The following is a 50,789-nucleotide window of genomic DNA, read 5'->3' as shown; positions in this document are numbered from 1 at the left end:
ATACTGAGGACAGGGGCACCACCACGCCGGTCGAGGAGACGATCGGCAGGGCGGCCAGGCTGGTTGGATCGTTGCGGGTCGCCTCGGGCAGACGGACGACAACGTCGAAGCGCCGATCCCCTTCGAAGATGCGTCCAGCCTCTGTTCCGCCGATGGCGGTGGAGACCGCCTCCGAGACGTCCGCCGCCGACAGGCCGTAGTTGGCCGCCGCGAAGCGGTCGACGCTGACCGTCAGCGTCGGCAACCCCGACGCCTGTTCCACTCGAACGTCGGCGGAACCCGGTGTTTCCTCCAATGCGCGAGCCACCTGCTCGCCGACCCTCTGCAGGGTGTCGAAGTCGTCGCCGTAGACCAGCACCGCCAAATCGGTCCGGACGCCGGAGATCAGTTCGTTGAAGCGCAGTTCGATCGGCTGGCTGAACTCGAAATTATTGCCGATCTGCTGACTAACCGCCTCCTCAATGCGCTCGATGAGCGCCTCCTTTTCGAGGCCCGGGTCTGGCCAGTCGCCTCGGTCCTTGAGGATGATCACGCTGTCGGAGATGTTACGCGGCATGGGATCGACGGCGGCCTCCGCCGTGCCGGTGCGCGAGAACACCAGCTCGACCTGCGGGAAGGTCTCGAGCCGCTCCTCCACCCGTCTCTGCATGGCGAGCGAGCGCTCGAGCGAGGTCGACGGTATCCGCAGCGACTGCACCGCGATGTCTTGCTCGTCCAGTTGCGGCGTGAACTCGCTGCCGAGGAAAGTGAACACGAAGGCGGCCACGGCGAAGATGCCGGCACCCGCTCCGATCACCGGCCAAGGGCGTGCGATGGCGCGACGCACCGCTGGGCCATAGCGTTCCTTCGCCGTGCGGACAGGCTTGACTTCCTTCTCGGTCAGCTTGCGATTGAGGAGCACCGCGATCATCGCCGGAACGAAGGTCAGCGACAGCACGAAGGCGGAGGCGAGCGCGAGCATCACCGTGATGGCCATCGGCGAGAACGTCTTGCCCTCGACACCTGTGAAGGTGAGAAGCGGAGCGTAGACCAGCAGGATGATCGCCTGACCGTAGACGGTCGGCTTGATCATTTCCTGCGCGGCCAGCCGCGTCTCGGTCAAGCGCTCGCCAAGGCTGAGCAGTCTGCCTTCCCGGTGCTGTCTGGCGGCGAGCCGAGCGACGCTGTTCTCGACGATGATGACCGCGCCATCGACAATGAGCCCGAAGTCCAGCGCCCCCAGGCTCATCAGGTTGCCCGAAACGCCGAGCCTGTTCATGCCCACGGCCGCCATCAGCATGGATATCGGAATGACCAGCGCGGCGATGATCGCTGCACGGACGTTGCCGAGCATGAAGAACAGGACTGCGATAACGAGGAGCGCACCCTCGACTAGGTTCTTCTCCACCGTCGCGATGGTCGCATCGACCAGAGACGAGCGGTTGTAGACGATCTCGGCGACCACGCCGGCAGGTAGCGAGGCGCGCACCTCGTCCAGCCGCTCCGCCGCGGCTGCCGCCACGGTGCGACTGTTCTCCCCGCTACGCATCAGGACGGTGCCGACGACCGCCTCCTCACCATTGAGCGAGGCGGCGCCAGTCCGCAGATCGCCGCCGATGCGCACCGTGGCGACATCTCCGATCCGGATCGGAACGCCCTCGCGGGTCGTGACGACGGCCTGTTCGATGTCCTGCGTGCCACCGAGACGCGCATCCACGCGGACGAGCAGGGCCTCCCCGGCACGATCGACGAAGTTGGCGCCCGCAGCGAGGTTCGCCGCCTCCAATGCCTCGATCAGTGAGTCGAACGACAGGCCGTAACCAGTGAGACGGGCGGGGTCGGGCTGCACGAGGAACTGCTTTTCGTAACCGCCGATCGAATCCACGCCTGCCACACCATCGATCGAACGCATCAACGGGGCGACGACCCAATCCTGGACCGTGCGCAGGTAGGCTGCCTTGGCGACCTCGGTGTCGAGGCGTTCACCGCGCTCGGTGATGAAGCTCCCGTCCGACTGCCAGCCAGTCCGGTCACCTACCGGTGCGCCGCGACCTCCAGGATACTCGTATTCGATCGTATACATCAGCACCTCACCGAGACCGGTAGAGATCGGCCCCATCGTGGGCTCCGCCCCTTCCGGCAGGCTTGCGCCGATCGGGGCAAGCCGTTCGTTCACTTGGCTGCGCGCGAAGTAGATGTCGGTGCCTTCCTCAAAGATCGCGGTGACCTGACTGAAGCCGTTGCGCGAGATCGAGCGCGTCATCTCGAGCCCCTCGATCCCGGCCAGACCAGTCTCGATCGGAAAGGTCACCTGTGTCTCCACCTGCGAGGGTGAGAGCGCGGAGGCGCTGGTGTTGATCTGCACCTGGGTGTTGGTGATGTCAGGCACCGCGTCGATCGGCAGGCGCAGGAGGTTCATGGCCCCGTAGATTGCAGCGAAGACGGTCAAGACGATGACCGCCCAACGGAACCGCACGGCGATGTCGAGGATCGCCCCGATCAGACCGTGGCGATGGCTGCCCGTATCGGGATGGGTCTCCACATGAGGCGCGGGCTCTGTCTTAGTGTCCATGGGTCGCGCCCTCCTTCTCGAGTTCCGCCTTGAGCAGGAAGGCGTTGTCGGTGGCGATGCGCCATCCCTCCTCAAGACCGGAGAGGATCGTCACCTGCCCGGCGGACCGGGTTCCGACTTCGACCTCGCGAGCCTGGAAACCGCTCTTGGTGCGGACGAACACGACGTCGCGTCCTTCGAGCACCTGGACGGCGTCCTCTGGCACGGCGATACGGGTGCGATCCACTTCGCCCGAAGGTCTTATCCGCGCCTGGAGGAAAGCGCCCGGTTGCAGGCCCGGAACGCCGCGCGAGAGCGACAAGACTGCGGTGGCACTGCGGCTCTCCGGATCGAGCGAGGGCGTAACCGAACGCACCCGGGCCCCGATCTCGCGGCCATCGCCGACGATCAGCACGGCCTCGTCGCCAGGTTGGATGCGGGAGGCTTCGGCCGAAGGCAGCGCCACTTCGACCTGCAACCCGTTCGGATTGACGACGCGATAGAGCTCCTCGCCGGCATCCACGAAGGCGCCGAGCACGATCGGTGCGGCGGTGATCCTGCCAGCCAGAGGAGAGGTGACCGCCAGCGAACGCCCGTCACCGCTGACGCCGGCTGCCGCTACCGCGGCCTGCGCTCGCTGCAATTCCGAGCGCGCCACACTGAGATTTGCCTGCGCGGCCTCCAGATCCTGGCGGGCCGTGACATTCGCCTCGAACAGGCGCCGTTCGCGATCGTAGGCGGCGGACAGCTCGGTGACCCGAGCGCGCGCCGCGCTGAGCTGCGAGGCGAGAGCGGCGGCATCCGCGCTCTCGATGCGGGCGACGGTCTCGCCGCGCGAAACGTAATCGCCCAGCGTCTTGCCCACGGAGCGGACGACACCCGAGGCGCGGGCGTCGATACGCGCGGAGGCGGTGGGGCTCGCTGCGACCGTCGCCGGGAAGACGAGCTCGACAGCGGCTCCAGACCGCACTGCGGCCAGCTGTATCCCGGCCTCGCTGATCTGCTCGTCGCTCAAGGTGACTATACCTTCGGGTGTTTCGGTCTCTGCCTCCTCATGCGCATGGCCCCTCTCACCCGCATGATCGTCGACATCGGAGGTTGGCCAGAATATCAGCGCGAGAGCGCCGATCGCGATCACGATACCGAAGAGGATCGCCAGCTTTCTGCGTGTCATGGATAGATCCTTCACTGTGCGGCCAGCCCGATGAGTTCGGCGGCGGCCTGGCCCCGCTCTTCGCGGGCGGCGATGAGCGCCTCGCGGATCGTGTCGCGTGCCTCGGCGGCAGCGAGCACCTCGATCAGGGGAAAGCGTCCATTGCGATATCCGATGCGGACGAGGCGCAGCGCCTCCTCCGCCTGCGGGAGCGATGTCTGCGAGAGTGTCTCGACCCGGGCCTCGGCCCCAAGATATCTCGCGCGAGCCGCGGCTACCGATTGCTCGTAATCCGCGAGCGCGACGGCTTCGCGCGCGTTCGCCGCCCGCAAACGGGCTTCGGCAGCGGCGATGTTGCCCTGGTTCCGGTCGCGGAAGGGCAGAGGGATCGACACCCCGACCAGGAACGCGTTGTCACCGCTCTCCTCGAAGCGCCGCACGCCGGCGGAGACCGTCGGATCCGGTATACGCAGGCTTCGCTGCCGCTCGATCTCCGCCGCTGCGGCCGTGCTCTCGGCGCGTGCGACCTGATAGGTCAGGCTCTCCGTTGCCTGGGACATCAACGATGGGGGCGGGACGATGTTCGGAAAGTCGGCCGGAACTAGCGGTGCCTCTGATGCGGCCCACAGCGAGGCGAGCGCCGTGCGAGCCGCCAGACTCTCTGCCTCGGCCTCCACCAGATGCGCACGCGCCTCCGCCAAGGCGGCATCCGCACGCAACGCCCGCAGAGGCGGCTCGCGGCCGACCTCGACCAGGACACCTGCTATGCGGGCGAGTTCCTCATTGCGCGCGACCACGTCCCGCGCGAGTTCGACCCGCGCGGCTGCGGCAACAGCAAGCAGGTAGCGCTCGCGCACCAGTCGGCCGAGTTCGACCGCAGTCAGATCGGCTCTAAGGGAAGCCAGATCCGCCTGGGCCTGGGCCGCACCAACCCGTGCGGAACGCTTTCCGCCCAGCTCCAAGCGCTGGCCGACAGAGAGCGTATACTCGGTCGACTCGAGGCCGGAGAACGCGCCGCTGCCGGCGACGTTCTCGACTTCGAAGGACACCTCCGGATTAGGACTCAGGCGAGCCTGGTCGACCAGAGCCGCCGCCGCGTCGGTTTCCGCGCGGGGTCCCACGAGGCGGGGGTTGGTGACGGGGGTGTCGGCTTGCTCGGCGACCCCGCTGAGTTCGAGCGCATCATCGAGCGTGACGATACGCGGGTCCTGCGCGCTGGCAGGTCCCGAGGACAGGGCGAGTATCAGCCCCCAGAAGGGGGCCGCTCGCCACGATATGGCGAACATGGATGGGAATCCCTCTGCTGACGTTCAGTTCGGCGTCGGAAAAGGGTTCCGACGCGCGGCGAACGTCAGGCGCGAGGAGGGGGTGTGATCAGTTCCGCTGGACCGGAAGCGAACCAGGGTTGGTCTGCGGCGTGGAGCACGCTCACAACCGATCTCGGGGCAAAGGGCTCAGAAAACCTGCCAACGGCCTGCGATGCATGATGGCAATGACCATGTGCACAGGCACCGTGCTTCTCCGGTCCCCTCTCGCCATTCCCAGGTTCGTCATGCTGCTCGAGCTGGGAGGCTACCGGAGGCTCGTCCGAACATTCGGCCGCTTCTGCCACCGGCGCCCACAGGATACTGAGAGCAGTGCACAGCGTGACAAGCTGCAGCAAGAAGGAGCGGGCGAGGAGCCGGGTCATCGGCCGTCCGCTACCAGCAGAAGCTTCGCGGCGAAAGAACAATCTCGACAGACGAAATGTGATTTCATAACAAGAAGATCGATCTATGCGACGGTGTTCTGAGACGAGCGATCACTTCGACTTGCCGATAGGCCGAGCACGAGTCTGATCTCCGGCTCTATTTCCATCGGGGCGAAGGGGCTGACATTCGAGCGCCCGCTGTTTCCGACCGGGAGGCTGCCCGTGAGGTTGCCCAAGGGGGCAAGGGCAAGCCTGACAACCTGACCCCGAACCTCCCGCCAGTCCCGCAATCGCCAGGCAAGCCGAAGCATCCGCAGATGGGAGCCGCAGTGCGGTCCCAAGCGGACCTGTGCCGCGATGTGGGCTCGCTCGAGGTGATGCCATGCGCTGCCGATATTCCCGGCACGTCTCGCAGCTTCTGACCGATGATATTCCTCGGCAAGGAAGGCGTCCATTCGGGCGATGGCGTCGCTATTCATGAGCCAGCTCCTGACGCGCTTGCCCGAATACCTCGATGCTGCCCCAGAACGCGAGGCCGGCCATGACCGAGGCGACTAGCAGGTCGGGCCAAGCCTGTCCCGTGCCGAAGACGCCGAGAGCAGCCCCCAACACCGCGAGGTTGCCGATCGCGTCGTTGCGCGAGCAGATCCAGACAGATCGCATGTTCGCGTCGCCCTCGCGGAAGCGGAACAGCATCAGCGCAACGATCACGTTGGTCGCCAAAGCCAGGGTGCCGACCACACCCATCATCGCTGGCTCCGGATCGGCACCCGCTATCAGGCCATAGATGGCATAGCCGATCACCCATATGCCAAAGCCAAGCATGGTCGCGGCCTTCACCAGCGCAGCTCTGGCTCGCCAGGCGAGCGCCATTCCTGCAACGCCCAAGCTGATCGCGTAGTTCGCGGCATCGCCGAAGAAGTCGAGCGCATCCGCTTGGAGCGCACGGGAATCGGCAGCGACACCGGCGACCATCTCCACCATGAACATGGCCGCATTTGCGATAAGCGCGATCCAAAGGACGCGGCGCCAGCGCGCATCGTTGTGCGCGGCGGTGTCGGATTCCGGTGTCTGGCAGCAGGACTTCGCCATGCCGCTCTCCTTGCAACGTTCGAGTCGCAGCTACATATGCACCTTGTAGCAACTACAAGGTCAAGCGATGCGTATCGGAGAGCTGGCGAGAGCCACAGGCACGAAGGCGGAAACCATCCGCTACTACGAGCGTGAAGGGATATTACCGGCCGCGGACCGCACGGACAGCAATTATCGCGATTATTCCGACAGCCATCTGGCGACACTGACTTTCGTGCGCAGGGCGAGAGGACTGGGCTTCAGCATGGCGCACGTTCGCCGATTGCTCGCTCTTTCGGAGCACGAGGAGAAGCCGTGCACGGACGTCGACCGCCTCGTGAGGCAACAAATGCAAGAGGTGGAGGAGAAGATCGCCGATCTCACATCCTTGCATAAGGAGCTTCGAGATTTGATGCGATCCTGCGAGGGGGATCTAATCAGGGACTGCCGGATCGTAGAAAGCCTGTCTCATCGACGACCACGATAGGGGCGATCGGCGCCGGCAGAGACATTGACCTACGTTTTCGAAGAATACGACACGATAGTCGCTGCGGCTCCGAAGCGATCAGGGCGTTCGCGCAAAGCTCGCAGAAGGTTCGCTTCAACGCGACTTGGATTGGGCCCGTCGCAAAAGGTCTATCTGATTGATCAGAACACGGGCGTTATAGCCATCCGCCAGATATGCCTCGCAGCTCCTTTTCGCGAGCTTCGTATCCCTGACCTCCCTTTTGGGCTTCACTCCCTTTAGAGCCGATCGCCTGCGCCGGGGTACGCCATCGCGGTCTCCAGCCTCTGCTCTTTCCCCCGCGTTCGCACACAAAGCCGCGTGACGTGACAGATACGCATCAAGTCGGCGCACCCTCGGAGTGACGCGCTTCAACGATCCCCGTTTCGCTCTCGAGATGAACGGCTGATCTACCTCGATCGCTTCGGCAATGACCTCCTGACGGGGAAGGGCGCGGTCGGCCAGTCGCGCGCGAACGCGGTTGAGAATTTCGACTGCCTCATTCTCTTCCATCTTGATTCGCTTAATCGCATAACGCATAACACATATGCAATATGCGTTTTGTTGATCTCTTTTCGGGCGCGGGCCTTTTCAGCGGCGGTTTCGTGCAGCAGGGCTTCCGGCCGGTCCTCGCGATCGACCTGTGCAAGGACGCCATCGCCAGCTACGAGCGCAACGTCGCGCCGGTCGGGCGTTACGGATCTGTTGCTGACCTTGAGAGGCTGCCAGACTGCGAGGTGCTCATCGCGGGCCCGCCGTGTCAGGGTTTCTCCACGCTCGGTCGGCGCGACCCCCTTGATGCGCGTAATGCACTCGCCTTCGAGGTCGTCCGACTGGCCGCCACCAATCCTCCCAATGTCGTGGTCATCGAGAACGTCCCACCGTTCCTCAGGTCTACGGCATGGGCGCGAATAAAGGGCGCTCTCGAGGAATTGGATTACTTCGTGGTCGCGTGGGAACTCGATGCGGCAGACTATGGGACCCCGCAATACAGGAAGCGCTCGTTCACGATCGCCAGTCGCGTTGGGATACCCGAAGGACCCGAGCCCACCCTCGGGACCATCAGCGCCAAGACGGCTCTCTCGCGCCCCATCGATCCGGACGACCCAATGCATCGATGGCCGCTCCCCAGCGATCTAGCCGCAGCCCGGATGAGCCGGATTCCGAGCGGTGGTGACAAGCGTGACCTCATGCGAAGTGCGCCAGACCTATGCCCCCCGTCATGGAAGTCAGTTGGCTGCCAAGCGACAGACGTCTGGGGCCGAATCGATGCCGACAAGCCGGCGAACACCCTCCGCTGCGCATTCCAGAACCCGTCGAAGGGCCGCTATATCCATCCGATGGCGAACCGGGTCATCTCCTTGCGGGAAGGGGCGCGGCTACAGGGTGTGCCTGATGACTGGCAATTCGTCGGACGAAACTATCCGGTCGCGCGCCAGATAGGGAACGGGGTTCCGATTCCGTTGGCGGGAGCAGTCGCGGGTTCAATCCGTACCCTGCTGACGCAGAAGATCCGCGCCACCGCCTAAGGATATTTGCTTGGGACCGCGCAGCTATGGCAGAATACTTCAATTCCGGTCGGCTTCCTCGAACTCGCACCCTGTCAGGGCAGACAGAGACCGCAGGCAATCAGCAGCCACTCTGAATTGGAGGAGTTTAGGCGGGAAGGTGGTAAGCCGGGGCGAAACGGGCATAGTCGAGGGATGAACAGCCCGAAGTCGATTCGCCACCAAGGCCGACCCGCCGAATTTCCGCTCAAGATCCAAGGCGGAATGCTCGAGGCGCTTGGCATCAACATGTATGCCACGATCGGCAAATGCTTGGTCGAATTCGTCGCCAACGCCCATGACGCCGAAGCGACCCGCGTAGACATCTCGATCCCCTTCGACGCGATCGAGGAAGCGCGATCGAAGGCGCGCGAGATCGCCAAGGCGCAGGTCAAGACTGGAGACCGTGACCCGTTCACCGTCCTGCTCACGCCACTGCCTGAAGATCTGAAGATCACGATCAGCGACGATGGGCACGGCATGTCACCTGAGCAGATCGAAGAGCGCTTCCTGCCCGTCAATCGGAAGCGCCGGGAGGACGCGCATGGCGAAGAGACGGTGCTCACCTCGGAGAGCGGCAAGCGACACGTCATGGGGCGGAAGGGCCTCGGCAAGCTCGCGGGCTTCGGCGCAGCGACGAAGGTCGTGATTGAAACCAAGAGGGAAGGTCAGGACTTCGCGACCATCTTCACGCTCGACGACGCGGTGATCCGCGAAGCCGAAGATATCGGCGAGGTCCGCATCCCTGCCAAATACATCGAAGGACGTCCGACTGAGCAGAGGGGAACCACCGTCACGCTCTACGGCTTGAAGTCGGATGCCGTGCGCTATGCCTTCGACACCATCGCCAAGCAGATACGCAGTGCGTTCTTCGGCATACGGGCCGACGAGATGGCGATCCACATCAACGAAACGCTGATAGAGCAACCCAATCCCGATTTCGTTTTCGTTTACCCGGAAGGCGCGTCGGAAGACGATCTGGCGGACGACGAGGTCCAGATCGGCGAACTCGCCACCATGCCCGTCCGCTACATGGTGGGCTTCCGCAGACAGAACCTGCCCACCAGCCAGCGCGGCGCACGGATCTACTGCAACAAGCGGCTCGCGGCCGGCCCCTCGCTCTTCGGGCTCCCCACCGGCATGCACAACTTCCACAGCCAGAGCTACATGGAATGCATCGTCCAGGCCGACGAACTCGACCGGCATGGCATAGACCTCATCAACACCAATCGCAGCCAGCTGCGCGAGGACAACGAGATCGTCGCCGCACTGCTGGAGTTCGTGGAGGAGCGGATGCGACGCGCCCTGGCCGCCCATGCGAAGTGGAAGGAGGAGGTGGTCGACGAGGAGATCACTAAGGCGCCGAAGGCCCGTTTCGCCATGCAGATGACCAGCACGCTGGAAGGACCCGCAAAGGCATCGGCACGCCGGTTGCTGCGTCGGCTCGCGATCGAGCACGGAGCTGACTCACGCGAGTTCGAGGAACTCGCGCCGCTGATCGTCCAGACGATGAACACCGGCGAGGTGCTGATCCGCCTCAGCCATCTCAAGACCAACGTGGAGACGATCCGGCAGGTGGCGCTTAATCTCATCGAACTGGCGGATATCGAGAAGAGCGACGCGCTCAAGATCTACCGGGGTCGCCGCGACGCCATCAATGCGCTGCTCGCGCTGGTTCGCAAGGGCGAGCACGAATTTTGGAAGAAGAAGGGGATCGAGAAGGAACTGCACCAGCTCCTGAAGGAGGAGCCGTGGCTCATTCGCCCGGAGTTCAATCGCTACCTGACCAGCGACGAGCGGTTGACGAACGTGTCGACCATGCTCGCCGAGCATCTCGGTGTCGACACGCAGGCGGCGCTCGACGATCCCAAACGACCGGACCTCGTCTTCGTGATGAGCGATACCGGCCAGCCCCACCGGATCATCGTGGTGGAACTCAAGTCGACCAGCCTACCGCTGAAGCACGAGCATCTCGTCCAGTTGAAGGGTTACATGGCCAAGGTTGAGACCTACTGCCGGACCGAACTGAACCGACGGGTGACCGTCCACGGTTATCTTATCGGCTCGATGCCGGATGAGAAGACCATCAATGACGACGAGCGTCTGCTGCTGCACGAGATCGAGAAGCAGGGTCTGAATTCCGAATGGTCTGTCATGGGCACGCGCTCGATGCTCGAATACGCGCAGGTTGCGAACGGACACGCGATTGCGGCGATGGAGAAAGATCTCGCCGATCTCGATCAGGACGACGAGAGCGAGCGGGATGAGAAGGACGTTGCAGCCTGAACCTGAATTCACCCCAGAACGTCCAAGAAACTAGACCAATGGGCCGAGCCGTGACCGCGGCCGTTTCTCCGACCTGGAATATGCCAATTCACCAGCGCCCCCGAGCCGGCGGCATGAAACCGCGACCGGGCTAGGCTAAAGCCGAGTGTCAATCACTGGTGAACTTCTGACCGATAGAAATGATGCGATGAGCGATGTGAGCCTGCCCTCGCAGAATACATCATCGTTCTTTCCACCGATACTCCCGGACGAGTTGCTGCTTTCGGCGGTCGCGCGCTTCTCGTTCCTCTCACGTACAGACACCTACACGACGAACGAAACGCTTTTTGGGCGACGTAAGATTCGTTTCGCTTACGATCTTCCCATAGGGGTCGTAAGCCTTGCCCGAGCCATTGGGGGCTCGGATCCGGCGCAACTGGTCCGCGAGCACACCCTCTATCCCTTCTTCGTTGCACTTCTGGAGAGCGAACAGCGGGAGGAACTGATGCGCGCGATGCTCTCCGACCGTAAAGTGCATAACAAGCTGTTCGGTCGGATATCGCAAGTCCCGCGTCCCGAATTCCTCCGCCACTGTCCTGCCTGCGATCGCGCCCACGAGGCGAACTTCGGTGTCCGATACTGGCAGAGGCGGCATCAGCTCCCAACCAGTCTGGTGTGCGTCGAACATCGCATTCCGCTGCGGGCCTCCTCGGTGGCCACATCGTCCGGCGTCCAGCGATACGAACTCGTTTCGGAACCCCAGGTCCAGGGACCGCCCCTGCTACCAGAGATGGGTGAACCTTCCCTCGAAAGATTTCTCCATCTCGCCTCCGTGGGTCATGACCTGTTGAATTGGCAGGGAGAAGCTCGCCCCGAATTCGAGCAATCGCTTCGGACCATGGTTCTCGAAACGGGATATCGCAGAGGTCCTGCGGACGATGACATTGAGAACATTCGTCTGGCAGACGAATTCCGACGAGATAGTCCGGACCTCATCCGGTTATGGCCGTGGTTGAACAAGGCCATCGATACCGCAGGCCGGCTAGGATGGATCCGGATGCATACAACCAGAGATGCGCCGCCATCGCGGGTGACGTTCACCTATGCGGTTCTGCGGTCCTATCTCCAGCTCAAGAGGAGCAGTTTCTCCTTTCCCAGCCAGACGCGGGATTGGACTGGCATTCATGTCGACCTCAGTGCGGTGGAGAGGCGGAGGAGGATGGAGAGCCTGACGGAAAAAGAGCTTGAGAAGCTGGTTTCCACAGCAATCGACCAGATACTTCTTGAGCAGCCCCCTGTTCGAGCGCTCCCGACAGAAATCTTTCGTCGCTCGCCAGCGATTGCTCATGCTTGGCGCATCGATCTGGGTGGACGGTTTCGTTCACTGCTGACCGACCGAGCCGAAAGTCTGGACAGTTTCCATCTCCGCGTTATCCGCTACGCTCTGACTGAGGCATTGAGAAGCGATCAGACACTTTCCGACAGTGCATTGCTGCATCTGGTTGGCAAGCGAACAATTGAGGAGGTCAGAGCATTGCGAGCGGAGGCAGAGAGACCCGCCTTAGCGGGTGATCAGGACGGGTCTCGACAGCGGACAGATAGATCGAGGTGTTTGAGTGTCAGAACCTTATTCCCGCAAAATCGGGATTGTTAGGATTCGGTGTCAGAACCTAATTAACGCGAGACACGGAATTCCAATGCCATAGATGTCAGGACCGAATTAGATTTTACCAGCGCAGTTCGTTAACTATTGAATTGGTTTGCATTTTTCTCCCTGAAGCGGGGTCTGCGTTTACACCGGAATAACCTTTCCCCTCTACCCCGCTGGGCATGAGCGAACCGGTTCCAAACTACGCGACGATGGTTTCATCATTGTCGGTCAAACAGGTTCTGGGACTGACACCGATCGACGGTACGGACTGGGCCGGGCTGCATGGTGCCCGCTATGTGTTCCCGCGCAGCCGCTCGTTCCTGCGAGTCGGGCTGCACGTTCTCGGGTTCCTGATGGTGCTTATCCTGTGCACCGGCACGGTGAGCCTCGCCGTGCTGACGGCTTGGGGCGTGTCGCTGGGGATGGGCGTGGCAATCGCCCGCCGTCTCGACGTGCAGCTGTCCGACGCCGACGGGCGTCATGTCTCCTCTTGCGAGATGAAGCGCCATGCCACGGCCCATGCGATAAAGGGTGCGATCTGGGCGGTGGCGGTGGCCATCGCTGCCAGCCAGCCGGACCCTCACCTTGCCGCGCAGGTATGGGCCGTGGGCGCGATGCTGATCCTCGCCAATGTCACCGGGACCTATTCCGTTCCTCTCAATGCGATTTCCTTCAGCGTGGCGATGTGCGCGGGCAGCGTGATTGCCGCGGTTGCGACCTTGCAGGTCCCACTCGCCATCGCGATCATCACGACCGCGGCTTCGGCGACGCTCGGCTCGCTTCATAACGCGCGCGGGGGTATCCTCGCCCGGCTGGCGCAACGGGGCATTCAGGAAAAGAGCGAGACCGTCTCGCTGCTTCTGCGCGAGTTCGAGGAAGGCAAGGCCGACTGGCTATGGCAGACCGATACCCGGCGCCGCCTGCTGGCGGTCAGTCCGCGCTTCGCCTTCGCACTGGGCAAGGATCCGGCGGAACTGGAGGGGCACTCGCTGTTGCAGGTGATCTCCGGCGATGGCTGGAAAAGCGGGGAATTCCCTATGAGCCTGCACGATCTGGCTGAACGGCTGAAGCTGCGCGAAAGCTTTTCCGACCTCATTGTCGAAGGCTTCGTTGCCGGAGAGCGGCGCTGGTGGGAGCTTTCGGGCACGCCGATGCTGGGGGAGGACGGGAGCTTTTTGGGGTACAGGGGCGTAGGTTCCGACGTCACCAAGCAGCGCGAAAGCAACGAAAAGATCGCTTTCCTGGCGCGCTACGACGCGCTGACCCAGCTGCCCAACCGGCTGATGCTGAACGAGGCACTGGGCGAGGCGCTGGCCTACTCCCGTCAATGGCGTACCCGCTGCGCCCTGCTGATGATCGACCTCGACCGCTTCAAGGCCGTCAACGATTCGCTCGGCCATCCGACCGGCGATCGTCTGCTGCATGAAGTCGCCGGCAGGTTGAAGGCCCTGGTCGGGGAGGGCGAGACCTGCGGCCGGCTCGGCGGGGACGAATTTGCCATCGTCATTCGCGATATCGCGGACCGCCGGCAGATCGAGACGCTGGCAAAGACGATCATTGCGGCGCTTTCGGCCCCCTACAAGATCGACCACCACGTGCTTTATGTCGGCGCCAGCGTCGGCTCGGCCATCGGGCCGAGGGACGGGACGACGGTGGAGGAACTGCTGCGCAATGCGGACCTCGCGCTGTACCGGGCGAAGGACGATGGCGGCGATCTCTATCGCGAATACCTGCCCGCTCTTCATGCGAATGCCGAAGAGAAGCGCCAGCTCGAATTTTCCCTGCGCAGCGCGCTCGATCGCAACGAACTGATCCTCCACTATCAGCCGGTGGTGGACGCGACGCACGAGACCGTGGTCAGTTTCGAGGCGCTGGTGCGCTGGAACAGTGCCGAGCACGGTTTCGTAAGTCCGGGCAAGTTCATTCCTTTGGCCGAGGATACGCGGCTGATCGTTCCGATCGGAACCTGGGTCATGCAGGAAGCCTGCCGCGAGGCCGCCGCGCATTGGCCGGCACCGGTCAAGGTCAACATCAATGTTTCGCCTGAACAGCTTCTCGAGCCCGATTTCGCCGCGACCGTGGTGCGCGCCCTGTCGCATAGCGGGCTCGACCCGCGGCGGCTCGAAATCGAGGTCACCGAAAGCATCTTCCTGCGCGATGCGAGCGTCGCGCGAAGGGCACTTGAACAGTGCATCGCGCTTGGCTGTTCGGTGGCGCTCGACGATTTCGGGACGGGCTATTCGTCGCTCGGCTATCTGCGCAAGCTGAAGTTCACCACGATCAAGGTCGACCGCACCTTCGTTCAGGGCGCGGCGCAGGACAGTCCGGAAAGCCTGGCCATCATCCGCGCCGTGGTCGCCATGGCCGACAGCCTCGATATGACGACCACCGCCGAGGGAGTCGAGAACGAAGAGGAAGCGGCCCTCATCCGGCGGCTTGGCTGCACCAAGATCCAGGGCTTCCACTTCGGCCGCCCGATGCCCGCGGAAGACGTCCGCCGCATTTTCGCGCAGCAGAACGCCTGGCGGCAGATCGCCGGCTAGGCCGTCGCCAATGCGGTCAAGGCGCTTTTGAACAGCGCCAGGCCGTCAGTTCCGCCGTGCGCCGCGTCGACTGCGCGTTCCGGATGCGGCATCATGCCGAGGACATTGCCGGCGCCGTTCAAGATGCCCGCGATATCCCGCCGCGAGCCGTTGGCAGCGCAGGCATAGCGGAAGGCAACGCGCCCTTCGCCCTCCAGGCGATCGAGCGTTTCGTCATCGGCGAAGTAATTGCCGTCATGATGGGCCACCGGAATGCGGATCCTGCTGCCGCCTGCATAGGCCGCGGTAAAGAGCGAGCTGGCGTTTTCGACCGTCAGATCGACCTCGCGGCAGATGAACCTCTGACCTTCGTTGCGCAGCAAGGCACCGGGCAGCATCCGCGCCTCGGTCAGCACCTGAAAGCCGTTGCATACGCCCAGCACCGGCACGCCGCGATCGGCCGCGCGGATCACGTCGCGCATGATCGGACTGCTGGCCGCCATCGCGCCCGAACGCAGATAATCACCGTAGGAGAAACCACCGGGCAGGGCGATGAAGTCGAGCCGGTCAGGCAGCACGGCATCGCCGTGCCATACCCGCAGCGCCGGTTCGCCGCTCGCCAGTTCGAGGGCAACCGCCATGTCGCGATCGCAATTCGAGCCCGGAAAGGTGATAACCGCGGCGCGGAACGCCATCAGTCGAGCCTTTCGATGCGATAATTCTCGATCACGGTATTGGCGAGAAGCCGGTCGCACATCTCGGTCAGCGCAGCGTCGCTGGTGGTGTCGGCGACGTCCAGCTCGATGGCCCGGCCAACCCGCACACTTTCGACGCCTGCAAATCCCAGACCCTCGAGCGCATGATGCACCGCGCGGCCCTGCGGGTCGAGCACCCCGGGCTTGAGCGAAACCAGAACGCGAACCTTCATCTATGTCAGCCTTCCTGCCCGCCGTCCGGGCGCGGGGCGCATATGCCGCGTGGCGCGCCTTCAGGCAAGCCGGGCGCGGCTATTTGGCGGGACCGGACGCAAGGCTTTCATGCACGATGCGGATGGCCAGCGCGTTGCCGGGGACGAGATAGCGCGCCGCGACGATCCGCAAGGCTTCGGGGGTGACGGCACGGAGCCGCGCCTCATAGGTGCGATAGCGATCCAGCCGGTCGGCGCGCAGCTGCGCCTCGCTCAGCAGGCCGAGCCAGTAGCCGTTGTCCTTGCGGCTCATCGCCAGCCGTTCGATCATCGGCCGCCGGGCCCGCTCCAGCACGTCGTCATCGACTGGGGTCGTTGCCAGGCGGTTGGCGATGGCCCGTATCGCGCCGAGCACTGCATCGGCATCGTCCGGCGCGACCAGGGCCGACGCGGCGAAAGTCCCGAACCCCTTGAAGGTATCGGACATCGCCGCCGAAGCGGATGGCGAATAGCTGGCGCCGAGTTGCTCGCGAATTTCCTCCGCCATGACGAGACCCATGACCTCGGCAAGCAGGCGCACGCTCGCCTCCTCCTGCGCATCGTCATCGTCGGTCAGCGGCCAGTAAAGGTGGACGAGCGCCTGATCGGGCTGTCCGGCGTGGGTCAGCACGATCTCGCCGCGTTGCCCGGTGAAGGCAGCCTGCCGGGCACCGGAATGCAGGCCGAGAACGAGCTTGCGCGCAGGCAGCGCGCCAAAGGTGCGCGCGACGGCGGCGATGACCTCGGCCTCATCAATGTCGCCGACCACCGCGATTTCGATCGGCGCCACGGCAAATTCGCGCGCGACGACCGCTTGCAGATCGTCCATCGTCACCGTTTCGAGCAGCGGGCGGGGCGGGGTGCCGAACCGCGGATTGTTATCCGTCAACAGCGCCGGAACCGCGAAGGACGAGGCCGCCTGGGGGCTGGCATCGGCCCGGGCGAAGAACGACGGGAGAAAGGCGCGAAACCGTGCCAGGGCCTCCGGCCGATAGCCGGGATCGGTCAGATAGGCGCTGCTGACGGCCAGTTGCAGCGGCAGGTCGGCCCTTGTGGTCGATCCCGACACACCGAAGCGATCATTGCCGACGCCGATTCCGTAATCGACGTTGCGGCCCGCCATGATGGCCCGCAGCTCGTCGAAGCTGTGCCGGCCAAGTCCTCCTTGCGCCATCGCGTTCGACATCAACGTGGATGCGGCCATCCGATCGTCCGGGATCGCCAGCATGCCCGAACCGATACGCACCGTATAGCGCACCCGCCCGGGCTCGAAATCGGTCCTTTTGAGGTTGAGGCGCACATTGTTGGCGAAACGCAATTGGCGATAGCCGAAGCCCTCGATCGTGAGATCTTCGGCCAGCAGGCCCGGCTGGCCAAAATCGTCGTAGGCGAAGGCCCGAGGGGGCGCACTTGCGGGAGGCTCGACAAGCTGCCTCCGCGATGCCCGGAACGCGGCGAGGATGGCTTCCGGCCCGCCCGCGATGGCGGTTGGCGTGCTGACTTGGATCAGAGGATCGCCGTCGTTGCCGAAGACCTCTCGGAAGGCGTAATTCACTGCTTCGAGCGTCAGGTCGGGTTTGATCTGCTCGAACATCGCCAGGCGTGTCGCCGGCGTCACCACGAGCCGCTCGTTCTTCGCCGCGGCGAGCAGGGTCGATGCCAGCCCCTCGTTGCGCCGGGCCGCCGCCTGTTCGGCCGACGTTCGATAGGTAAGCCCGAAATTCGCAAGCTGTTCGGCAAGCTCGGCATTGGTGAAGCCATGGAGGATGGCCCGGCGCCATTCCTGCTCCGCCGTAGTGATCGCACCGGCCCATTCGCCGTCCCGCGCCTGCAGGGTGAGGCTGGCAAAGTCTGCCAACTCGAAAAAGTCGGACAGGCTGGCGTTCCCACCAAGGATCGGGGCGCCGGGGTCCGTGGCGATCCGCTCCAACCTGCGGGTGAGCATGGAGGTGCCAAGCGAAACCAGCATCCGCCGGCGGGTATCCGCGATCGTATCGACAGGCTGCGAGTAAGGCGCGAACCGGCCCATACGCACGATATATTCGCTGTCGGGATCGACGAAATTCGCGGCCTCGCCGCGGCGCGATACATCGATGCGGCCGTTCTGGGTCCGCGACATTCCTTCGCCCGGCGCCTGCCAGTCGCCGAAATGGCTGGCGATGCGTTCTTCGATGCGGTCCGGGTCCACTTCGCCGACGACGACGAGGAGGGCATTGTCCGGCCGGTAGAGGCGGCGATAGAACCCGGCAAGATCGCTGGCGGCGGCCTGCGCCACATTGGCGCGCACCGCGGGATTACGGAACTGACGGGCGAATACCGTGCCCGGCGCCAGGAACTCGAGCTGGTGGCGGGTGCGCCGGGCGGCGTAGGTCTCGCGCGTCCGGGCCTCTGCGGCAAGAACACCGCGTTCCCGTTCGATCGCCTCGGGCGCGAGCGTCAGCTCGGAAGCGGTTTCGCGCATCAGCATGAGCGCCGTGTCGATCAGCGCCGGATCGCTGCCCGGCAGGTCGAGCCGGTAGATCGTCTGCTCGAACCCCGTGGATGCATTCGTATCCGCCCCGAACGCCAACCCCTCGCGTTCGAGCAGCTTGACCATTTCTCCTTCGGGAACCCGGGCCGAGCCGTTGAACGCCATATGCTCGACGAAGTGGGCCAGCCCCAGTTCGCTGTCGCGTTCATCGATCCAGCCGGCATCGATCGCGAGGCGAATGCTGACCGCGCCAGGCGGGCGATCATTGGGCAGGATGGCATAGCGCAGGCCGTTGGCGAGCAGCCCTTGGCGCACCGCAGGATCGGGCGCGATGTCGTGGATCGCGACGCCCCAATCGGTCTGCGCGGCGGGGGCCGCCCCCTCTTGCGCCGAAGCGGGTGAGGCAACCAGCACAAGCAGCAGAGCGACGAGCGATATCCGCCGCGCGCGCCATCCCGATTGCCGTCCGACCCACATCACCTGTGCGGTAGCCGCCCGCCGCCGTCCCGCCTAGAGGAAAGGGCGTGGCTCGCATCGACCTGATCTTCAACCCCGTATCCGGCAGCTTCCGCCAACGCAGGCTGGACGCCATCGCGCTGGCCCTGAAGGACGAAGGCTTTGCCGTGACGGTCCTTGCCACGACTGCCGAAGGAGTTCGCTTTTCAGGCGCTGCGGATATCGTCGTCATTCACGGCGGCGATGGCACGGTCCGCGATGTGGTTGGGGCGCTGGGCGAGCGGGCGGGGGATGTGGCGCTGGCCGTCGCGCCTTCGGGGACGATCAATCTCGTCGCGCGCGAACTGGGCTTTTCGCCCGCACCGGCAACGTTCGCGCGCGACCTTGCCGCAAGCTGGCGGCGGGGAGCGCACGGCATACTGACCTCGCCCCTGTTCCGGGTGGGCAGGGTGCCGATGGTGTCCTGCCTTTCGATCGGGCCCGACAGTCATGCAGTGGCGAAGGTTTCGGGCGCTCTCAAACGGCGGATGGGACGCTATGCCTATGTCGCCGCGTTCCTGCGGCAGATGCGCGACTGGCCGCGCGAAAGCATCGGCATCGAAGGCCAATTGTCCGACGGGACGCCGTTCGAATGCGAGGCCGAGGCGGTGATCGTCTCGCACGCCGCGCTGTACGCCGGCCCCTTCCGGCTGAGCCCTGATGCGGCCCTGCACACGGATACGGTGGAGCTGATCACGCTCGACCGATCTACCCGCTCGCGGATGATGCGCCTGTCAGGTGCGGCGATGATGGGATTGTCGCTGCAACAGCGGGGGCTTGCGGAAATTCGTACCTGCCGGCGCATCGTGTTTGATCACAGCGTCACCCCCATGCAAGTCGATGGCGATCCGATGCCCGCCGCGGGAAGAGTCATCGAGGCCAGCGGACTGAGCTTGCGGTATCTCGTCCCGCGGCGCCTTGCTATTTCTTCGGCGGCTTGATCGACGCCCGCAGCCGCCCGCGATGCGCGCTCATGTCGAGCACCTCGCCGGGGCCGCTGTCCTCGTTCTGCAACAGCCCAAGCCGCCGGGCGACCTCCTGATAGGCTTCGCTCTCTCCGCCAAGATCGCGGCGGAAGCGATCCTTGTCGAGCTTTTCGCCGGTGTTGATGTCCCACAGGCGGCAGCCATCGGGGCTGATCTCGTCCGCCAGGATCACCCGGCTGTAGTCCTGATCCCAGATGCGACCGAATTCGAGCTTGAAGTCGATCAGGCGGATATTGATCGCGCTGAACATTCCGCAGAGGAAATCGTTGATGCGGATCGCCATGCTCGACATATCCTGCATCTCTTCGTGGCTGCACCAGTTGAAGCAGGCGATTTCCTCTTCGGAAACCTTGGGATCGCCAAGGCTGTCATCCTTGTAGCAATATTCGATCAGGGTGTGCGGCAGCAACTCACCCTCTTCGATGCCGAGGCGCTGGCTGAGGGAGCCTGCGGCGACATTGCGCACCACAACCTCCAGTGGAATGATCTCCACCTGCCGCACCAGCTGTTCGCGCATGTTCAGGCGCCGGATGAAGTGAGTGGGGATGCCGATGTGCGACAGGCGGGTGAAGACGTATTCGCTGATCCGATTGTTGATGACGCCCTTGCCGTTGATGGTGCCTTTCTTCTGGGCGTTGAAGGCGGTGGCATCGTCCTTGAAATACTGGATGATCGTGCCCGGCTCCGGCCCTTCGTAAAGGATCTTGGCCTTCCCTTCGTAAATCTGGCGGCGGCGGGCCATCGGCATCGTTCCTTCGGAAGCATGGGGCAAAAACGGTGGCGCCCCGGCAACCGGGATCGACGGATCCGCAGAGCCCGGGGCGTTGCTCTGGCGCATACAGACTAGCGCCGGGCTAGGCAATTGCTCTTGCCTGCGGGTGCCGCTAGGTAAACCGCATGGGGGTAGAAATAAGGCCATTGCGCGGTGGGGAGATGCGGGCGCAGCTCGATGCGCTCGCATTCCTGCGCATCGCTGTGTTCGAGGACTATCCCTACCTCTATGCCGGCGACATTCGCTACGAACGCAACTATCTCGCTCGTCTGGCGAACGCTGAGGGAGCGGTGGTGATCGGTGCCTTTGCAGCCGACCGGCTCGTCGGCGCGGCCACCGCTTCGCCCATGCGTCAGCAGGGTGACGGGTTCTGCGATACGGTGGAAAAGGCAGGCTATCGTCCCGATGCCTTGTTCTGTTTCGGCGAGAGCGTGCTCCTGCCGGAGTACCGCGGACAGGGCATCGGCCATCGCTTCTTCGACGAGCGGGAGCGGCTCGCGCGCCAGGCTGGCACGACCCACACGGTCTTTTGTGCGATCGCCCGGAAGGACGATGACCTTCACGCGGCGCGGCCGGGCGCATATGTCGCGCCCGAAGGGTTCTGGCGCCGGCGCGGCTATGCCCCGATTGACGGGGCAACGATGACGATGGCCTGGGAGGAGCATGGCGGCGAGATGGTCGATCACACCATGCAATTCTGGGCCCGTCCTCTCTGACGATCTACGGGCGCGAAGTGCCTGCCCCGCCGCCCTTTCATTACGACCATTCGGGGCTGACGATCGCAAGCGCCTTCGAATTGCCCGAATGGCAATGCTTCGCCGGTTTGCCGATTGGCGCGCCCGATGTTGCGATCAGCGTCGGGGCTATGGCAGGCGGGGCGGCAAGGCCTGATGGCGAGGTCGAACGGGTAAGCAATAGCCTGGAGTTCGCCATCGACGGGATAGCGCGATGGCGCATTTCGGAGGGTCGGATCATTAAGGTACAGCCTTTCCCCGATGCCGATTGGCGGGGAGTCAGGCTGTTCACGCTGGGCAGCGCCTGGGCAGCCTTGGGTTACCAGCGCGGATTTGCGGTCTGGCATGGCAGCGTGGTTGCCCGGGGCGGGCGGGCCCTGTTGCTGTGCGGTGCCCCCGGGGAGGGTAAGAGCACCCTTGCCGCCGCCCTCGCAGAGTCGGGCTGGGTGCTGGTCGCCGATGACCTGTCCCGAGTGGAGGCAGGGGCTGGCGGCGCCCGGGTCTATCCGTCCAGCGACGGGGTAAGGTTGTGGCGCGAGGCCATTGCCCATCTCGGATGGCAGAATCGGGCGATCGCCCGCGATTGGCTGAGGGAAGACAAGTATCGCTGTGCCGTGCCCCGGACAGCGGCCGGGGGTTCGCCGGTTCCCCTCGCAGCGGTGGTGGTGCTGGAAACCGGCCGGGACCTGATGCTCGAACGGCTTTCAGGGTCCGACGCGCTGGCTGCGGCGTTCCGCGGAACCCTTTACCGCCCCGGCATGCTCGATGCGCTTCAGGCTTGGGGGCAGCAGGCGAATCTGGCGGCCCAAATCGTGAGAGATACGCCGGTCTTTCGGCTGACCCGCCCGCGCGACCTCATGACAATCGCCGAAAGCAGGGACGCAGTGGCGCAGCTCGTCACGCCATGAGTGGAGCGGGGGGAGAAAGTCGCCTATCGCGGCGAGGTACTAACTCACGCGCACGTATGGACGGCCAGGCCGGACCCGTTGGCGATATCCTGATTGACGCGGCTGCGCACGTTGAAGGCACTTTCGTGGCGAATGCGGCCGACGTCGAGCCAGCCCCGACCTATCAGTGGCTGGTATTCGTACGTCACCTCGACGAACATCACCGCGGTTTCTGCCGCAGCCCTGATCTTGTGACCGGTCGGACCCATTCCATCTCTCAGCGTGTTGTCGGTGCGGCCCTTGCCCTGAATCCCGTAGGACGGGGCGATCGCAAGCTTTCCCCAGCACCGCTGCCAATGGATCATCTGCCCCGCGGTGGTGCCAGTCCGCCCATTGTTCTGGAGCGAGGACAGCACCACCCGGCCATGATCCTCGAACGTGATATCCTGGCCCAGGACCCGGGCACCGGCGAACACCTCATAGATGTTCGCCTCGTCCACGGCGACAGGAATACGCCCGGCATTATCAGCCACGGTCACCGCGATTTGATTGACGCGCATATGGGCCAGCAGAAAGTTCGTCAGTTCGACCCCGCCAAGCATCAGTGTGAGCAACAGCGGCGCTGCAAAGGCGAATTCGATGAAGGCAACGCCGTGTTGATCGCGGATCAGGCGGCGGACGAGTTTGCAGTTGTGCATCATCATACACCGCACCGTACGGGTGGAGTGGCTTGGTCACCGAAGGGCTGGTTGCGCATGGCCGCAGCGGCCTTGATCGTGATCTTGTCACCGATCGGCACGAAGACGTGGATCGGAATCAGGCGCGGCATGGTGAGGGTCATTTCGTAGAAGGCGACATCGTTCGCGCCGCCCACTCCGGTTCGACCGGTATCGAGATCGTATTTGCCGTTGTCGTTAAGATCTTCGAAGCAATCGTTGTGGGACCGGTCATAGGTGCCGTCCTTGTCGACATCGCGGACAAGTTTCTCGGGATTGCCGATACCGCTGAAGTCAAAGAAGTTTTCGATCTTCAGATCGTAGGTCGCACCCGGCGCGAGCGGATCGACCTGCTCGCGAACCGTGTTCTTGATTCGCTCCTGCAATGTGGCCCCGGCGGCGGAGAAGATCGGATCTTCGACTCCCGCCCGCCGCGCACTGTCCGACAGGGCGCCCTGCATCTGGGTCTTGATCCACATCCGATGGGCAAGGTCCATGCCGCCGAACAGCATCGTGCAGAGCGGAACGAGGATCAGCGCGAATTCGGTGATGGTGGCACCGGCGGTATCGCGCAGGAGTGAGGTGCGGGCGCTCATCGTGTCAGCCTCAGATTGCCGATGCCCTGGCCGATCTGCTCGAAGACTTCCTCGAGGTCATCGCCATCGCTCGTGTAAAAATGGTCGCTGCTGGTGGCGCAGGGTTCGATATCAGCGGTATTGTCCTCGTCGAGGGCGATGACCCAGACGGTGACGCCCATCGACCGCACCACGTCGCAGATCGCGAGGAACCGCGCCGTGTGCTTGGCATTGGTGGTGCCGCTGCCGGTCATGCGGTTCTGGAAGCTGTTGATCCCGAATGCGGAATACAGTGTGTCGCCGGTGTCCAGGTCGCCGTCGGTCATGAAGACGATGTGCTGGTTGATCGGGATGTCGCCAACATGGGTGGGATTGTCAGCGGAGAAATAGCCGGTTCGGGAAATGAACCGCGCGCCCCACAGCATCCCGATATCGTGATAGGTGCCGCCAGTTACTCGCGCGGTGGCGTTATTGATGGCGGTGTTGAACGCGGCTTCGCTGGCATAGGTGCGCAGCTTTACCGCCTCCGATGGGCATCCCGTCTGAACCCAGGTTCCGCCAATCTGATAGAACCGGACGCCGTTGCTCGTGGTGTTGCCGGTGTTGGTATGAGCCGGTGGATCGTAGCGACCGTATTGGCGGACGGTGTCGGTAGAGCTTGTAGCCATGCGATCGATGTCGTCGCGAATGACAGTCCGTCGCAGGCGGACCGGCGAAGCCGCCTCGCCAATGCTCGGACGCTCCTCGATGCAGCCATTGCCGCTGGTCCGGAACGAGGTCTTGTTGGCTTCCTCGTTCGTGCCGTTGGAATTCCAGCTCGACTGGTTGATGTGCACCGTCTTCTCGGCGCGCCAGACCCCATCGGAATCGCGTACCCGGTGAACGTACTGCTGCAAGCGCAGGATATCGTTGTTCCGCAGCGAACGCGCCACATTCACCGTGTGCGAATAGGGCACGATGCCATAACGGGTTTGCGAGTTGGGATCGTTGCCCAGCGCGCGGTACAAGCCCGCCGCCCCCGTGCGCAGCGATGCGATCTTCGTCCGTCCGCCTCCCGATGGCGGACTTAGCATCGATCCGGTAACGTCCAGCACCAGCACGATATCGTTGTTGGCCTGATCGCGCCGGGCATTGCACTCGACCGAGATCGGAATGGTATCGAAACCGAAGATGTGCATCAGGGTGGTTTCGACATTCGCCGACGCGTTGCCGAGCAGTTCCTGTGTATCGGTCGGGTTCTGCTCGATCTCGAACACGATATCGCGCGACAACGAGGCGCCGGCCTCGTAATTGAAGTCGAAGAACTTCTGGGCCTCGGCGCGATTTCCCAGATTGAAGGTCATGCCGAGCATCGACTGCCGGCCGGCGAGAACTGCGGAATCGCACGCATTTTGCAGCTTCGTGCGGGCCATGTAGGCCGCGCTCATATCCACCGCGCCGCCCACCAGGATCAGCAGCGGTATCAGTGCCGCGGCCGATAACATGAGCACATTACCGCCTTCGTCCCGGACCAATCGGTTAAACAGCTTACCCACCCGGACCTCCGCAAACCCCGCCGCACGATGAATCGGACGCGGATAGCGAACCGTACGTAGAAGTTCTTAAGACAAGGTTTCCGGCGCTGACTGGTCGGCTGGTTGCGACAGGTTGACCGAGCAAACCATCTACAGGTTGCTGTCGTTCGGGACGTTCACGAGGGGGATGGTGCCCGGGGGCGGAGTCGAACCACCGACACGACGATTTTCAGTCGTCTGCTCTACCACTGAGCTACCCAGGCGCACTGCATCGGAACGGGCCATCGAATGGCCGGACCGGCAATGAGGAGGCGCCTATGGCGAAGCCCTTGCCGCTTGGCAAGGCACTATTTCAGTCGTCCCTGTCTGCCCCGGTCAGTTCGGCAGCGATCTCTTCCGGCGGCGCCGGGCGGCCGGGCACCGCATATCCTTCGCCGAACCATTGCGAGAGATCTCGATCACGGCAGCGACTTGAGCAGAACGGCGCAAAGTCCGGACTGCGCGGCTTGCGACAGATGGGGCAGGGGCGGGACGTCGTCATGAGGAAAGCACTTGCACATGACTGAGATCGTAAGCCAGGGCGCTTTCGTCAACCTCCACCCGGGCGCACCGCCCGGTGCGCCTGACCAGCTCGGCAAGCCATTCGGGCGCGATAGCTGCGGCAATGTTATGCGGTGCTGTGATTACGGAAACGCCCGGACCATCCAGCGCCTCGGCCTTGCGCAGCAGCCAGCGGGCATAGGCCCCGGCGCGGTCCGACTGCAGAAGGTTGAGCAGCGAAGGCCGCTTCATCCGGGCTACCAGCTGGACGAACCCGAAGCCGTTCATCGCCGTGCGCTCGTGCGGCCAGTCTGCCAGCGCCCCGTTGAGCCGCGTGTCGATCGCGCGGCGCAGCGACCTGTCCGGCACGGTGGGAAAGTCGACGCCGATATTGCCCCCAAGGCCGAAGCGCCTGATTGTTCTCGCGAGGGCCGGCACCGCTTCCAGTGCCACTTTATCTGGCCGCGCCCCGGGCTCGCCGTCAACGTCGATCAGCAGCATGGCCGGGGTGGGATAGAGCTTGAGCGAGCCGCCGGCAAATTCGACAGATTGCTCAACCGCCTCCGCCCACAATTCATCCCAGCCGAGTGCGTTGTCGAAGCGCCGCACCACCTGCGCAGTCTCTCCGGCAAGGGCGAGCTGTTCCGCCAGCGAGGGGCCAGGGCGCAAGGGCGCATCGCTCGGGCGGGTCTGCGCCAGCTTAAGCCTGCCGGCTTCCCAAATTTTCGGCCGCGTGACCTCGACGCGGATGGCCGCACCCTCGCTTGCATTGGCGGGCAGTCGATCGACCTGCGCCCTCTCGCCATTGGCGAACAGCACGACCCCGCGCCGCGATCCGGCTGGCTTGCTGACAAGCTTCGCATCCTCGACCTGGCCCGTGGCGAGGCCGCCGGGCCAGTGAAGCAGTGCCGCCGCGATGCCATGAGGGCCGGGGCGGATCGCGCGATGTTCGCCGATCCCCTCCTCGACCAGCCACTCAGCCAAGCGCGAACCCCGCCGAAACGAGCAGCGCGCGAGTTTCGTAGAGCGGCAGGCCCATCACCCCGGAATGGCTCCCGTCGAGCCGCTTCACCAGCCCTTCGAAAGCGCCTTGGATGGCGTAGCCGCCGGCCTTGCCGCGCCATTCGCCGCTGGCAATATAGGCGTCCATCTCCTGCCCGGTAAGGCGCTTGACCTGAACCATCGTGTCGGAAAGCCGCTCGCGAATGGTGCCGTCCGGCGCGCGCAGTGCAATCGTAGAAAGCACATGATGCCGCCGACCCGACATCAGCTCGAGGCAGCGCCGCGCAGTCGCCTCGTCCTCGGCCTTGGGCAGGATGCGCCGACCGACCGCGACGACCGTATCGCCGGCGAGGACATAGGACCCCGCATTGGCGGCGGCTTCGGCCTTTTCGCGCGCCATCCGCACGGCATAGGGGCGCGGCAATTCGTCCTTGTGCGGGGTCTCATCGATATCGGCGGACAGCACGTCAGCAGGCACGACGCCGAGCCGCGCGAGCAGTTCGCGGCGGCGGGGACTGGCGGACGCGAGGATGAGTGTGGGCGGGCCCACCGGCGCTTATTGCGGGCCGGGGCCGCCGCGGCCGGGCATGAAGCGGTAGGTGATGCGCGCCTTGGTCAGATCGTAGGGCGTCAGTTCGCACAGCACCTCGTCACCGACCAGCACGCGGATGCGGTTCTTGCGCATCTTGCCGGCCGTGTGCCCCAGCACTTCGTGACCATTCTCGAGCTCCACCCGGAACATCGCGTTCGGTAGCAGCTCGACCACCTTGCCGCGCATTTCGAGGAGTTCTTCTTTGGCCATCCGTATCGCTGTTCCGTGCTGTTGGTCGATTGGTGTCGCGCGCCCATAGCGGGGGGCCGGATAAAAGGGAAGGCTTACGCGTAGGGGCCTATCGCGCCAGTTCATCGGCGCGCAACCGCTGCATCACTAGCCGGGGTCACCGTGCGTATTCATGATCTTTCCCCCCTTCCGTTCATTGCCCTGATCCTTGCCGCGCCGGTGGCCGCGCAAGCGCAATCCGATGCGCCCGTTGTCGCGCAGCCTGATGATCAGCCCGAAGAGCCGGACCTGGAGGACGAGGACACCGCGACGATCATCGTCCAGGGTACGCGCATCCGCGGGCAGCTGATCGTCGACGAGCCGCCGATCGCGGAATATGACGAGGCGGATATCGCCGCGCTCGGCGCCGGGTCGATCGAGGATCTCCTCGAAGCGATCGCCCCTGATACGCAGAGCAACGCGCGCGGGAGCCGGGGCGGGGGGCGGCCGGTCTTCCTTATCAACGGCCTTCGGGTATCGAGTTTTCGCGAGTTTCGCAGCTATCCCCCCGAAGCGATCGCCAAGCTCGAGGTATTTCCCGAATCCGTCGCACAGCGGTTCGGCTATTCCCCCGATCAGCGCGTCGTGAATATCGTTCTCAAGCCGAATTTCCGCGCGGTCACGGCCGAGGTCGAATACGGACAGCCCGGCAGCGGTGGCTATTCGCGCAACGAGCAGGACGTCACCTATCTTCGCATCGCCGAGGCCGGGCGGCTGAACTTCACCGTCGATGTCGAGGACAGCAGCCTGCTGACCGAGGCGGAGCGCGGGCTTGCAGTTGCGGGCGAGGAGGACGCGGCGCCGTTCCGCAGCCTGTTGCCTGATACTTTCGGACTGGAGGCGACGGCAAATTACGCCCGTGCCTTCATCGACAGCGGGACGTCGCTGTCCCTCAATGCGACATACGAGCGAGCACAGACCCGGTCACTTTCAGGGCTGGGCGCAGACGGGTTATCGGCGCTCGAGCGGCGCGGCAGCACCGACAGCCTTTCGCTGGGCGGCAGCGTCAACCGCCGTCTTGGCGACTGGACGGCCACCCTCACCAGCGACGGGGTGTACGAAGAGAGCGAGACCGAGATCGATCGCCGGGCCGGGGACGGGTTCGACATCGCGCGTTCCCGCGTCACCACCCTCGTCAACAAGGCGACGCTGGTGGGTTACCCAATCGACCTTCCGGCGGGCGAGGTGACGACGACGCTCGACCTCGGGCTGGACTGGAAGAATTACCGTAGCAATGATTCCCGGGCCGACACGGTGCTCGATCTGACCCGCCGGCGCCTTGCGGGCGGGGTCAACCTCTCGATCCCCGTGGCCCGGCGGGGTGGCCACTGGGGGGCGCTCGGCAGCGTCAATGTGAACCTTTCGGGCGGGGCGGAAGACCTCTCGGACTTCGGCACCCTGCCCAACTGGACCGCCGGTCTGAACTGGCAGCCGACCGAGGCGCTGTCGCTGTCCGCCACCCGCATCTGGCGCAAGGTCGCGCCCGGTCTTACCGATCTCGGCCGGCCGCGGGTCGACGAGTTCAATGTCCCGGTGTTTGACTATCTTACCGGCAATACGGCGCTGGCGACCATCATCACTGGCGGCAATCCTGGTTTGCTGGCCGAGACTCAGGCGGACTGGCAGTTCGCCGCCAACTGGAAGCTGCCGTTCTGGGACGATGCCCGGCTGCAGGCTGATTACGGCATCAACCGGTCGCGCAACGTCACCTTCACCCCGGGGTTCAGCGCGGCTTTCGAGACAGCCTTTCCCGATCGCGTCACACGCGACGCCGATGGATCATTGTTGACGATCGATCGCCGGCCGCTGACCCTTTTCGGCACCCGCAGCCGCATCCTGTCCTTCGGCCTCAGCGCCCGCGGGCAGATCGGCAAGGCGCCGGAACGCCCGGCCGGCCGCGAAGCCCGGCGCGGGGGCGATGGCGCCGGCGGCGTGCCCAATCCGTTCGCCCGCGGACGGGACGACGGAGATCGTCGTCCGCGCTATTTCGCGAGCCTCAATCATACGCTCACGCTCGACAACGAAATCGAGCTTGCCGCAACCGGGCCGGTATTCGACCAATTGGATGGCCAGTTGCTCGGCAATACCACGGTGCCGCGCCATTCGACGCAGGTCGAAGGTGGGTTGTTCCTGCGCGGATACGGGTTCCGCGTATCGGCCCGCTACACCGGCGAAGCGACCATTCGCGGCTTCGACGGGGCAGGGCAGGGTGACCTGTTCTTCGGCGACCTGGCGACGGTGGACCTGCGCCTGTTCGCGGAACTCGATGAGGTGCTGAAGCGGGAAGACGGCTGGTTGGAGGATCTGCGGCTGTCGCTGGTCGTCGACAACCTCTTCGATGCACAGCGCCGCGTCACCGATGCCAGCGGCGTCACGCCGGAGGCTTACGATCCGCGGCGGCTCGATCCGGTAGGGCGGTATTTCGGCATCGATCTGCGCAAGGCGTTCTAGCGCGCGCCGATCGCATCGCCTGCCGCAACCCCGCTCGCCCAGGCCCACTGGAAATTGTAGCCGCCGAGCCAGCCCGTCACGTCAACCGCTTCCCCGATGGCGAAGAGCCCGGGGACGCGCGTGGCCTCCATCGTTCGCGAGGACAGCTCGCCGGTAGCGATCCCGCCGGCCGTGACTTCGGCCTTGGCGAACCCTTCCGTGCCGTTGGGGTGAAAGGTCCAGCGCCCAAGCCTGTCCTGCGCCTGGCGCAGCGCCTTGTCGCCAAGATTTCCGAGGTCGCCCGCCAGCCCGAGCCGCTCGGTCAGGATATCGGCAAGGCGTTGGGGCAACAGGTTCCGCAGTACAGCCTTGACCGTGGTCTGCGGAGTTTCGCGCTTGCGTTGCAGCAGCCAGTCGCCTGTCTGGCCAGGCAGAAAATCGATCGTCAGGGCGGAGCCCGGTTGCCAATAGGAACTCGCCTGCAGGATCGCCGGACCCGATAGCCCGCGATGGGTGAACAGGGCGGCCTCGGCAAAGCTGGCCTTGCCGGCGGTCGCATGGACCGGGGCCGCCACGCCGGAAATATCGCCGAACAGGACTTCCTCGCCGCCCAGGGTCAGCGGGACGAGCGCGGGGCGCGGCTGGATCACCTTCAGTCCGAATTGCCGGGCAAGGTCATAGGCAAAGCTGGTGGCGCCCAACTTGGGGATCGACGGACCGCCGGTCGCGATCACCAGCGCGGGGGCAGAATACCGGCCGCGATCGGTCGTGACGTGAAAGTTGCCTTCGTGCGAAACCCCCCTGATCGTTTCGCCGCAGCGAATGTCGACCGCGCCCCCCGCGCATTCCGCCAGCAGCATGTCGACGATCTGGCGCGCGGACCCGTCGCAGAACAGCTGACCGAGGGTCTTTTCATGCCAGGCGATGCCGTGGCGCTCGACCAGATCGAGGAAATCGCGCGCCGTGTAGCGGGCGAGCGCGCTCTTGGCGAAATGAGGATTGGCCGAAAGATAGTTCGCCGGACTGGTGCCGATATTCGTGAAATTGCATCGTCCGCCGCCGGAGATGAGGATTTTTCTGCCGACCGTTTCGGCCCGTTCTAGCACCACCACCCTCTTGCCCGCCTGTGCAGCGCGCGCGGCACACATCAGCCCTGCCGCGCCTCCGCCGAGGATGATCGCGTCATGTGCGGCCATCGTATCAGGCCTGTTCGATGGGAAATTCCGGCTCCTGCCGGGCGGCTATCCAGTATAGCAGGGCGCCGCCCGCCAGCAGACCGCCGAGGACGATCCACGCCCGCGGCTCGGCCTGGAACGCGATGAAGATCGAGGATGCCACCGCGAACAGTGCGCAGGCAAGGTGAAGCGGCACGATCCGCCCCTCGCGGTGCTCGAGAACGGGCAGGGCAAGGCTGACGACGATGTAGGTGATCAGGCGGATCAGCGTCCCCGCCACCGCCAGCAGTTCGAACCCTTCCCACAGTCCGAACAGGATCGCCATCACGCCGTAGAACAGGATCGAGTTCGACGGCGTGAAATAACGCGGATGAACATATTCGAACCAGCGCGGCAGCAGTCCGCGTTCAGCCATGCCGTAAGACAGGCGCGGCAAGGCGATGCCCGCGGCAAAGCTGTTCGCTCCGATGGAGAAGCTGGCCGCCAGCACGATCGCGAGCGCGCCGATGGGGCCCATCGATGCGCGTGCGGCGCCGGCCAGTGCATTGGTCTCATCCGCGGTTTCCGGTCCGATCAGGATGAAGGCCCAGATCATCGCCATGTAGAGCAGCGTGACCGTCATCACCATTGCCACGATGGCCCGCGGAATGTCGCGCTTCGGATTGCGCATCTCTCCCGCCGTGTCGACCACCACTTCGAAGCCGATGAAGGCGTAGAAGGTGAGGAGGATGACGCTCTCCACCGCACTGAACTGCGGCAGAGTGATCCGGCCGAGATCCCCGCCAGCGAACAGTGCCGAAATCACCAGCGCACCCAGCGGCAACAGCTTGATCGCGGTCAGCAGGCCCAACGTGCCGACCGAGGCGCGCATCCCGAGGATGTTGATCACGGTGATCAGCGCGATGACGAATGCCACCGCAAGCGATGCGGCGACCGGTCCCTCCAACGCCGGAAAGAGGGCGGCAAGATAGGCGATCATGACATGCGCGTTAGCCGCCGCGGTGACGATCCCGCTCGCATACCGCGCCCAGCCCGCCTGAAAGCCGACGAAACGCCCGAATGCGGCCTCGCCATAAAGCACCGAGCCACCGCTGTGCTCGAAACGCCCGGCCATCCAGGCATAGCACAGCGCCAGCGGCAGGAAGAGGATGCCGCCGATCAACATCAGCCACGGCGCGAACCCGCCGACCGCGGTATAGAGTACGGCTGGCAGGGCAAAGATGCCGGCGCCGATCATGCCGTTCAGCGGGAACAGCGCGGTGCCGACGAAGCCGACGGTGCGGGGCGGCTCGATCCGGGACTGATTCATCGCCGGGCGGTGCCCGCAAACGACGGCCCGTGCAAGCACTTGCGGACCGCTACCTCGCCGAGCCTCTCGTCCCCGCCCATCACCCCGCTGCGGGGCTGGCATCGGCGCGAGATCGGCCCTATCTGCCGCCCATGTCCCGCACCAAGGCAGGTTCCCCCCATCATCCCCGCGGCGAGGAGCGTTTCCACGAAGCAAACGCAACGCAGACCGTTGCCGGTGCGCAGCCCGATATCGAAGCCGGCGTGGAGGCCATCCGGGCGACGGTACGCACGCTGAAGCCGCGGCCCGGGGTGTACCGGATGCTCGATGCGCGGGGCGATGTCCTCTATGTCGGCAAGGCCCGCAGCCTCAAGGCGCGGGTGGCGAACTACACCCAGGTCAAGGCCCTCTCCAACCGCCTGAAGCGCATGGTCAGCCAGACCCGGCGGATGGAGATCGTGGTCACCAATTCCGAGGCCGAGGCGCTGCTGCTCGAGGCGCAGCTGATCAAGCGCTACCGGCCGCCGTTCAACGTCCTGTTGCGCGACGACAAGAGCTTTCCCTTTATCCTGCTGCGCGCCGATCATCCGTTTCCGCGCATCCAGAAGCACCGCGGCGCACGGCGGGCGAAGGGCGAATATTATGGTCCTTTCGCCAGCGCCGGTTCGGTCAACAAGACATTGAACGCCTTGCAGAAGCTGTTCCTGCTGCGCAGCTGCACCGACAGCTTCTTCAACAATCGGGACCGTCCGTGCCTGCTTTACCAGATCAAGCGCTGTTCGGCCCCGTGCGTGGGGCGGATCGACGCGGCGGGCTATGCCAGTCTGGTGGGCGAGGCGAAGGAGTTCCTGTCGGGCAAGTCCAGCGCCGTCCAGGCGCGGATCGAACGGCAGATGGCGACCGCTGCGGAGCAGCTCGACTTCGAGACCGCGGCGATCCTGCGCGACCGGTTGCGCGCGGCGACGTTCATTCAAGGCAGCCAGGCGATCAACGCAAGCGGGGTTGGCGATGCCGATATCTTCGCGCTCGCGGCCAAGGGCGGACAGATCGGGGTGCAGGCCTTCTTCGTTCGCGGCGGGCAGAACTGGGGCCACCGCGCGTTCTTCCCCCGCAACACCGGCGAAGTCGACGAGGCCGAGGTTCTGGCCGACGTACTTCTCCAATTTTACGAAGAAGTCCCGCCCCCGCGAAACATTCTGGTCGACCGCGAACTGCCGGAACAGGACCTGATCGCAGAGGCCCTGTGCGAGAAGGCGGGGCACGGGGTGGCGATTGCGATCCCGCAGCGGGGCACCAGGCGGCGGTTGATGGCGCAGGCGCAGCGTAACGCGGTCGAGGCACTCGACCGGCGGCTGGCCGAAAGCGGCACCAAGGCGACCATCATGCGGGAAATGGCCGAATTTCTCGAGCTCGATGATGTGCCGCAGCGGATCGAGATCTACGACAACAGCCATATCCAGGGCGACAAGGCTCTGGGCGCGATGGTGGTGGCCTCGGGCGAGGGGTTCGAGAAGGGCCAGTATCGCAAGTTCAACATCCGCACCGCGCAAACCAACGATGATTTCGGCATGTTGCGCGAGGTCATGGCGCGGCGGTTCCGGACGCTTGCCGAAAAGGATTTCGGCGATGGCGGGGCGGGAGGCGTGGACCTGTCAGAGGGCGCCGTGACCCCATCTGAGCCTACGCCGGCGCGCAAGGCCGCCCGGCAGCCGGGGCATGAGACTGTCTGGCCCGACCTCATACTGATCGACGGGGGGAAGGGCCAGATGTCCGCCGTCCGCGATACGCTCGCGGAAATGGGGATCGAGGACGTGCCGCTGATCGCCATCGCCAAGGGGCCGCATCACGGGCGCGAAGGGCGCGAGGTGTTTCACTTTCCCGACGGGCGGGAAAAGACGCTGCCGGTGAATTCACCGGTGCTGTTCTACCTCCAGCGCCTGCGTGACGAAGTCCATCGCTATGCCATCGGCGCGCATCGCGCCAAGCGCAGCCGGGCGATCAGCGCAAGCCCGCTCGACGAAATTCCCGGCATCGGTCCTTCGCGCAAGCGTGCCCTGCTGCTGCATTTCGGCACCGCCGGCAAGGTGCGCGCCGCCGCGCTCGACGATCTCAAGCGCGCCCCCGGTATCAGCGAGGGCGTGGCGCGCCAGATCTACGATTTCTATCACGCGGGCGGGTAGGCGGGCCCACCCGGCGCGGCGGTATCAGAACAGCAGGTCGGCGCCGGTCAGGTGATCGGGTAGCAGGCTCAGGCTGCCCGGCGCCCCGGCGGCCGTATCGAGCGCACCCGACGGTTCGAACGCGGCATGGCCGGGGGCCGACGACAGGCTGTCCGCCCCGCTGCGATCGGTGAAGATGAGGCTGTTGACCAGCGCCGTCCCCGCGCTGATGGCCGCGCCAAGGTCGAGCACGCCCAGAAGCGTCAGCTTGGCACCCTTGTCGAATTGCAGCGTAAGATCGAGCTTTCCGTCGCGGTCGACATCGGCAAGCGACCAGCTCTTGATCCCGAGGTGGTCCGGATTGCACAGCGAATCCTCGCCCCACGTAAAGTCGGTAATGGTGTCGTGTCCCGAGGCCTGATCGATGACGAAGACGTCCGCCCCGGCGCCGCAGGTGAGCGTGTCGTTGCCCCTGCCGCCGTCGAGCCAGTCGCGCCCCGCGTCGCCGCGCAAGGTATCGGTACCGTTCTCGCCGTAGAGGCGATCATTGCCCGCCCCCCCCACCAGCAGATCATTGCCGTTGCCACCGCGCAGGACCAGGTCATCGGCGACCCCGTCGATCGTCACCGCGACACGGGCAGTATGGGTGGCGCCGCTTTCGTCGCGCACCGTGTAGGTAAAGGTGTCGAGCAGCGTGTCGCCCGCGCCGAGCCCACCGATGGTGGTGCCTTGTGCGAAATAGCGCAATGTCTGGCTCGCCGCATCGAATTCGACCCGGCCGGCCGTGCCGGTGCCGTCGACGCTGACGATGACCAGGCGCCCGCCATCTGGATCCGTATCGTTGCCGAGGAGGTGGGCAGTCAGGTTGGTGCTCGCCATACCCTCGCTTATGCGCAATTGGTCTCCGCTGGCGACGGGGGCATCGTTGGCATCGGTGACCGTCACGTCCAACCTCGCCGAGGCGGAGAGGCCGGCGCTGTCGGTAACCTGTCCGGTCACCTCGAAGCGCGAAAGGCTCTCGTGATCGAGCACGACCAGCGTGGTGACGATCCCGGTCACCGGATCGACGGCAAAACGCCCACCGGCATTGTCGAGCAGGCTGAAACGCAAGGTGTCGCCCAGCGTGTCGTCGGCCATGAGACGGCCCACGACGGTGCCGACCGCAGCGTTTTCGACCACGGTATTGCCCGAGAGGCGGACGTTTTCCGGCGCATTCGGAAGATAGAAACGGGTTACCTGCCCGTCGGCCGGACCGTTGCGACCAAGGCCTGCAAACTCGGAATTGAAATGCACGATATCGTATTGCGCGCGTCCGGCGAGCCCGCCGCTTACCAGCGTATTGTCCGACAGCTGCGCATTGCCATCGACAATGCGGCTGTAGCGTTCGGTTTCCGGTAGCCAGGTGGCAAGGTTGGTCAGCAGGCCGTCATCGGTAAGCCGAGCCTGCGCGGGCTCGAAGAGATAGCCGCCGAAGCTGCCCGTCAGCATGACATTGCCGGACGGATCGGCCGAGAGCAGATCCTCGATGTATTCATCCACCGCCGCGATTTGGCGGGTGCGCATGATCGTGCCGGCGTGGTAGGGGTTCTGTTCGTCCCCCCATAGCGGATCGCTGCCGAAGCGGGTGGTGAAATGAACGTTCACCGTGGTCACGTTTTCGCCATTGAACTGCCATGTGGCAACCAGCGGGTTGCGCGTTCCCGCGAACACCGGATGGTCGATGGTGTGGAGGCTGCCCTCGATCAGTTCGACCCGGTCCGCGCGGTAGAAATAGCCGTTGCGAACGTTGCCGTTTTCCTGCCCGGCGGTTGAGTTCGCAGCGGCCGGTGCGACCTCGACATAGACGTAGCGGATGCCGCTTTGCTGGAAGATCGCCTCGATCAGCCGGTCGGCCGTCGGGTGCCCGGACAGGTCGCTGCCGGTGCCGGTGCCATCCGGATCCTGCAGCCGCTGGACCGCCAGCACGTCGGGCGCGCCGAGATTGCCGACAATGTCGCTCGCGACCAGCGCGAAGCGCACGTCGTGCGGATCAAGGTTGGAGAGATCGTAGCTGGCGACGGTAAGGTGATTGGCATCGCCGGTCAGCCCCGTAACCTCGCGCGTCAGGGTGACGTCTGCTGTAACCACCGCGGTGCCGGTCGCGACCAGTTCGTAGCGGTCGTAGCCATAGCCGAGGATGCCGGTGACACTATCGAGCCGGTCCCCGATCGTGAGGAAAGGCTGGTCGAACAGGCGGTCGTCGAGCTGGATCATCTCGGGGTTCCAGTCGCCCGCCGAGATCGTCAACGCCCCGCGATCGGACAGGCCGGTACTGCCCGCGCCGTGCGAAACGATCAGCTCCGTTTCGCCGAAGCGATCGGTATTGGTGATCGCCTGCGGGGTCTCCAGAGTGACCCGCATCCCTTCCAGCGATTCCCAGAAGTCGAGGCCGTCCGTCGTTGGATCGAAGGAGGTCAGGCCATCATCCTCGATCGTTTCGGTGGGCGGCAGGATGCCATGCTCACCGATCACGACGGCATCCGGAAGCGTGTTGCCGTGGCTTTCGATCGTCAGGCCGGTTGCATTGAGGGTCGTGATCGTGAGGCCCGCACCGCGGACCGCCTCGCTGACCGTGCCGGCGACCTGCACCGCATCGCCGATTGCGATCCGGGCCGTCGAATGGGCGACGAAGATTGCGTCCGACGTCGCGGCGTTGCCATCCCCCTGTGCCGCCTGCAGCCAGAAGCCACCCCGATCGATCGCCGTGACGATGCCGCGCGTGACGACCGCGGTGCCGGCATAGGCCGATGTATGCCCGGCGCCCTGGATCTCGTAAATGGCCAGCGCTCGCGCGCTTGTGCCGCCCGCGGCGAAGGCGGGAGCAAACGAGGCTCCGAAAGAAAAATCCTTGGGGGCGAGAGTAAATCTTTGGGCGAGGTCTTCGTAAACCATTGCCACCCTGTTCTGAGATACCCGCATTCGTCGTCCCCGTTCGTGTGTCGGACGTCGAATAGACGAGAGGGGTTAACGGTTACCCTAGTGAAAACCCCGATAAGTGGTGTAAATCCGGTAAAGTATGCTGTGTAAGGCAGTATCGGCGTTACCCGGCGTTTAACGAACAGAGTTAACGGTTTGCGGCGGGGCCGCAGTATTTATGCGCGGGCTGTCCAGCATTGCTCGGGTGAAGAGGGCGCTTGCAGCGAACGGGCCAGCGCACCGCAGGACGCGCAAAGGCGACCGCGTCGGCAATAAAGAGCGGGGCGGCGGATGCGCCCGTCGCGCACCTGCCGCCCCGCCATGGGGGCGCGCCCCCGGTTCAGCCCGCTGCGAGAGCGGCCAGCAGCAGCAGCGCGACGATATTGGTAATCTTGATCATCGGATTGACGGCCGGGCCTGCGGTATCCTTGTAGGGATCGCCTACGGTATCCCCGGTCACCGCGGCCTTGTGCGCCTCGCTGCCCTTGCCGCCGTGATGGCCGTCCTCAATGTATTTCTTGGCATTGTCCCATGCGCCGCCGCCGGCAGTCATCGACAGGGCGACGAACAGCCCGCCGACGATCACGCCAAGCAGAAGCGCGCCCAGCGCGGCGAAGCCGTTGGCCTGGCCGGCGATCATCGTGATCGTGAAATAGACCACGATCGGCGCCAGCACCGGCAGCATCGAGGGCAGGATCATCTCCTTGATCGCCGCCTTGGTTACCAGATCGACTGTGCGGGCGTAGTTGGGCTTGCTGGTGCCGGCCATGATGCCGCTATCGGACGCGAACTGTTCGCGCACATCCTTGACCACATCGCCAGCGGCACGGCCTACCGCCGTCATGCCCATCGCGCCGAACAGATACGGCAGCAGGGCGCCGAGCAGGAGACCGACGATCACATAGGGATTTTCGAGACTGAAATCGACGTCGATATCAGGGAAGAACTCGCCCAGGTCAGTGGTGTAGGCGGCGAACAGCACCAGTGCCGCAAGCCCGGCCGAACCGATCGCATAGCCCTTGGTTACGGCTTTGGTGGTATTGCCCACCGCGTCGAGCAGGTCGGTTTTCTCGCGCACGCTGTCATCCAGCCCGGCCATCTCGGCGATGCCGCCGGCATTGTCCGTCACTGGTCCGTAGGCGTCAAGGGCGACCACCATCCCGGCCAGCGCCAGCATCGCAGTCGCGGCATAGGCGATTCCGATCAGGCCCGCGAACTGGAAGGCGACGATGATCCCCGTCACGATGACAAGCGTCGGCAGCGCTGTCGATTCAAGGCTGATCGCAAGCCCTTGGATGACGTTGGTGCCATGGCCCGTTTCCGAGGCTTTGGCGATCGAGCGTACCGGGCGGAAATTGGTCCCCGTGTAATATTCGGTGATCCAGATGATGATCCCGGTAATCGCTAGGCCAAGCAAAGAGCAGAAAAACAGATCCCAGCCGCTGAAGCCGATCACCTGCTCGGCCAGCCCTTCCTCGGCGATAGGTTGTCCGCCTGCGACATCTTCGAAGCTGGGCAGGATCGTGGTATCCATCCCGCCCAGCGCGAAGTTGATCGCCAGCCAGATCAGCGGGATCGACAGCAGCGCGGTGACGAGAAAACCCTTGTACATCGCCCCCATCACGTTCGGTCGGCCACGCCCGAGGCGGACGAAATACGTGCCGATGATGCTGGTCACGATGCACGCACCGCCAATCAGCAGCGGCAGCGCCATCATGGGTAGCAGAAGGTCGCCCACGCCGCCGAACAACAGCGCGGTTAAAACCATCGTCGCGCCGACGGTCACCACGTAGGTTTCGAACAGGTCGGCCGCCATGCCGGCGCAGTCTCCCACATTGTCGCCCACGTTGTCGGCAATGACGGCGGGGTTGCGGGGATCGTCTTCGGGAATGCCGGCTTCGACCTTGCCGACGAGATCCGCGCCGACATCCGCAGCCTTGGTGAAGATGCCGCCGCCAAGCCGCGCGAAGATCGAGATCAGCGAGGCGCCGAAGGCTAGCCCGACCAGTCCGTCGATCACCGGGCGGCTGTTGGGGGCGTAGCCGGCGACGCCGACGAGATAGCCGAAGAAGGCGGCGATCGCGAGCAGGGCCAGCCCGGCGACCAGCATCCCGGTGATGGCACCGGCGCGAAAGGCGAGGGTCAGGCCCTGTTGCAGCCCGCTCTGCGCGGCAGCGGCGGTGCGGACGTTGGAGCGGACCGAAATGTTCATTCCGATAAAGCCGGCCACCCCCGACAGGATGGCGCCGATCACGAAACCGATGGCCGGAATGGAGCCGAGGAAAACATAGACCAGCACGGCAACCACCACGCCGACCACGGCGATGGTGGTGTATTGCCGCTTGAGATAGGCCTGCGCCCCTTCCTGGATCGCAGCCGCGATTTCCTGCATGCGCGCATTGCCCGCGCCGCTGTTGAGCACCTGCCGACTGGTGACGAAGCCGTAGACGATCGCAAGCAGTCCCAGTGCGATGGAAATCAGCACAAGATCCATGAAAGCCTCCCTTTGCTGGCTTCCCCTTGGCCAACCACGGGCGCGAGGAAACTCTATATTATGAACGGGAGGTATATAGAGCGAATGTTGCGTGGCAAGGGCGCTTGATAAGCGAGTGTGTCCAGCCGCTAGTGAATATAGCCGAGCCGATCGATCCCGGGGTCTTGGCCGTCCAGCCTCAGGGGGTCTGCGCGGGTCGCGATCACCGTGCCTATCCGGTGGGCGCCGACCGGCAGCGAGGTCCGCTTATCGGCGGTAAAGAGTAGCTGGTAATCGTCGCCCCAGGTCATGCATTCCTGCGCGCGCCCGGGATCGGCCAGCGGGATCCGACCGGCGTGAAGATCGAAGGTCACGGCGCTGGCGCGTGCCATCCGTGCCGCATCCAGCAGCAGGCCGTCGGAGATGTCCATCATCGCCGTGACGACCGGGGCCAGCGCGCAGCCTTCCGCCAGCAGCGGACGGGGGCGGCGATAGGCCAGATCGGCCGCGCTGCCGGTGCCGCGCTCGCCTTCGGCAAGGCCCAGCATGGCCAGCCCGACTGCGCCGGTGACATAGATCGCATCGCCTTCGCGTGCCCCCGTGCGCGCCGGGACCGGCGTGTGGGCGGCGCGTCCGATTGCGGTGCAGCTCCACGCCCGCGGCCCTTCGGCGCGCACGGTATCGCCGCCCAGCAGCGGGACATCATAGGCCGCCATGACCTCGCCGAGCCCGGTGACGAAACGGGCATCGCCAGCGCTGTCTCCAAGGCTGTGCGTGAGCAGCAGGCCGAGCGGAACCGCGCCCTTGGCGGCTAGATCGGAGAGGTTCACGGCCACCAGCTTCCATGCGATGTCCGCCGGATCCTCATCCCGGCGGATGTGAACTCCCTCGCACAGTGTATCGTGGGTCAGCACGAGTGTTTCGCCGCCGACCTCGAGGACTGCGGCATCGTCCATCAGGTCCCGTGCGGCGGGATGGTTCGCCAGGGACCGCAAGGCAGCGATGAACCCGAACTCGCCCGTCATCGCCTTTGTGCGGCCCCACCTTTGCTCATATGGGTAAGGCGCATCGCATGGAGATTGCGGCATGTCACCAGTCTTGCGCATCCTGATCGCCCTCACGATGGGATTGGCGTCGCCCGCATTCGCCCAGAGCGATGCCCCGCCCCGGCCCGCCGTTCCGACGCCGTCCAGCGGCACCATCGTCTGGTGGCCGGACCATGCCCCCGCCCGCGAGGTCGGGGTGACGGATATCTGGGTCTGGCTGCCAGAAGGTTATGCGCTGCATCCGGAACGGCGGTTTCCGGTGGTCTACATGCACGATGCAGAAAACATCTTCGATCCGCGATTATCGAACTTCAACAAGGAATGGCAAATCGACGAGGCGGTGACGCGGATGGCCGCAAGGGGCGACCTGCGCGAATGGATCGTCGTCGGACTTCGCAGCCCGGCAAACCGCTACCAGACGCTGTTTCCGCAAAAGCTGATGGAGCATCTGCCTGCCGAGATCCGCGAGGCGGTCAGGACTATCGACGTCGAGGGTATTAAGGCAGGTCCGGCGCTGCGAGGCGATCGCTATGCGGCCATGATCGCGCGCACGCTCAAGCCCCGGGTCGACGCCGCCTTTCGCACGCTCCCCACAGCCTCCGATACCGCCGTCATGGGTTCATCGATGGGCGGCTTGATGAGCATCTACCTGATGGCGGAATATCCCGATGTGTTCGGGCAGGCCGCCGGCCTGTCCACCCACCTTCCGCTTGCCGCGCCCGATCAGGGTGAACCAGCCAGACGGGCGGCGCAGGTGGCGGATGCATTCGCCAGCTATTTCGCGCAAACCCGGCTCGATCCTGCCCGCAACCGGATCTACATCGATCACGGCACCGCGACGCTCGATGCGTTCTACCCACCCTTTTTCGAAGCGTTCGACGCGATGATGGCGCAGCGTGGGTGGCGCGGACCGGCCTATGAAAGCCGGGCGTTCTTCGGCGCCGAGCACGAGGAAAATGCGTGGGCGCAGCGGATCGATATTCCGCTGACCTTCATCGACCGCGCCGATCCCTAGTCTGCGGGGGCGATATCCCGCGCCACCGCATCGAGCACGCCATTGACGAACTTCGCCTCGCGATCCTCGAAAAAGGCCTTGGCGACATCGACATATTCGCTGATCGCGGCAGCCCTGGGGACGTCGGGACGGGCGAGAAGTTCGTAGGTGCCGGCGCGCAATATCTGCAGCATCGTCCGGTCCAGCCGCGCAAGCGCCCAGCCTTGGGCGAGATGGCTTGCGATACGCTCGTCGATCTCGGACCGGCGCGCCTCGACGCCGCGCACGACGTCGTCGAAGAAGGCAACGTCGGCGGCCGCGAACTCGGTATCCTCGATGGTCTTGCCCAGCCGGTGCTGGTGAAATTCATCGAGTAGTCGCGCGGTCGGCGTCCTCTCCATCTCCAGCTGATACAATGCCTGAACGGCGCCCAGGCGGGCGGCGCTACGGGCCTGAGAACGGGGATTAACGGTCACGTAAGCCTCTTTGCAATGGACAGCGCATGGGCAGGCAGCCCCTCGGCCTCGGCCAGCCTGATGGCGGCTGGGCCGACTGCGGCCAGCGCGTCCGGGGTCGCCCCGATAAAACTCGTGCGCTTCATGAAATCGAGCACCGACAGCCCGCTGGAAAAACGTGCCCTGCGGCCGGTGGGAAGGACATGATTGGGGCCGGCCAGATAATCACCGACCGCCTCGGGCGTATGCCGCCCCAGAAAGACGCTGCCGGCATGACGCAGGCCGGTAAACAGCGCCTCGGGATCGGCGACTGCCAGTTCCACATGCTCCGCCGCTAACCGGTTGGCGAGGGGGACGGCATCGGCAAGATCGCTGACGACGATGATCAGACCATGCCTTTCCCAGCTTTCCTGTGCAATCCGGGCCGAGGCGAGACGCACCATCTGCACGTCGATGGCGTCCTCCACCTGGGCGGCGAAGGCGCGGTCGTCGGTGATGAGGATGGATTGGCTGGCAGGATCGTGCTCGGCCTGGCTGAGAAGGTCGGCCGCAATCCATTCGGGATCGTTGTGCCGGTCGGCAATGACGAGGATTTCGCTCGGCCCGGCAACCATGTCGATCCCGACCACGCCGTAAAGCTGGCGCTTTGCCTCTGCCACCCAGGCGTTGCCGGGGCCGGTGACGACATCGACCGGTGCGATCCGGCGGGTGCCGTAGGCCAGCGCCGCGATCGCCTGTGCGCCGCCGATGCGCCACACCTCGTCGACGCCGGCAAGATGTGCCGCCGCCAGCACGAGCGGGTTGGCCTCGCCCTTGGGAGTGGGGGTGGTGACGACCAGCCGCCCGACGCCGGCAACCTTGGCGGGAATGGCATTCATCAGCAGCGACGAGGGATAGGCCGCCCTCCCGCCGGGGACGTAGAGCCCCGCCGCATCCACCGGTCGCCAGCGCGCGCCGAGGCGCATTCCCACATCGTCGGTATAGTCGCGGTCCTGGGGAAGCTGGCCCCGATGATATGCCGCGATGCGTCCTGCGGCCAGATCGAGCGCATCGCGCAGCGCCGGCTCAAGGCCGGCATAGGCCGCTGCACATTCCTCAGGCGAGACCGACCACCCGCTCTCGGCCCCGAGGCGATGACCGTCGAGCCGCATCGTATATTCGACTAGCGCTTCGTCACCGCGCTCGCGCACCTCGTTGAGGATTGCCGCGACGTCGCGCGATACGTCGGCATCGCTTTCCCGCCGATCGCGCACCACGCGGTCGAAGGCCTCCGAGAACCCGGGATCGCCCGCCGTCAGGAAGCGCATTGCAGCGTATCCGTCTGAAGACAGGTTTCACGGAACGCCTCGACCAGCTGGCCCACGCGAGGGTCGGTCTTCCAAGCCGCGCGGTTCACGATCAGCCGCGCCGATACGGCGAGGATGCGGTCGGCCTCGACCAGTCCGTTCTCGCGCAAGGTCGTCCCGGTGCTGACCAGATCCACGATGCGTCCGGCCAGGCCCAGTTCGGGGGCGATCTCCATCGCGCCGTTGAGCTTGACGCATTCGGCCTGGATGCCCTGCGCCTCGAAATGGCGGCGGGTGATGTTGGGATATTTGGTCGCGACCCGCAAATGGCTGGCACCTGCGACGGCGTCGTCGCCGCGCGGATAGGCGACCGCAAGATGGCAATGGCCGATGTCGAGATCGACGGGCGCGTACAGTTCGGCATAGTCGAACTCCTCGATCACGTCGGACCCCACGATCCCCAGCTGCGCCGCGCCATGCGCCACAAAGGTGGCAACGTCGAACGCGCGCACGCGGATGATGCGCATGTCTGCGCGGGTGGTTTCGAACGTGAGCGCGCGGTTTGCCTTGTCGTGAAAGGCGGCATCCGGCACCACTCCGGCCCGTGCCATCACCGGCAGCGCCTCATCGAGGATACGCCCCTTGGGGACGGCAAAGATCAGCGGGCTGGGCATGGCGAAGCGCGCAGATAGGCACGGCGGCCGGAAAGGGCAACGCATATGGATCAGCGCGGGGTCATGGACACCGTATCGGTCGCGGACGCGATCGCATGGCAGGCGGACCATGCAGCGCGTAACGGCGCCCCGGGAACAGCGCGTATCATTCGCGCGATGCTCGCATTGGAGGAAGGCAGTTCCGTCACCGCACGGCGGATCCTGGGGTGGGAGGGACTCAGCCTGCGCGACGCGATGCCCCTGCGCATTGCCGGCGGCCTGCATCACCTCATGCTGACCGGCGATGCCCCGCAGCTGGAGCGGGTCTATGACGGACAGCTGACCGATCAGGCCGATATCGATGTACTGGTGGGCGACCTCCTGAAGCGGTTCGACGCGCGGCTGCTCCCCTGGCTCGGCAGTCCGCTGCAGACCAACGAGGCGGGGCGTTCAGCGAGCTTCATGGCGGCGCTCCTGTGGCTTGCCGATGGGCGGACGACGGCGCGTTTCAGCCTCCTGGAAATCGGTGCGATTGCCGGGATCAACACGATGATGGGCCGCTATCGCTACCGCCTCGGCAAGACGGTCGTCGGCCCTGTGCAGAGTGCCATGCACATTGCGCCGGAATGGCGCGGTGCTTCGCCCCCGGCCAGCGCCCCCTGCATCGCGGATGCAAGGGGCTGCGATATTGCCCCAGTCGATCTGAGCGATCCCGATCAGGCACTTCGGCTTAAAGCCTACATCTGGCCGGACGCTCCCGAACGCATGGCGCGCATGGACGCCGCCATCGCGCTGGCCCGCGAAACCCCGCCCCGGATCGACAAGGCGAACGCCGCTTCCTGGCTCGAAACCATGTTTCGGCAGCCGCAGCGGCCCGGCATTACCCGCGCGGTCATGCACTCGATCATGTGGCAATACATGGAGGATGCCGAACAGGCCCGGTGTGTCGCCGCCATCGAGGCAGCCGGGGACAGAGCGGGTCGGGATAGCCCGCTCGCCTGGGTCGCGCTGGAGACCAACCGCCAGACCTTCGCTCACGAATTGCGCGTTCGCTACTGGCCGGGCGGCGAGGACGAAACGCATCTGGCGAATGCGCATCCCCACGGACGGTGGGTAAAATGGCTGGGCGGCTAGTAGGCCGTCGCCTCAAGAAAGGCATCGAGCGCACGGTTGACTTCACGCGGGGCCTCCCACTGGACGAAATGCCCCGCTCCCGGCACCTCGTGTACGATGAGATCGTCAATGAGCGTGTCGAGCCCGGCGATGTTGGCGGGCGGAAGCGCGCGGTCCTCCATACCCCAGATCACCAGCGTGGGAATTGTCAGGCGCGGGGCGGCATAGGGCGCGAAGCCCGGGGGGAGGGCATAGGGCGCATCGGGTGCAGGCACGTCGACCGGACTGGCGCGATACCAGTTCAGCATCGCGATGGCTGCCTCGCGGTCCTGCCATTGCCGTTCGAGGAGCGCGCGTTCGTCCGGTTCCATCCGCGCGGCCGCGTCCCAGCTGATCTCGCGTTCGAGCAATGCGCCGAGGCCCGCTTGCTCCACCAGTGCGTCGCTCGCCGGATCGCGGAAGGCGCGCATGTATTGGCTCGCTTGTCGCTGCGCCGGGTCGGTATAGAGCAATCGCTGGAAGATGGCCGGGTGCGGGGCGTTGGCGATCACCGCCCTGCCAACCTTACCATTCGCCTGACCTGCCATCGCCACGCCCCACGCTATGGCGCCGCCCCAATCGTGACCGACGATGGTGAACCGTTCGACCGCCAATTCGGCGGCGAGCAGGAAGATATCGCCCACCAGCTGGTCTGCCCGGTAGCTCCCCACCCCCGCAGGTTTCGACGAACCGGCATAGCCGCGCTGATCGGGCGCGATACAGCGGAACCGGTCGGAAAGATGCGCGATCTGGTGGCGCCAGCTGTGCCGGTTTTCGGGAAAGCCGTGCAGGAAGATCAAGGCCGGCGCATCCTGCGGCCCCGTATCGGAATAGTCGAGCGCGATGCCGTTCGGCAGTTCGAACCGCTGTGCGCCATCTGCGCTCATCGGTCCGCTTTCAATCGATCCATGTAGCCGCTGGCGACCATCGCCGCGACCTGGTCTAGCAATGCCTCGGGTGTGCGGCGCGTCTCGCCCATGGCCTGCTCGAACCCGCGCGCGACGATGATCTCGCGCTCGCCCCGCAGGATCGCATCGAGCATCTCCCGGGCAGCCTCGCCTGGCGGCAGCCCGCCATCGATCGCCTTGTCGCTGACCCCGCGGCGCGAACCATCGGCCTGCAAGGCGTTGCGGCTGACATCGGTCGCGACCGAGCCGGGGCACACGACGTGGACCGAAACGCCGCTCTGGCTGAGTTCCGCGCGCAGCGCATCGGCGTAGCCGATAAGCCCATGCTTGGCCGCGCAATAGGCCGTGCGCAGCGGCACCCCGACCTTGCCGGCGATGGAACTGATGAACACCAGCCGCCCTTCACCGCGTGAGGCCATGTGGGGCAAGAGCGCCTGCGTCGCCGCGATCTGCGCGATGAGATCGATCTCGATGATATCCCTGTAAACCTGCGGGGCGGTTTCGAGCGCGGCGCTACGCTGCGAAACGCCGGCATTGGCAACGAAGAGGTCGACGCCGCTGCGCCATGACGTCGCCGCCCGCGTGGCTTCGTGCATCGCGTCGGTGTCGCGCACGTCGAACGGCAGCACCAGCGCATTTCCCGGCAATTCGCCTGCCACCTCTTTCAGCCGGGCGGTATCGCGGCCCGAAAGGATCACGGCCGCACCTCGCGCCGCCGTTTCGCGGGCCAATGCTGCGCCGATGCCGCGCGATGCACCGGTGATCCATGCAGTCTTTCCGTCCAGTTGGGCGGGCTCGACGCTCATGGATAGGTGACCGTCTTGGGTGGGCCTTCGGGCAGCGGGATGCGTTCCTCGGTATCGCCCGGTACCAGCGGGAAGCGCTGCTCGCGCCAGTCGGCCTTGGCCTGTTCGATCCGCTCGCGGCTGGAACTGACGAAGTTCCACCAGACGTGACGCTTCGTCTCGAACGCTTCGCCGCCCAGCAGCATGATTCGCCCGCCGTCCTTGCTTGCCAGGGTCATCTCGCGGCCGGGGGCAAGGACCGCCAGCTGATACAGCTCGAGCGCATGGCCATCGACGCTCGCCTCCCCGCCGACGAGCATGACTGCCCGTTCGTCGGCATCGTCCTCGATCGGCAGGCAGCCGCCGGGGCCAAGGACGATTTCGGCATAGATGGTGTGGGAATGGGTGGTCGTTGGCGCGCGCTCACCCCACAGTTCGCCCATGATGACGGTGGCGCGCGAACGGCTGTCCTCGACGATGGGGAGGTCGGTCACGGCCTCGAAGGCCGGATCAATCTCCTCGCGCCCGTCGGGAAGGGCCAGCCACGTCTGCATCCCGTACAGCCGCGGCCCGGCTGCACGTTCGGCGCCGGGCGAGCGTTCGGAATGGACGATCCCGCGCCCCGCAGTCATCAAATTGACCTGCCCGGGCCGGATGGTCGCATGGCTGCCGATGCTGTCGCGATGGTCGATCGCGCCTTCGAACAGCCAGGTGACGGTGGCCAGATTGATATGCGGATGCGGGCGAACATCCATCCCGGCCCCGAGATCGAGCTGTGCCGGACCGAATTCGTCGACGAAGATGAACGGCCCGATCATTCGTCGCGCGCGGGCCGGAAGCACCCGTCGGACCTCGAACTGGCCAAGATCGTGGGTCGTCGGGGTCAGCAACAGGTCAAAGGGGCTCATGCGGTGTTACGCTCCTCGTGGCGGCGGATCATGCGCTGCATGGGTTGAAAGGCATTCCGCCGCCGCTGTCCAGAGCCGCGTACTGTCGCGCCGGTGCAAGTTCGGCTCAGGACTTCGGTGCCGAGGCCTGGATCGACAGGGCGTGCACCCGCTCTCCCGGGATATCGCCAAGTGCGCGATTGACCATCCGCTGCCGTTCGACGCGGTTGGTTCCGGCGAAGGCGGGTGCCTCGATCACTACGGTGAAATGCGATTCGCCGCTGCCGTCGTCTCCCGCATGTCCGTGATGACGGGCGCTGTCGTTGATGACTTCGAGGCGGGTCGGGCGGAACGCCTGGATCAGCAAACGCTCCATCTCCTGCTGCACGGGACCGGTCATCGGGCAAATTCTCCTGCTGGCGGGGTTTTCTCGGGCGCCGTCGCTCCCCATCCTACAACGAATGCGCCAGACAAAGTTTCACGGACGGTATCAGGACAGCGGGCGGGTGTGCGAGCATCCTCTCTGCGCCGAACCGGGTGAATATCGCGCGCCGGGCACTGCGGCCCACGGCTTCGACGGGCCGGGCGAATGGCGCTGGATGTGCCTTGAACATGTGCGCGAATTTAATGCCGGATACGACTGGTTCGTGGGGATGAGCGCCGACGAGATACTCGAGGCGCAGGCGCCGGCCATGGGCTGGAGAACCGAAAGCCCCGGTTTTCGCGCTGGCGCCGGCGTCGACGGGCTGCCCCGGTGGGCGGATTACGACGATCCGCTCGACGCGATCGCGGCCCGCGCACGCGGTATCCGCAGCCGGGCCGCACGCGAGGCCGAGGTGGGGCAGGGCGGCCGTTTCAGCCGCGAGGAGGCCGAGGCTTTGGAAATGCTGGGCCTCGGCAGCGATGTCGATCAGCGGCGGCTGCGGCGGCGCTATACCGAGCTGGTTCGCCGCTATCACCCCGATCGCAACGGGGGCGACCGATCGCACGAGGCGCGGCTTGGCCGGGTGGTCGAGGCGTATCAGTTGCTGCGCCGATCGCGCGCTCTCGCCTGACGGACCGCATGGCGGTGACCTAGGTCTGGCGGAATGCCCACCGCAGAGTGCGCCCGACGCCCCAGGTCGCTGCGCGTGCCGGTATGCCGCCCATGACCGGGCGTTCGAGGGCCAGCATCGACCGGGCAAACGGGGGCAGCAGAGAGATCGCCTCGCTCACGATCGCGATCTGAAGCGCGGGCGGGGTGCCTTCGGGGCGGACGTTGGCGACGAATTGCGCCACCTCGCGCGCTTCGACGCTGCCGCGCAATTCGCCGCGCATCTCGCGGAACAAAACCTCCGCTTCCCGCCGGCTGGTCGGCACCGGGTCGGCGTTGAGCGCGCGGGCGATGACGGCGAACTGGCGATAGTATTCGTCTTGTTCGTACCCCGGCATATCGGGGCGGGTGACGCGCATGTAACCGGCCAGAAAACTCGTCGCCTCGGCCACGTGAACCCAGGCGAGGGTTCCGGGATCGGTCGCCGAATAGGGCGTGCCGTCGGGCAAGGTGCCATTGATTTTGGTGTGGATACGGTTGACCCGCCCGATCGCCGCCATCGCGTCGTCCCGGTGCGCGAAGGTCGTGTCGGCGATGAAGCGCGCCGTACGGCTGAGCCTTCCGCGCATGTCCTCGCGAAAGTTCGAAAAATCGAGCACCCCCTGCAAGGCATGGGGATGAAGCATCTGCAGGAACAGCCCGCGGATGCCGCCGACCATCATTCCGACGATATCGGCATGAACCTGGCGGATCGGGCTGTCGCGCTCGAACAGCGCATCGTCCGAGGGCGGCCGGGAGGGCGGATCGGCATTGCCTTCGTTGAAGGTCGCGCGGACGCTGCCGACGATCTGCTGACGCAGGAATTCGATCGGATCGGGGGGAGCCATCGCGGCGATATAGGCTTGGCGCGCCTGCGTTTCATCCCTAGGTCGCGAACGCGATGAACGAGATGACCGACAAGAGCTTCGACGCTGCCGCGAAAACCGTCCTGCCTGCGCCCGATATCGAACTCGACGTGCGGGAAACCTTCGGGATCGATGTCGACTGGAAGGTGCCGGCCTTCAGCAAGCCCGACGAACGCACGCCCGACCGCGATGACAGCTACGTCTTCGATCCGGACACCACCCTCGCGATCCTCGCCGGCTTCGCGCATGATCGCCGGGTCATGGTGCAGGGATATCACGGCACCGGCAAATCGACCCATATCGAACAGGTGGCAGCGCGGCTGAACTGGCCGTGCATCCGCATCAATCTCGATGCCCATATCAGCCGGATCGACCTGATCGGGCGCGACGCGATCGTGCTGCGCGACGGATTGCAGGTGACGGAGTTTCGCGAAGGGCTGCTGCCCTGGGCATTGCAGCATCCGGTCGCGCTGGTGTTCGACGAATACGATGCCGGGCGGCCCGATGTGATGTTCGTGATCCAGCGGGTGCTCGAGCAGCAGGGCAAGCTTACCTTGCTCGACCAGAATCGCGTGATCCGGCCGGATCCCAACTTCCGCCTGTTCGCGACCGCCAATACCGTGGGGCTTGGCGATACCAGCGGGCTTTATCATGGGACCCAGGCGATCAACCAGGGCCAGATGGACCGCTGGAACATCGTCGTCGGCCTCAACTACCTGCCTGCCGCAACCGAAGAAGCGATCGTCGGCGCGAAAAGCGAGGGCGCCGATCCCAAGCTGGTTGCCGACATGGTCAAGGTTGCCGAACTGACCCG

Annotated in this window: 43 protein-coding genes and 1 tRNA gene; 14 read left to right on the top strand and 30 right to left on the bottom strand. The window is 64.9% G+C overall.

Going from position 1 to position 50,789, the window contains the following annotated elements; translation table 11 throughout:
• The 5 genes from ACHFFA_RS08620 to ACHFFA_RS08600 form a co-directional block, all read right to left on the bottom strand.
• Window positions 1–2,551 (bottom strand): efflux RND transporter permease subunit (locus ACHFFA_RS08620; protein WP_394270439.1); only part of this gene is annotated, 2,551 nt, incomplete at its 3' end.
• Window positions 2,541–3,704 (bottom strand): efflux RND transporter periplasmic adaptor subunit, encoded by a 1,164-nt coding sequence (locus tag ACHFFA_RS08615; RefSeq protein ID WP_394270438.1) that lies wholly within the window; start codon window positions 3,702–3,704, stop codon window positions 2,541–2,543. The genes ACHFFA_RS08620 and ACHFFA_RS08615, both read right to left, overlap by 11 nt.
• 11 nt (window positions 3,705–3,715) lie before the next feature.
• A complete protein-coding gene (locus tag ACHFFA_RS08610; protein WP_394270437.1) occupies window positions 3,716–4,969 on the bottom strand; it encodes a TolC family protein in 1,254 nt (417 codons plus the stop codon).
• Window positions 4,970–5,456: 487 nt separating this feature from the next.
• Entirely contained in the window at window positions 5,457–5,828 is a 372-nt protein-coding gene (locus tag ACHFFA_RS08605; RefSeq protein ID WP_394270443.1) for a DUF3703 domain-containing protein, read from the bottom strand.
• A 16-nt stretch (window positions 5,829–5,844) separates the two neighbouring features.
• A complete protein-coding gene (locus ACHFFA_RS08600; protein ID WP_394270436.1) occupies window positions 5,845–6,465 on the bottom strand; it encodes a cation transporter in 621 nt (206 codons plus the stop codon).
• Window positions 6,466–6,532: 67 nt separating this feature from the next.
• On the opposite strand from ACHFFA_RS08600, the gene ACHFFA_RS08595 reads away from it, so the two are divergent.
• From ACHFFA_RS08595 to ACHFFA_RS08575, 5 genes are all read left to right on the top strand, one after another.
• The gene (locus ACHFFA_RS08595; RefSeq protein ID WP_394270435.1) at window positions 6,533–6,931 is read left to right on the top strand and encodes a helix-turn-helix domain-containing protein; all 399 of its coding nucleotides are present in this window, start codon (window positions 6,533–6,535) and stop codon (window positions 6,929–6,931) included.
• Between the two features lie 572 nt (window positions 6,932–7,503).
• Complete coding sequence (locus tag ACHFFA_RS08590) at window positions 7,504–8,478, top strand: DNA cytosine methyltransferase (protein ID WP_394270434.1); 975 nt, start codon at window positions 7,504–7,506, stop codon at window positions 8,476–8,478.
• Between the two features lie 6 nt (window positions 8,479–8,484).
• A complete protein-coding gene (locus ACHFFA_RS08585; protein ID WP_394270433.1) occupies window positions 8,485–10,782 on the top strand; it encodes an ATP-binding protein in 2,298 nt (765 codons plus the stop codon).
• 187 nt (window positions 10,783–10,969) lie between these two features.
• Window positions 10,970–12,415, top strand: coding sequence for a TniQ family protein (locus ACHFFA_RS08580; RefSeq protein WP_394270432.1), 1,446 nt, complete (start codon window positions 10,970–10,972; stop codon window positions 12,413–12,415).
• 176 nt (window positions 12,416–12,591) lie between these two features.
• Window positions 12,592–14,955 (top strand): putative bifunctional diguanylate cyclase/phosphodiesterase, encoded by a 2,364-nt coding sequence (locus tag ACHFFA_RS08575; RefSeq protein ID WP_394270431.1) that lies wholly within the window; start codon window positions 12,592–12,594, stop codon window positions 14,953–14,955.
• On the opposite strand, the gene purQ is transcribed toward ACHFFA_RS08575, so the two are convergent.
• The 3 genes from purQ to ACHFFA_RS08560 form a co-directional block, all read right to left on the bottom strand.
• Window positions 14,952–15,629 carry a phosphoribosylformylglycinamidine synthase subunit PurQ gene (gene purQ, locus ACHFFA_RS08570; RefSeq protein ID WP_394270430.1) on the bottom strand — a complete coding sequence of 226 codons (678 nt, stop codon included), beginning with the start codon at window positions 15,627–15,629 and terminating at the stop codon, window positions 14,952–14,954. The two genes, ACHFFA_RS08575 and purQ, sit on opposite strands and share 4 nt — an antisense overlap.
• Window positions 15,629–15,862, bottom strand: a complete 234-nt coding sequence (purS, locus tag ACHFFA_RS08565; protein WP_394270429.1) for a phosphoribosylformylglycinamidine synthase subunit PurS — start codon at window positions 15,860–15,862, stop codon at window positions 15,629–15,631. Before purS ends, purQ begins: the two co-directional genes overlap by 1 nt.
• 79 nt (window positions 15,863–15,941) lie before the next feature.
• Window positions 15,942–18,827 (bottom strand): M16 family metallopeptidase, encoded by a 2,886-nt coding sequence (locus tag ACHFFA_RS08560; RefSeq protein ID WP_394270442.1) that lies wholly within the window; start codon window positions 18,825–18,827, stop codon window positions 15,942–15,944.
• A gap of 47 nt (window positions 18,828–18,874) precedes the next feature.
• On the opposite strand from ACHFFA_RS08560, the gene ACHFFA_RS08555 reads away from it, so the two are divergent.
• A complete protein-coding gene (locus ACHFFA_RS08555) occupies window positions 18,875–19,786 on the top strand; it encodes a diacylglycerol/lipid kinase family protein (protein ID WP_394270428.1) in 912 nt (303 codons plus the stop codon).
• On the opposite strand, the gene purC is transcribed toward ACHFFA_RS08555, so the two are convergent.
• A complete protein-coding gene (gene purC / locus ACHFFA_RS08550) occupies window positions 19,767–20,573 on the bottom strand; it encodes a phosphoribosylaminoimidazolesuccinocarboxamide synthase (protein WP_394270427.1) in 807 nt (268 codons plus the stop codon). The genes ACHFFA_RS08555 and purC overlap by 20 nt on opposite strands.
• Before the next feature lie 155 nt (window positions 20,574–20,728).
• Between purC and ACHFFA_RS08545 the strand changes: the two genes are divergently transcribed.
• Window positions 20,729–21,319 carry a GNAT family N-acetyltransferase gene (locus tag ACHFFA_RS08545; RefSeq protein ID WP_394270426.1) on the top strand — a complete coding sequence of 197 codons (591 nt, stop codon included), beginning with the start codon at window positions 20,729–20,731 and terminating at the stop codon, window positions 21,317–21,319.
• Window positions 21,320–21,336: 17 nt separating this feature from the next.
• Complete coding sequence (locus ACHFFA_RS08540; protein ID WP_394270425.1) at window positions 21,337–22,245, top strand: hypothetical protein; 909 nt, start codon at window positions 21,337–21,339, stop codon at window positions 22,243–22,245.
• A 44-nt stretch (window positions 22,246–22,289) separates the two neighbouring features.
• Here ACHFFA_RS08540 and ACHFFA_RS08535 read toward each other — a convergent pair whose 3' ends face one another.
• From ACHFFA_RS08535 to infA, 8 genes are all read right to left on the bottom strand, one after another.
• Window positions 22,290–22,928, bottom strand: a complete 639-nt coding sequence (locus tag ACHFFA_RS08535) for a TadE/TadG family type IV pilus assembly protein (RefSeq protein ID WP_394270424.1) — start codon at window positions 22,926–22,928, stop codon at window positions 22,290–22,292.
• Entirely contained in the window at window positions 22,925–23,536 is a 612-nt protein-coding gene (locus ACHFFA_RS08530) for a TadE/TadG family type IV pilus assembly protein (RefSeq protein ID WP_394270423.1), read from the bottom strand. Before ACHFFA_RS08530 ends, ACHFFA_RS08535 begins: the two co-directional genes overlap by 4 nt.
• Window positions 23,533–24,999, bottom strand: coding sequence for a Tad domain-containing protein (locus tag ACHFFA_RS08525; RefSeq protein WP_394270441.1), 1,467 nt, complete (start codon window positions 24,997–24,999; stop codon window positions 23,533–23,535). Before ACHFFA_RS08525 ends, ACHFFA_RS08530 begins: the two co-directional genes overlap by 4 nt.
• 218 nt (window positions 25,000–25,217) lie before the next feature.
• A tRNA-Phe gene (locus tag ACHFFA_RS08520) sits at window positions 25,218–25,292 on the bottom strand.
• An 89-nt stretch (window positions 25,293–25,381) separates the two neighbouring features.
• Window positions 25,382–25,570: a DNA gyrase inhibitor YacG gene (locus ACHFFA_RS08515; RefSeq protein ID WP_394270422.1), complete on the bottom strand. Its 189-nt coding sequence runs from the start codon at window positions 25,568–25,570 to the stop codon at window positions 25,382–25,384.
• Window positions 25,567–26,553, bottom strand: coding sequence for a ribonuclease (locus tag ACHFFA_RS08510; protein WP_394270421.1), 987 nt, complete (start codon window positions 26,551–26,553; stop codon window positions 25,567–25,569). Before ACHFFA_RS08510 ends, ACHFFA_RS08515 begins: the two co-directional genes overlap by 4 nt.
• Window positions 26,546–27,121, bottom strand: coding sequence for a Maf family protein (locus ACHFFA_RS08505; protein ID WP_394270420.1), 576 nt, complete (start codon window positions 27,119–27,121; stop codon window positions 26,546–26,548). The genes ACHFFA_RS08510 and ACHFFA_RS08505 overlap by 8 nt, the downstream gene beginning before the upstream one ends.
• Window positions 27,122–27,127: 6 nt before the next feature.
• Complete coding sequence (gene infA, locus ACHFFA_RS08500; protein WP_047806247.1) at window positions 27,128–27,373, bottom strand: translation initiation factor IF-1; 246 nt, start codon at window positions 27,371–27,373, stop codon at window positions 27,128–27,130.
• A gap of 141 nt (window positions 27,374–27,514) precedes the next feature.
• Between infA and ACHFFA_RS08495 the strand changes: the two genes are divergently transcribed.
• Complete coding sequence (locus ACHFFA_RS08495; RefSeq protein WP_394270419.1) at window positions 27,515–29,842, top strand: hypothetical protein; 2,328 nt, start codon at window positions 27,515–27,517, stop codon at window positions 29,840–29,842.
• On the opposite strand, the gene ACHFFA_RS08490 is transcribed toward ACHFFA_RS08495, so the two are convergent.
• Both ACHFFA_RS08490 and ACHFFA_RS08485 read right to left on the bottom strand, forming a co-directional pair.
• On the bottom strand, window positions 29,839–31,017 hold the full coding sequence (locus ACHFFA_RS08490) for an NAD(P)/FAD-dependent oxidoreductase (RefSeq protein WP_394270418.1): 1,179 nt from the start codon (window positions 31,015–31,017) through the stop codon (window positions 29,839–29,841). The two genes, ACHFFA_RS08495 and ACHFFA_RS08490, sit on opposite strands and share 4 nt — an antisense overlap.
• Window positions 31,018–31,021: 4 nt before the next feature.
• Window positions 31,022–32,305, bottom strand: coding sequence for an APC family permease (locus ACHFFA_RS08485; RefSeq protein ID WP_394270417.1), 1,284 nt, complete (start codon window positions 32,303–32,305; stop codon window positions 31,022–31,024).
• A gap of 131 nt (window positions 32,306–32,436) precedes the next feature.
• On the opposite strand from ACHFFA_RS08485, the gene uvrC reads away from it, so the two are divergent.
• Window positions 32,437–34,464, top strand: coding sequence for an excinuclease ABC subunit UvrC (gene uvrC, locus ACHFFA_RS08480; RefSeq protein ID WP_394270440.1), 2,028 nt, complete (start codon window positions 32,437–32,439; stop codon window positions 34,462–34,464).
• Between the two features lie 24 nt (window positions 34,465–34,488).
• On the opposite strand, the gene ACHFFA_RS08475 is transcribed toward uvrC, so the two are convergent.
• The 3 genes from ACHFFA_RS08475 to thiL all read right to left on the bottom strand — a co-directional run bounded on the left by ACHFFA_RS08475 (window position 34,489) and on the right by thiL (window position 40,896).
• Window positions 34,489–37,374, bottom strand: coding sequence for an Ig-like domain-containing protein (locus ACHFFA_RS08475; RefSeq protein WP_394270416.1), 2,886 nt, complete (start codon window positions 37,372–37,374; stop codon window positions 34,489–34,491).
• Window positions 37,375–37,738: 364 nt separating this feature from the next.
• Window positions 37,739–39,892: a sodium-translocating pyrophosphatase gene (locus ACHFFA_RS08470; protein ID WP_394270415.1), complete on the bottom strand. Its 2,154-nt coding sequence runs from the start codon at window positions 39,890–39,892 to the stop codon at window positions 37,739–37,741.
• Between the two features lie 128 nt (window positions 39,893–40,020).
• Entirely contained in the window at window positions 40,021–40,896 is an 876-nt protein-coding gene (gene thiL / locus ACHFFA_RS08465) for a thiamine-phosphate kinase (protein WP_394270414.1), read from the bottom strand.
• Window positions 40,897–40,957: 61 nt separating this feature from the next.
• Between thiL and ACHFFA_RS08460 the strand changes: the two genes are divergently transcribed.
• A complete protein-coding gene (locus ACHFFA_RS08460; protein ID WP_394270413.1) occupies window positions 40,958–41,932 on the top strand; it encodes an alpha/beta hydrolase in 975 nt (324 codons plus the stop codon).
• Here the strand turns inward: ACHFFA_RS08460 and nusB are convergent.
• Genes nusB through hisG form a run of 3 tightly spaced genes read right to left on the bottom strand, consistent with a single transcriptional unit; the run spans window position 41,929 to window position 44,326 of the window.
• Window positions 41,929–42,387 carry a transcription antitermination factor NusB gene (gene nusB, locus ACHFFA_RS08455; protein ID WP_394270412.1) on the bottom strand — a complete coding sequence of 153 codons (459 nt, stop codon included), beginning with the start codon at window positions 42,385–42,387 and terminating at the stop codon, window positions 41,929–41,931. The genes ACHFFA_RS08460 and nusB overlap by 4 nt on opposite strands.
• Window positions 42,384–43,673, bottom strand: a complete 1,290-nt coding sequence (gene hisD / locus ACHFFA_RS08450) for a histidinol dehydrogenase (protein WP_394270411.1) — start codon at window positions 43,671–43,673, stop codon at window positions 42,384–42,386. Before hisD ends, nusB begins: the two co-directional genes overlap by 4 nt.
• Window positions 43,661–44,326, bottom strand: a complete 666-nt coding sequence (gene hisG, locus ACHFFA_RS08445) for an ATP phosphoribosyltransferase (protein WP_394270410.1) — start codon at window positions 44,324–44,326, stop codon at window positions 43,661–43,663. Before hisG ends, hisD begins: the two co-directional genes overlap by 13 nt.
• Before the next feature lie 45 nt (window positions 44,327–44,371).
• On the opposite strand from hisG, the gene ACHFFA_RS08440 reads away from it, so the two are divergent.
• Complete coding sequence (locus ACHFFA_RS08440; RefSeq protein WP_394270409.1) at window positions 44,372–45,439, top strand: DUF2332 domain-containing protein; 1,068 nt, start codon at window positions 44,372–44,374, stop codon at window positions 45,437–45,439.
• On the opposite strand, the gene ACHFFA_RS08435 is transcribed toward ACHFFA_RS08440, so the two are convergent.
• From ACHFFA_RS08435 to ACHFFA_RS08420, 4 genes are all read right to left on the bottom strand, one after another.
• Complete coding sequence (locus ACHFFA_RS08435; RefSeq protein WP_394270408.1) at window positions 45,436–46,344, bottom strand: alpha/beta fold hydrolase; 909 nt, start codon at window positions 46,342–46,344, stop codon at window positions 45,436–45,438. The genes ACHFFA_RS08440 and ACHFFA_RS08435 overlap by 4 nt on opposite strands.
• Complete coding sequence (locus ACHFFA_RS08430; RefSeq protein ID WP_394270407.1) at window positions 46,341–47,171, bottom strand: SDR family NAD(P)-dependent oxidoreductase; 831 nt, start codon at window positions 47,169–47,171, stop codon at window positions 46,341–46,343. The genes ACHFFA_RS08435 and ACHFFA_RS08430 overlap by 4 nt, the downstream gene beginning before the upstream one ends.
• A complete protein-coding gene (locus ACHFFA_RS08425; protein WP_394270406.1) occupies window positions 47,168–48,058 on the bottom strand; it encodes a pirin family protein in 891 nt (296 codons plus the stop codon). The genes ACHFFA_RS08430 and ACHFFA_RS08425 overlap by 4 nt, the downstream gene beginning before the upstream one ends.
• A gap of 106 nt (window positions 48,059–48,164) precedes the next feature.
• Window positions 48,165–48,437: a BolA family protein gene (locus tag ACHFFA_RS08420; RefSeq protein WP_394270405.1), complete on the bottom strand. Its 273-nt coding sequence runs from the start codon at window positions 48,435–48,437 to the stop codon at window positions 48,165–48,167.
• 61 nt (window positions 48,438–48,498) lie between these two features.
• Here ACHFFA_RS08420 and ACHFFA_RS08415 point away from each other — a divergent pair, with 61 nt between their 5' ends.
• Window positions 48,499–49,092, top strand: a complete 594-nt coding sequence (locus tag ACHFFA_RS08415) for a J domain-containing protein (protein ID WP_394270404.1) — start codon at window positions 48,499–48,501, stop codon at window positions 49,090–49,092.
• Window positions 49,093–49,111: 19 nt separating this feature from the next.
• Here the strand turns inward: ACHFFA_RS08415 and ACHFFA_RS08410 are convergent, their stop codons facing one another.
• Window positions 49,112–49,957 carry an oxygenase MpaB family protein gene (locus tag ACHFFA_RS08410; RefSeq protein WP_394270403.1) on the bottom strand — a complete coding sequence of 282 codons (846 nt, stop codon included), beginning with the start codon at window positions 49,955–49,957 and terminating at the stop codon, window positions 49,112–49,114.
• Window positions 49,958–50,010: 53 nt separating this feature from the next.
• On the opposite strand from ACHFFA_RS08410, the gene ACHFFA_RS08405 reads away from it, so the two are divergent.
• Window positions 50,011–50,789 (top strand): AAA family ATPase (locus ACHFFA_RS08405; protein WP_394270402.1); only part of this gene is annotated, 779 nt, incomplete at its 3' end.

The sequence above is a fragment of the Qipengyuania sp. genome (assembly GCF_043423005.1).
Lineage (GTDB): Bacteria > Pseudomonadota > Alphaproteobacteria > Sphingomonadales > Sphingomonadaceae > Qipengyuania.
The sequence above is the reverse complement of the archived record's forward strand: the minus strand, read 5'-3'. Positions and strand labels throughout refer to the sequence as shown.

What these genes read in the sequence shown, in the direction of transcription:
- ACHFFA_RS08545 (WP_394270426.1), top strand. Translation starts at nt 20,729, where the DNA reads ATGGGGGTAGAAATAAGGCCATTGCGCGGTGGGGAGATGCGGGCGCAG.
- ACHFFA_RS08485 (WP_394270417.1), bottom strand. Translation starts at nt 32,305, where the DNA reads ATGAATCAGTCCCGGATCGAGCCGCCCCGCACCGTCGGCTTCGTCGGC.
- ACHFFA_RS08430 (WP_394270407.1), bottom strand. Translation starts at nt 47,171, where the DNA reads ATGAGCGTCGAGCCCGCCCAACTGGACGGAAAGACTGCATGGATCACC.
- hisG (WP_394270410.1), bottom strand. Translation starts at nt 44,326, where the DNA reads ATGCCCAGCCCGCTGATCTTTGCCGTCCCCAAGGGGCGTATCCTCGAT.
- ACHFFA_RS08530 (WP_394270423.1), bottom strand. Translation starts at nt 23,536, where the DNA reads ATGAGCGCCCGCACCTCACTCCTGCGCGATACCGCCGGTGCCACCATC.
- ACHFFA_RS08525 (WP_394270441.1), bottom strand. Translation starts at nt 24,999, where the DNA reads ATGTTATCGGCCGCGGCACTGATACCGCTGCTGATCCTGGTGGGCGGC.
- ACHFFA_RS08515 (WP_394270422.1), bottom strand. Translation starts at nt 25,570, where the DNA reads ATGACGACGTCCCGCCCCTGCCCCATCTGTCGCAAGCCGCGCAGTCCG.
- ACHFFA_RS08415 (WP_394270404.1), top strand. Translation starts at nt 48,499, where the DNA reads ATGCGCCAGACAAAGTTTCACGGACGGTATCAGGACAGCGGGCGGGTG.
- ACHFFA_RS08605 (WP_394270443.1), bottom strand. Translation starts at nt 5,828, where the DNA reads ATGGACGCCTTCCTTGCCGAGGAATATCATCGGTCAGAAGCTGCGAGA.
- ACHFFA_RS08610 (WP_394270437.1), bottom strand. Translation starts at nt 4,969, where the DNA reads ATGTTCGCCATATCGTGGCGAGCGGCCCCCTTCTGGGGGCTGATACTC.
- ACHFFA_RS08595 (WP_394270435.1), top strand. Translation starts at nt 6,533, where the DNA reads ATGCGTATCGGAGAGCTGGCGAGAGCCACAGGCACGAAGGCGGAAACC.
- ACHFFA_RS08410 (WP_394270403.1), bottom strand. Translation starts at nt 49,957, where the DNA reads ATGGCTCCCCCCGATCCGATCGAATTCCTGCGTCAGCAGATCGTCGGC.
- ACHFFA_RS08440 (WP_394270409.1), top strand. Translation starts at nt 44,372, where the DNA reads ATGGATCAGCGCGGGGTCATGGACACCGTATCGGTCGCGGACGCGATC.
- ACHFFA_RS08590 (WP_394270434.1), top strand. Translation starts at nt 7,504, where the DNA reads ATGCGTTTTGTTGATCTCTTTTCGGGCGCGGGCCTTTTCAGCGGCGGT.
- ACHFFA_RS08470 (WP_394270415.1), bottom strand. Translation starts at nt 39,892, where the DNA reads ATGGATCTTGTGCTGATTTCCATCGCACTGGGACTGCTTGCGATCGTC.
- ACHFFA_RS08460 (WP_394270413.1), top strand. Translation starts at nt 40,958, where the DNA reads ATGTCACCAGTCTTGCGCATCCTGATCGCCCTCACGATGGGATTGGCG.
- uvrC (WP_394270440.1), top strand. Translation starts at nt 32,437, where the DNA reads ATGTCCCGCACCAAGGCAGGTTCCCCCCATCATCCCCGCGGCGAGGAG.
- ACHFFA_RS08435 (WP_394270408.1), bottom strand. Translation starts at nt 46,344, where the DNA reads ATGAGCGCAGATGGCGCACAGCGGTTCGAACTGCCGAACGGCATCGCG.
- purQ (WP_394270430.1), bottom strand. Translation starts at nt 15,629, where the DNA reads ATGGCGTTCCGCGCCGCGGTTATCACCTTTCCGGGCTCGAATTGCGAT.
- ACHFFA_RS08575 (WP_394270431.1), top strand. Translation starts at nt 12,592, where the DNA reads ATGAGCGAACCGGTTCCAAACTACGCGACGATGGTTTCATCATTGTCG.
- ACHFFA_RS08475 (WP_394270416.1), bottom strand. Translation starts at nt 37,374, where the DNA reads ATGGTTTACGAAGACCTCGCCCAAAGATTTACTCTCGCCCCCAAGGAT.
- ACHFFA_RS08560 (WP_394270442.1), bottom strand. Translation starts at nt 18,827, where the DNA reads ATGTGGGTCGGACGGCAATCGGGATGGCGCGCGCGGCGGATATCGCTC.
- ACHFFA_RS08490 (WP_394270418.1), bottom strand. Translation starts at nt 31,017, where the DNA reads ATGGCCGCACATGACGCGATCATCCTCGGCGGAGGCGCGGCAGGGCTG.
- ACHFFA_RS08420 (WP_394270405.1), bottom strand. Translation starts at nt 48,437, where the DNA reads ATGACCGGTCCCGTGCAGCAGGAGATGGAGCGTTTGCTGATCCAGGCG.
- ACHFFA_RS08600 (WP_394270436.1), bottom strand. Translation starts at nt 6,465, where the DNA reads ATGGCGAAGTCCTGCTGCCAGACACCGGAATCCGACACCGCCGCGCAC.
- purC (WP_394270427.1), bottom strand. Translation starts at nt 20,573, where the DNA reads ATGGCCCGCCGCCGCCAGATTTACGAAGGGAAGGCCAAGATCCTTTAC.
- hisD (WP_394270411.1), bottom strand. Translation starts at nt 43,673, where the DNA reads ATGCGCTTCCTGACGGCGGGCGATCCCGGGTTCTCGGAGGCCTTCGAC.
- purS (WP_394270429.1), bottom strand. Translation starts at nt 15,862, where the DNA reads ATGAAGGTTCGCGTTCTGGTTTCGCTCAAGCCCGGGGTGCTCGACCCG.
- ACHFFA_RS08425 (WP_394270406.1), bottom strand. Translation starts at nt 48,058, where the DNA reads ATGAGCCCCTTTGACCTGTTGCTGACCCCGACGACCCACGATCTTGGC.
- ACHFFA_RS08615 (WP_394270438.1), bottom strand. Translation starts at nt 3,704, where the DNA reads ATGACACGCAGAAAGCTGGCGATCCTCTTCGGTATCGTGATCGCGATC.
- thiL (WP_394270414.1), bottom strand. Translation starts at nt 40,896, where the DNA reads ATGACGGGCGAGTTCGGGTTCATCGCTGCCTTGCGGTCCCTGGCGAAC.
- ACHFFA_RS08580 (WP_394270432.1), top strand. Translation starts at nt 10,970, where the DNA reads ATGAGCGATGTGAGCCTGCCCTCGCAGAATACATCATCGTTCTTTCCA.
- infA (WP_047806247.1), bottom strand. Translation starts at nt 27,373, where the DNA reads ATGGCCAAAGAAGAACTCCTCGAAATGCGCGGCAAGGTGGTCGAGCTG.
- ACHFFA_RS08535 (WP_394270424.1), bottom strand. Translation starts at nt 22,928, where the DNA reads ATGATGATGCACAACTGCAAACTCGTCCGCCGCCTGATCCGCGATCAA.